Origin of the sequence: Sphingobacterium puteale (genome assembly GCF_003627955.1) — a bacterium.
GTDB classification, from domain to species: domain Bacteria; phylum Bacteroidota; class Bacteroidia; order Sphingobacteriales; family Sphingobacteriaceae; genus Sphingobacterium; species Sphingobacterium puteale.
Genome location: NZ_RBWS01000026.1, coordinates 57,672 through 111,380 on the forward strand (window position 1 = coordinate 57,672; position 53,709 = coordinate 111,380).

Annotated in this window: 62 protein-coding genes (1 of these 62 cut by a window edge); 32 read left to right on the plus strand and 30 right to left on the minus strand. The window is 38.6% G+C overall.

Going from position 1 to position 53,709, the window contains the following annotated elements:
• From D7322_RS25510 to D7322_RS25520, 3 genes are all read left to right on the plus strand, one after another.
• Positions 1-55, plus strand: the end of a protein-coding gene (locus D7322_RS25510) for an MBL fold metallo-hydrolase (protein ID WP_121127009.1). Its footprint begins 626 nt before the window's first position; 55 of the gene's 681 nt are visible here — the last part of the coding sequence; the start codon falls outside the window, past its left edge; the stop codon is at positions 53-55.
• A gap of 812 nt (positions 56-867) precedes the next feature.
• Entirely contained in the window at positions 868-1,449 is a 582-nt protein-coding gene (locus D7322_RS25515) for a Crp/Fnr family transcriptional regulator (protein WP_121127010.1), read from the plus strand.
• 65 nt (positions 1,450-1,514) lie between these two features.
• Positions 1,515-1,877, plus strand: a complete 363-nt coding sequence (locus D7322_RS25520) for a DUF4406 domain-containing protein (protein ID WP_121127011.1) — start codon at positions 1,515-1,517, stop codon at positions 1,875-1,877.
• A 185-nt stretch (positions 1,878-2,062) separates the two neighbouring features.
• Here D7322_RS25520 and D7322_RS25525 read toward each other — a convergent pair whose 3' ends face one another.
• The 11 genes from D7322_RS25525 to D7322_RS25575 form a co-directional block, all read right to left on the minus strand.
• Positions 2,063-2,851 (minus strand): PhzF family phenazine biosynthesis protein, encoded by a 789-nt coding sequence (locus D7322_RS25525; protein WP_121127012.1) that lies wholly within the window; start codon positions 2,849-2,851, stop codon positions 2,063-2,065.
• Between the two features lie 89 nt (positions 2,852-2,940).
• Positions 2,941-4,026, minus strand: a complete 1,086-nt coding sequence (locus tag D7322_RS25530; protein WP_121127013.1) for a DUF6695 family protein — start codon at positions 4,024-4,026, stop codon at positions 2,941-2,943.
• A gap of 60 nt (positions 4,027-4,086) precedes the next feature.
• Positions 4,087-4,491: a hypothetical protein gene (locus D7322_RS25535; RefSeq protein WP_121127014.1), complete on the minus strand. Its 405-nt coding sequence runs from the start codon at positions 4,489-4,491 to the stop codon at positions 4,087-4,089.
• Between the two features lie 131 nt (positions 4,492-4,622).
• Positions 4,623-5,492 (minus strand): lysophospholipid acyltransferase family protein, encoded by an 870-nt coding sequence (locus tag D7322_RS25540; protein WP_245971467.1) that lies wholly within the window; start codon positions 5,490-5,492, stop codon positions 4,623-4,625.
• A gap of 9 nt (positions 5,493-5,501) precedes the next feature.
• Positions 5,502-6,422, minus strand: a complete 921-nt coding sequence (locus D7322_RS25545) for a DUF6268 family outer membrane beta-barrel protein (RefSeq protein WP_245971469.1) — start codon at positions 6,420-6,422, stop codon at positions 5,502-5,504.
• Positions 6,423-6,664: 242 nt separating this feature from the next.
• Complete coding sequence (locus tag D7322_RS25550; RefSeq protein WP_121127017.1) at positions 6,665-7,285, minus strand: porin family protein; 621 nt, start codon at positions 7,283-7,285, stop codon at positions 6,665-6,667.
• A gap of 138 nt (positions 7,286-7,423) precedes the next feature.
• On the minus strand, positions 7,424-8,179 hold the full coding sequence (locus D7322_RS25555; RefSeq protein ID WP_121127018.1) for a LytR/AlgR family response regulator transcription factor: 756 nt from the start codon (positions 8,177-8,179) through the stop codon (positions 7,424-7,426).
• Positions 8,176-9,102 (minus strand): sensor histidine kinase, encoded by a 927-nt coding sequence (locus D7322_RS25560; RefSeq protein WP_245971470.1) that lies wholly within the window; start codon positions 9,100-9,102, stop codon positions 8,176-8,178. The genes D7322_RS25555 and D7322_RS25560 overlap by 4 nt, the downstream gene beginning before the upstream one ends.
• Positions 9,103-9,504: 402 nt before the next feature.
• The gene (locus D7322_RS25565) at positions 9,505-10,095 is read right to left on the minus strand and encodes an NAD(P)H-dependent oxidoreductase (protein ID WP_121127020.1); all 591 of its coding nucleotides are present in this window, start codon (positions 10,093-10,095) and stop codon (positions 9,505-9,507) included.
• A gap of 87 nt (positions 10,096-10,182) precedes the next feature.
• Positions 10,183-10,704 (minus strand): Crp/Fnr family transcriptional regulator, encoded by a 522-nt coding sequence (locus D7322_RS25570; protein WP_121127021.1) that lies wholly within the window; start codon positions 10,702-10,704, stop codon positions 10,183-10,185.
• A gap of 119 nt (positions 10,705-10,823) precedes the next feature.
• Entirely contained in the window at positions 10,824-11,204 is a 381-nt protein-coding gene (locus D7322_RS25575; protein WP_121127022.1) for a winged helix-turn-helix transcriptional regulator, read from the minus strand.
• Positions 11,205-11,355: 151 nt separating this feature from the next.
• Between D7322_RS25575 and D7322_RS25580 the strand changes: the two genes are divergently transcribed.
• Both D7322_RS25580 and D7322_RS25585 read left to right on the plus strand, forming a co-directional pair.
• On the plus strand, positions 11,356-12,123 hold the full coding sequence (locus D7322_RS25580; protein ID WP_121127023.1) for a nuclear transport factor 2 family protein: 768 nt from the start codon (positions 11,356-11,358) through the stop codon (positions 12,121-12,123).
• Complete coding sequence (locus D7322_RS25585; RefSeq protein ID WP_183078847.1) at positions 12,110-12,355, plus strand: DUF2798 domain-containing protein; 246 nt, start codon at positions 12,110-12,112, stop codon at positions 12,353-12,355. Before D7322_RS25580 ends, D7322_RS25585 begins: the two co-directional genes overlap by 14 nt.
• 95 nt (positions 12,356-12,450) lie before the next feature.
• Here the strand turns inward: D7322_RS25585 and D7322_RS25590 are convergent, their stop codons facing one another.
• A complete protein-coding gene (locus D7322_RS25590; RefSeq protein WP_121127025.1) occupies positions 12,451-12,735 on the minus strand; it encodes a hypothetical protein in 285 nt (94 codons plus the stop codon).
• Positions 12,736-13,176: 441 nt separating this feature from the next.
• Positions 13,177-13,737: a DUF4382 domain-containing protein gene (locus D7322_RS25595; RefSeq protein WP_121127026.1), complete on the minus strand. Its 561-nt coding sequence runs from the start codon at positions 13,735-13,737 to the stop codon at positions 13,177-13,179.
• 725 nt (positions 13,738-14,462) lie between these two features.
• On the opposite strand from D7322_RS25595, the gene D7322_RS29020 reads away from it, so the two are divergent.
• The 12 genes from D7322_RS29020 to D7322_RS25645 all read left to right on the plus strand — a co-directional run bounded on the left by D7322_RS29020 (position 14,463) and on the right by D7322_RS25645 (position 22,907).
• Positions 14,463-14,687 (plus strand): hypothetical protein, encoded by a 225-nt coding sequence (locus D7322_RS29020; protein WP_121127027.1) that lies wholly within the window; start codon positions 14,463-14,465, stop codon positions 14,685-14,687.
• Positions 14,688-14,720: 33 nt separating this feature from the next.
• On the plus strand, positions 14,721-14,942 hold the full coding sequence (locus tag D7322_RS29025) for a GMC family oxidoreductase N-terminal domain-containing protein (protein ID WP_262707667.1): 222 nt from the start codon (positions 14,721-14,723) through the stop codon (positions 14,940-14,942).
• Between the two features lie 23 nt (positions 14,943-14,965).
• Positions 14,966-15,295 (plus strand): hypothetical protein, encoded by a 330-nt coding sequence (locus tag D7322_RS29030; RefSeq protein WP_245971472.1) that lies wholly within the window; start codon positions 14,966-14,968, stop codon positions 15,293-15,295.
• Entirely contained in the window at positions 15,255-15,686 is a 432-nt protein-coding gene (locus D7322_RS29035) for a GMC family oxidoreductase (protein ID WP_245971473.1), read from the plus strand. The genes D7322_RS29030 and D7322_RS29035 overlap by 41 nt, the downstream gene beginning before the upstream one ends.
• A 110-nt stretch (positions 15,687-15,796) precedes the next feature.
• Entirely contained in the window at positions 15,797-16,228 is a 432-nt protein-coding gene (locus D7322_RS25610) for a hypothetical protein (RefSeq protein ID WP_121127028.1), read from the plus strand.
• Complete coding sequence (locus D7322_RS25615) at positions 16,176-16,727, plus strand: RNA polymerase sigma factor (RefSeq protein WP_121127029.1); 552 nt, start codon at positions 16,176-16,178, stop codon at positions 16,725-16,727. Before D7322_RS25610 ends, D7322_RS25615 begins: the two co-directional genes overlap by 53 nt.
• A complete protein-coding gene (locus tag D7322_RS25620) occupies positions 16,724-17,179 on the plus strand; it encodes a hypothetical protein (protein WP_121127030.1) in 456 nt (151 codons plus the stop codon). Before D7322_RS25615 ends, D7322_RS25620 begins: the two co-directional genes overlap by 4 nt.
• A gap of 43 nt (positions 17,180-17,222) precedes the next feature.
• The gene (locus D7322_RS25625) at positions 17,223-17,654 is read left to right on the plus strand and encodes a hypothetical protein (RefSeq protein ID WP_121127031.1); all 432 of its coding nucleotides are present in this window, start codon (positions 17,223-17,225) and stop codon (positions 17,652-17,654) included.
• 86 nt (positions 17,655-17,740) lie between these two features.
• Positions 17,741-18,097, plus strand: a complete 357-nt coding sequence (locus D7322_RS25630; RefSeq protein ID WP_121127032.1) for a hypothetical protein — start codon at positions 17,741-17,743, stop codon at positions 18,095-18,097.
• A 39-nt stretch (positions 18,098-18,136) separates the two neighbouring features.
• Positions 18,137-20,593, plus strand: a complete 2,457-nt coding sequence (locus D7322_RS25635) for a TonB-dependent receptor (protein ID WP_121127033.1) — start codon at positions 18,137-18,139, stop codon at positions 20,591-20,593.
• 183 nt (positions 20,594-20,776) lie between these two features.
• Complete coding sequence (locus tag D7322_RS25640) at positions 20,777-21,520, plus strand: alpha/beta hydrolase (RefSeq protein WP_121127034.1); 744 nt, start codon at positions 20,777-20,779, stop codon at positions 21,518-21,520.
• Between the two features lie 334 nt (positions 21,521-21,854).
• A complete protein-coding gene (locus tag D7322_RS25645; RefSeq protein ID WP_245971474.1) occupies positions 21,855-22,907 on the plus strand; it encodes a hypothetical protein in 1,053 nt (350 codons plus the stop codon).
• A 103-nt stretch (positions 22,908-23,010) separates the two neighbouring features.
• Here the strand turns inward: D7322_RS25645 and D7322_RS25650 are convergent, their stop codons facing one another.
• The 4 genes from D7322_RS25650 to D7322_RS25665 all read right to left on the minus strand — a co-directional run bounded on the left by D7322_RS25650 (position 23,011) and on the right by D7322_RS25665 (position 26,049).
• Positions 23,011-23,466, minus strand: coding sequence for a VOC family protein (locus D7322_RS25650; RefSeq protein WP_121127036.1), 456 nt, complete (start codon positions 23,464-23,466; stop codon positions 23,011-23,013).
• A gap of 52 nt (positions 23,467-23,518) precedes the next feature.
• On the minus strand, positions 23,519-23,953 hold the full coding sequence (locus D7322_RS25655; RefSeq protein WP_121127037.1) for a GNAT family N-acetyltransferase: 435 nt from the start codon (positions 23,951-23,953) through the stop codon (positions 23,519-23,521).
• Between the two features lie 27 nt (positions 23,954-23,980).
• Positions 23,981-25,384, minus strand: a complete 1,404-nt coding sequence (gene lpdA, locus D7322_RS25660; protein ID WP_121127038.1) for a dihydrolipoyl dehydrogenase — start codon at positions 25,382-25,384, stop codon at positions 23,981-23,983.
• 68 nt (positions 25,385-25,452) lie between these two features.
• Positions 25,453-26,049, minus strand: a complete 597-nt coding sequence (locus D7322_RS25665; protein ID WP_121127039.1) for a TetR/AcrR family transcriptional regulator — start codon at positions 26,047-26,049, stop codon at positions 25,453-25,455.
• Between the two features lie 607 nt (positions 26,050-26,656).
• On the opposite strand from D7322_RS25665, the gene D7322_RS25670 reads away from it, so the two are divergent.
• The 3 genes from D7322_RS25670 (at position 26,657) to D7322_RS25680 (ending at position 28,796) form a co-directional block, all read left to right on the plus strand.
• On the plus strand, positions 26,657-27,211 hold the full coding sequence (locus D7322_RS25670; RefSeq protein WP_121127040.1) for a DUF4468 domain-containing protein: 555 nt from the start codon (positions 26,657-26,659) through the stop codon (positions 27,209-27,211).
• A 579-nt stretch (positions 27,212-27,790) separates the two neighbouring features.
• Complete coding sequence (locus D7322_RS28655; protein ID WP_183078848.1) at positions 27,791-27,928, plus strand: hypothetical protein; 138 nt, start codon at positions 27,791-27,793, stop codon at positions 27,926-27,928.
• 475 nt (positions 27,929-28,403) lie between these two features.
• The gene (locus D7322_RS25680) at positions 28,404-28,796 is read left to right on the plus strand and encodes a Rid family hydrolase (RefSeq protein WP_121127042.1); all 393 of its coding nucleotides are present in this window, start codon (positions 28,404-28,406) and stop codon (positions 28,794-28,796) included.
• Positions 28,797-29,129: 333 nt separating this feature from the next.
• Here the strand turns inward: D7322_RS25680 and D7322_RS25685 are convergent, their stop codons facing one another.
• The 3 genes from D7322_RS25685 to D7322_RS25695 all read right to left on the minus strand — a co-directional run bounded on the left by D7322_RS25685 (position 29,130) and on the right by D7322_RS25695 (position 31,378).
• The gene (locus tag D7322_RS25685; protein ID WP_121127043.1) at positions 29,130-29,924 is read right to left on the minus strand and encodes an SDR family NAD(P)-dependent oxidoreductase; all 795 of its coding nucleotides are present in this window, start codon (positions 29,922-29,924) and stop codon (positions 29,130-29,132) included.
• A 22-nt stretch (positions 29,925-29,946) separates the two neighbouring features.
• Positions 29,947-30,723 (minus strand): type 1 glutamine amidotransferase domain-containing protein, encoded by a 777-nt coding sequence (locus D7322_RS25690; RefSeq protein ID WP_245971475.1) that lies wholly within the window; start codon positions 30,721-30,723, stop codon positions 29,947-29,949.
• A gap of 91 nt (positions 30,724-30,814) precedes the next feature.
• Positions 30,815-31,378: a Crp/Fnr family transcriptional regulator gene (locus D7322_RS25695; protein WP_121127044.1), complete on the minus strand. Its 564-nt coding sequence runs from the start codon at positions 31,376-31,378 to the stop codon at positions 30,815-30,817.
• A gap of 847 nt (positions 31,379-32,225) precedes the next feature.
• On the opposite strand from D7322_RS25695, the gene D7322_RS25700 reads away from it, so the two are divergent.
• From D7322_RS25700 to D7322_RS25730, 7 genes are all read left to right on the plus strand, one after another.
• A complete protein-coding gene (locus D7322_RS25700) occupies positions 32,226-33,278 on the plus strand; it encodes a DUF5694 domain-containing protein (RefSeq protein ID WP_121127045.1) in 1,053 nt (350 codons plus the stop codon).
• A 670-nt stretch (positions 33,279-33,948) separates the two neighbouring features.
• Positions 33,949-34,077 carry a hypothetical protein gene (locus tag D7322_RS29150; RefSeq protein ID WP_262707666.1) on the plus strand — a complete coding sequence of 43 codons (129 nt, stop codon included), beginning with the start codon at positions 33,949-33,951 and terminating at the stop codon, positions 34,075-34,077.
• Positions 34,078-34,458: 381 nt separating this feature from the next.
• Complete coding sequence (locus D7322_RS25710; RefSeq protein ID WP_121127046.1) at positions 34,459-34,956, plus strand: hypothetical protein; 498 nt, start codon at positions 34,459-34,461, stop codon at positions 34,954-34,956.
• 545 nt (positions 34,957-35,501) lie between these two features.
• Positions 35,502-36,353, plus strand: a complete 852-nt coding sequence (locus tag D7322_RS25715) for a helix-turn-helix domain-containing protein (protein ID WP_121127047.1) — start codon at positions 35,502-35,504, stop codon at positions 36,351-36,353.
• A gap of 220 nt (positions 36,354-36,573) precedes the next feature.
• Complete coding sequence (locus tag D7322_RS25720) at positions 36,574-37,410, plus strand: SDR family NAD(P)-dependent oxidoreductase (protein ID WP_121127048.1); 837 nt, start codon at positions 36,574-36,576, stop codon at positions 37,408-37,410.
• Between the two features lie 94 nt (positions 37,411-37,504).
• Positions 37,505-38,455: a helix-turn-helix domain-containing protein gene (locus tag D7322_RS25725; protein WP_121127049.1), complete on the plus strand. Its 951-nt coding sequence runs from the start codon at positions 37,505-37,507 to the stop codon at positions 38,453-38,455.
• A 145-nt stretch (positions 38,456-38,600) separates the two neighbouring features.
• On the plus strand, positions 38,601-39,548 hold the full coding sequence (locus tag D7322_RS25730) for an alpha/beta fold hydrolase (RefSeq protein ID WP_121127050.1): 948 nt from the start codon (positions 38,601-38,603) through the stop codon (positions 39,546-39,548).
• A 798-nt stretch (positions 39,549-40,346) separates the two neighbouring features.
• Here the strand turns inward: D7322_RS25730 and D7322_RS25735 are convergent.
• The 9 genes from D7322_RS25735 to D7322_RS25775 form a co-directional block, all read right to left on the minus strand.
• Complete coding sequence (locus D7322_RS25735) at positions 40,347-41,111, minus strand: LytR/AlgR family response regulator transcription factor (protein ID WP_121127051.1); 765 nt, start codon at positions 41,109-41,111, stop codon at positions 40,347-40,349.
• A complete protein-coding gene (locus tag D7322_RS25740) occupies positions 41,092-42,123 on the minus strand; it encodes a sensor histidine kinase (RefSeq protein WP_121127052.1) in 1,032 nt (343 codons plus the stop codon). Before D7322_RS25740 ends, D7322_RS25735 begins: the two co-directional genes overlap by 20 nt.
• Positions 42,124-42,200: 77 nt before the next feature.
• Entirely contained in the window at positions 42,201-42,599 is a 399-nt protein-coding gene (locus D7322_RS25745; RefSeq protein WP_121127053.1) for a DoxX family protein, read from the minus strand.
• 68 nt (positions 42,600-42,667) lie between these two features.
• The gene (locus D7322_RS25750; protein ID WP_121127054.1) at positions 42,668-43,702 is read right to left on the minus strand and encodes an alpha/beta fold hydrolase; all 1,035 of its coding nucleotides are present in this window, start codon (positions 43,700-43,702) and stop codon (positions 42,668-42,670) included.
• Positions 43,703-43,744: 42 nt separating this feature from the next.
• Positions 43,745-44,179: a hypothetical protein gene (locus D7322_RS25755; protein ID WP_121127055.1), complete on the minus strand. Its 435-nt coding sequence runs from the start codon at positions 44,177-44,179 to the stop codon at positions 43,745-43,747.
• On the minus strand, positions 44,145-45,176 hold the full coding sequence (locus D7322_RS25760) for a heme-binding domain-containing protein (RefSeq protein WP_121127056.1): 1,032 nt from the start codon (positions 45,174-45,176) through the stop codon (positions 44,145-44,147). The genes D7322_RS25755 and D7322_RS25760 overlap by 35 nt, the downstream gene beginning before the upstream one ends.
• Before the next feature lie 126 nt (positions 45,177-45,302).
• Entirely contained in the window at positions 45,303-46,076 is a 774-nt protein-coding gene (locus tag D7322_RS25765; protein WP_121127057.1) for a DUF1223 domain-containing protein, read from the minus strand.
• 57 nt (positions 46,077-46,133) lie between these two features.
• Entirely contained in the window at positions 46,134-46,595 is a 462-nt protein-coding gene (locus tag D7322_RS25770; protein ID WP_121127058.1) for a protein-disulfide reductase DsbD N-terminal domain-containing protein, read from the minus strand.
• A gap of 158 nt (positions 46,596-46,753) precedes the next feature.
• Positions 46,754-48,040 (minus strand): epoxide hydrolase family protein, encoded by a 1,287-nt coding sequence (locus D7322_RS25775; RefSeq protein WP_121127071.1) that lies wholly within the window; start codon positions 48,038-48,040, stop codon positions 46,754-46,756.
• 89 nt (positions 48,041-48,129) lie between these two features.
• Between D7322_RS25775 and D7322_RS25780 the strand changes: the two genes are divergently transcribed.
• Positions 48,130-48,528 (plus strand): Rid family hydrolase, encoded by a 399-nt coding sequence (locus D7322_RS25780; RefSeq protein WP_220700178.1) that lies wholly within the window; start codon positions 48,130-48,132, stop codon positions 48,526-48,528.
• Positions 48,529-48,773: 245 nt separating this feature from the next.
• Here the strand turns inward: D7322_RS25780 and D7322_RS25785 are convergent, their stop codons facing one another.
• On the minus strand, positions 48,774-50,000 hold the full coding sequence (locus D7322_RS25785) for an IS256 family transposase (RefSeq protein ID WP_121127059.1): 1,227 nt from the start codon (positions 49,998-50,000) through the stop codon (positions 48,774-48,776).
• A gap of 122 nt (positions 50,001-50,122) precedes the next feature.
• Here D7322_RS25785 and D7322_RS25790 point away from each other — a divergent pair, with 122 nt between their 5' ends.
• The 4 genes from D7322_RS25790 to istA all read left to right on the plus strand — a co-directional run bounded on the left by D7322_RS25790 (position 50,123) and on the right by istA (position 53,665).
• Positions 50,123-50,992: a helix-turn-helix domain-containing protein gene (locus D7322_RS25790; protein ID WP_121127060.1), complete on the plus strand. Its 870-nt coding sequence runs from the start codon at positions 50,123-50,125 to the stop codon at positions 50,990-50,992.
• 97 nt (positions 50,993-51,089) lie between these two features.
• Positions 51,090-51,944 (plus strand): hypothetical protein, encoded by an 855-nt coding sequence (locus D7322_RS25795; RefSeq protein ID WP_121127061.1) that lies wholly within the window; start codon positions 51,090-51,092, stop codon positions 51,942-51,944.
• A 183-nt stretch (positions 51,945-52,127) separates the two neighbouring features.
• The gene (locus tag D7322_RS25800; protein WP_121127062.1) at positions 52,128-52,529 is read left to right on the plus strand and encodes an NUDIX hydrolase; all 402 of its coding nucleotides are present in this window, start codon (positions 52,128-52,130) and stop codon (positions 52,527-52,529) included.
• 242 nt (positions 52,530-52,771) lie between these two features.
• Positions 52,772-53,665, plus strand: coding sequence for an IS21 family transposase (istA, locus tag D7322_RS25805; protein ID WP_183078849.1), 894 nt, complete (start codon positions 52,772-52,774; stop codon positions 53,663-53,665).
• Positions 53,666-53,709 lie beyond the last annotated feature (44 nt).

Sequence of the window (53,709 nt, forward strand, 5' to 3'; positions counted from 1 at the left end):
GGTAAATAAAAACCGAAAGTTTGAGCAATTTGTGGCTAAATGCAGTGGGCTTTAATTCTACGTAATTTGGTATTGACCTTTCAGAATAGAGCATATAGGGGAAAGAAGAAATTTCTGAAACAGATAAAGACTTGAGCAAATACTCATTGGATACTATGGCTGCCGCATATTCCGCAGATTAGGTGATATAAAAAATCGAAGAAGAATTTCTCGGGACAGCCGCAAAATAACTATTCTTACCTAAATCAAGTTGTGCTATTTTATTCAAACTGATGATTTTAATTTTTCAAAAAGAAGGGACGAAATCACTAAATGTAATCTGCTGTTCGTCAGTCTTATAACGTAAAAAAAGAACAGTTTTTATTGTTTAATTGAAATAATCACACCCAGTTTAACTATTTTTCTGCTGATTCCGAATTCTCAACTTTTAAAAGACCTGTTTTGTGGTTGAGCGGCAATACCTCATAAACATATTTTTCTATCTTGAGGCTATGTATTCATGCTAAATTTGAGCAGACTATTTTGTACCTTGATACGATGTAATCGCTGTAGTAACCGGAGAAATATTCTGGAGTAGAGGAGTAGATAAATGTCTGACATTAGTTATTGTCTGAAATTATGACCATTTAACATGATATTGATTAAACACCTACATATGCTTCTGTTGGATGCAGTATAATTCCCGCCGACTGAAGGACGTCTTTGCCCGAGAGGATTTCAACGTATTTCGATTAATCGGTCGATAATCAAAGGGACGGGAATGTTTACATTCTGTTTATGCGAAAACGAACTTTTCTATTTATTGAAAAACCAATCTTTCCTGTAATTTTGCAGGTGAAAAACAAATGAGTTAACAGATTTAATCGTATGGATCATCAATCTATTATAGAAAGTATTAATAAACATATAGCTCTCAGTGAGAATGAATTGCTGATCTTCCTGTCTTCATTAAAGAGAAAAAAAATAGACCGAAAGTCCTTAATTCTGGCTCAGGGGCAGGTATGTGAATACATCTATTTTGTTGAGTCAGGTGCCTTACGGGCATTCTACCTTGATGAATCTGGTAAAGAATCAACTATTATGTTTGCTATTAAAGATTGGTGGGTAACCGATATGTACTGTTTTATTAATCAAAAACCGTCCATGTTAATGATTGAAGCAATTGAAGACAGCTTGGTTTATCAATTGAAAAAAACTGATCTGGATGACCTATATATAAATGTACCTCAATTTGAAAAGCTCTTTAGAATTTTGATGCAGAATGCCTATATTAGGGAGCAATTGCGTGTTATCGACAATCTTTCGCTGTCAGCAGAAGAGCGCTATGAAATTTTTATCAACAAATATCCTGAAGTAGCTCATAAAGTAAAACAGAAACAAATAGCTTCCTATCTAGGCATAACTGCCGAGTTTTTAAGTATGATAAAAAATAAAAAAGCAAAGACTTAAAGTAGTTTATTTTTTTTGTAGCTAAAGGGTCGTTAATTCGCATTCATAAACTAATATTTTAAAAAATGCTTATACTAATTGCAGGGCCTTACCGAGGCGGGACAAATGACGACCCACTATTGATAAAAAAAAATCTTGAAAAGCTTGAAGAGTTCGCTTTGGACATTTTCAATAGAGGTCATGTCCCTTTAGTAGGCGAATGGATCGCACTTCCATTGATTCAGTTGGCCGGCTCAGAAAAGATTGGCGATGAACAATGGGAGAGAATTCAGTATCCAGTTGCCCATCGGATCCTGGAAAAATGCGATGCAGTTCTTCGCATTCAGGGTGAATCTAAAGGGGCAGATCAAGATGTAAAGATAGCTAAAGAAAGAGGTTTAAAAATATATTATCACATCGATGAAATTCCCGGCGTAGAACTGTCTTAAACGAATAGATCATCAAAAACATTAAATTTTATTGTAATTAGGAACTGTTATGATTAAATTTTGCTGACGGAAAAGAAAAATACAGGAGCCAATCGACACCTGTATTTTCTTTTTGGAGCTGGTGACTTTTAAAATTGATATGTTTTTATCAATCTTCAGCTGCTGTAGTTCCAATGCAAAGCATGTTATTCGGTCCAAATGAGTCCCTGGGAATAGGTACGGGCTTTACCTGCCACAATTACTCTTTCTTTTTTGTTTTCGCAATAAAGTTGCCCCTCTCTTTCAGACAGTTGACGAGAGAAAAGCGTGTCGTTTCCTAATCTTGATGCCCAGAACGGAATAAGGGAACAATAAGCAGAACCAGTAACCGGATCTTCAAGTATCGTTGATTGCGGCGTAAAATATCTTGATACAAAATCACTGTCGGTCCCAGCTGCCGTGACTACAACACCTCCCGGATCAAGATTGATCAGATCAAAAATTGATCTTTCAATTGTGATGTTTTTGATCTCTTCCTCGGATTCGTATACCAAAACATAATCCCTTGATTTAAAAACTTCTTTAGGTTGAATGTTGAGAGACCTTTTAATTACATCAGGGAGAGTCGATGGCTGGGCCAATCTTGATGGAAAATCCATATAATAAACGCCGTCCTTTATATCAACTGTTAATTCTCCGACTAGAGTTTCAAAAATAATTCTGCTTTTTTGATAGTTCAGGTGCTTGACCAAACAATGAGCGGTTGCCAGGGTTGCATGGCCACATAAATCCATTTCAATTTCAGGTGTAAACCATCTTAGATGGATTGTATCGCCATTGTCTATGAAAAAGGCTGTTTCTGCCACAGCATTTTCGCGCGTAATTTTAAACAGGATCTCATCGGGTAACCAATTTTTTAAAGGCACTACACAGGCTGGGTTTCCCCGGAAAACTTCCTCTGTAAAGGAATCTATCTGATATAATTCTAACTTCATTATTGATAAATTTCGATCGTTTGCAAAGGTAACTCAATTCCTGAAAATTACCTCGGTCTTTGTCCTGTGGGGAAACTAAAAGGGATAATTTATTGTTCAGCCTTTTTGTGCATCAGTTCTTTTAGTCCAAACTGGTAACTGAAGGGAAGCCGTTGTATATGGTCGATACGAATTATAAATCCGTTCTGTTTAACATGAGTAAAAAGTAAGTGACTGTCGTAAGAAATTTCAATAGGTTGTAACAATTCGACCGCTTTACTTGTTCTGCCTACAGCAGCATACTCTAATTCTCCATTTGGAGTAAACCTTTTGATAAGGAAATTGCCATGAGATACGGGGCGTATACTAAACCAAGCTCCTTCACCTACACCACCGAGATATTGTGCATCATGGGGTACAGTTGCCGGTCTAAAAGAGAAAATCATCGAGCCAATGGCATCATCCTTGGGTAAAAGCTTTGCTTCCTTTAACTTTACATTGTCTCTGAGATTTTTCAGAAAAAAAATGAGGGACTGAAAGCGATTCATTTTAAAATGTTTCAAACCTTGTTTTCTTGTATATGAATATATCATCCGATCGGGAGCGACGTTAACCACATTGCTAATCGGACTTGCTTTGACTGTTTCGGGAAGGTTGATGCTGTGCGCCCAATTGTAGCGTTTGGACGAGCGCCTGAGCATGCGCGCGACAAAGCGCGAACAGTTATTATTGCTCGGGGATACTGCACCGTATGGACAACTTCCTTGGCGTACACATTCGTCACCATATGTTTTGGCGAGCATAAAATTGATATCATGCGCGATGGAAAAGTAAAGGGTACCTTCTCCGTTAAAGGCTGTCTTTAATACCTCAAACTGTTCTACAATTTCTAAGATGTTGTCAATATGGCTTTGTCTAAAAGTCGCTTTGAGGTTAATATCCAAACGAGGGTCAGAAAATTTAGAGCGTGCCCGTCCGCATCCTCGAGGCGTTATATAACGCCCAAAGTCATAATACAGCATTTCACCCGTTTCCCGTTCAATGATAACGATACCAGTGTGTCCAACTTTAAAGTTTAAATTTTTTACGATACCTATTTTCTTAAAAAACATCATCCATTTTTCATCTCCACGAATTGTTGTACTGGGCCATGTTAATATAAGGGCTATATCGTTGTAAGTTATATCTGACTGCATGGGGCTTAACTTGGAAATAGTGTTCAGTGTAACCGAAATTTTGCTAAATGATTTTCAGTGCTATTTGACAAATAGTTTCAAGTCTTCGCACCAAAGAAAAAAACGTGTCAACTCAAGTTGGCTCAACTCTTTAAAATGAAATATTTTATGCGGAAAAGGAACAACATTACAGTAAACTCCATTTATTGAAAAAAATAGTACAAACTTTTTATTTAGGATATTATTTTCTTGAGTGTCTTCAGGCTGTATTTTTTTTTCATAGCTAAAAAAAGATTCCATCAGGTCATTGCTACAATTTAAAAAGATTATACATTCACATCGATCCGTAATATCCTGATATTCCCCGGGGTTATCCAGACCCGTACGGACATATATTTCGTTACCATTATTCCATAAAAATTCCGCAATGTTGTCAATTAATGCCTGCAGTTGTCGCCCTTTATCTTTGATCAATAAATATTTCATTTTCAATACTCTTTATTAAATAGGTTGCATGTCAAATCAGTCCTCAAAAACTACTTTGATAAAAAAGATTCCGCTTATAATTAAGCATGTAATTACCACTATTGCAATCGCTAGCATATAGAACAGTATACTCATCGCTTCCAGCGCTTATGTGTCCATAACCAACCATAGGGCTCTTCCTTAATATTTTCCGTTAGGAGGTCAATGTACTTTTGCGTTATTTCTCCGTCCTTTGTAAGTTCTGCATTGGAACATATCAGTAGGCAGGCAATTTTGTAACTTCCCTTTGATAATTGTGTAATATGCAGATAGATCACGGCCGTACGTGCCTTACGGGCTAATTTTTCCATACCGGAAAAAAAATAAGTTTGCTGGTTCAAAAAATGAAATTTATATCTTTCGTCTTCTGTTCGCGGACTTTGGTCTGCCAGAAAAAGATAGACGGCAGGGGCTGAGGTATCAGACAGTACATGGCGAACAGCCCGGCCATCAGCAAGCAACTTCATACCAAAACGCGACCTTATTTTAATCATTAGCTTGTCCATGATTACCGACCGAAGAGGTCTGTAAATGGCATATAGTTCATGATGTATTTTATAGGGCATGAAATTTAATATTTCCCAATTGCCACAGTGTCCTAAACAGGCAATTACCTTCTTTCCCGAATTGATGTACTGATCCATCACCTCCAGATTCTCAAATATTATTTTTTTTTCAAGCACTTCCGGCGGGGCTGAGATACTTTTTATCATTTCAGCAAAATAGGCGAGAAAGCAAACATAAAATTTTTTTACAATAGCATGCACTTCGCCATATCGCATGTTGGAAAACGAACGGGCAACGTTTTGAACGACTATATGCTTCCTATATCCGATCAAGTGATATGCAATAAAAAAGGTGAAGGAAGCCATCGCATATAGTAATCGCTGGGGCAACAAACTTATGGCATAGATAAAGACATAGATAATCTGGAATGCAACTGTCTGAAAAGCTTGCTTCATTTTCATGGATTAAAATTTCATTTTTATACCAATGGATCCATAAGGAGAGACCGAAAAATGATAGTCATTCTCACTTGAAAACACACCCTTAAGCGTTCTGTCACTATAGGATGCAGGACGGTATAGGTTCAGTCCCGCCATGGCCGTCATGGATAATCCTTTTTTGCCAAGCTTTAATTCAGGACGGAATCCTGTAACGATATATTGGTGGGAAAATATCACATCCTTGCCTTCTTTTTTCATTAGAGCAGCCTGTCCATTCATCTCGAGCGCATATGCCAATTTGAGTTTATCATTGATCTGATAGCCTGCCGACAACTCAAGCCCTTCGATCACTTCAACATTTATATCATATTTCCCCTGGAGCTTCCATTTGACGTAAACGGCGGGAAACAACATTGGATAGCCCAACGTGCTATTGATTGCCGCACCACCACCGATATCCAGATTGGGGTTCAGATGACGGATAAAAACAAGCCCGCCGCTTGCGAGTACGTTTTTAAAAGTAATCTTCGAAAAATCAGTAGTGGGAGCAAATATGCCTACGCCCGCACTTGCTCGGATAGACCAGTTATCATTCAAGGGGCGTAAATGGTAAACGCCTAGCTGCAAGTTCATAATTTCGGATACCATTTGCTGCGCGAAATTCCGGTTTTTTAAAGAAACATAAGCCCCTCCAAAACCGATTCCCCAAGCTGTCGGGCGATTTTTCTCATTTAATTTTATAGATAGAGGCATACTGAATGAGCCTTGGTAAACCATAGCCGAACCTTTGGCATTACCAATTTTTTCCCGGGGTTTATCACCCGGAGGCAAATAATAGTAGCCCGAATTGCCGATGTATTCTGCCCTAAAAGACAGCTGCTGTGCTTTCGATTTTAGCGAAAACAACATAATGAATGTTGCTAGAAATAATATTATTGACTTCACGATTTTAAAATTTTATGTAAATGTTTTTGCTCTATTTTTGAACAAAAGAATAATGCAAGCTGTAAAACAGAAAGCTGTTAACCACGGATTTTAGAATCGACAGGATGAGATCAAGAATAGAGAGAACGAAATAAATTTTAAAGTGCGCCTCATTCCTGAATCTATTAGTTACCGGAAGTCTGCTATCTTATGGTAAAGGTCCGGACCCCGGTACTAAACTGTCTGTTGTAGCTCGTGATTATTTAAAACTTATAGGCCAATCCGATAGACGCCCCCTGATTTTTCATCGCCCCGCTTTTGGGTTTGTGAAGATCTGCAAGGCCAAATTGATAAGTAGCATTTACCTGCCAATATCTGCCAAAATCATAACCGATGATACCGCCAACACCGTAATCAAGGCGTTTCATTACAGGGCTGTCTGCGATGTTATTATTTTTGAATAAACTGACACCATTAGCCTTCGTAATGATACCATAACCGATATATGGGCCGGCCCCTATGAATGCTTTTCCGCTGCCCACTGCTCCCTGCACAACTCCGTATAATGGCATCTCAACACCTAAAGATTTAATTTTGTTGGATGTATTGTCGGCTATGTTCTCCAGTTTAGAAGTCCGGTAATAAATATCGAGACCAGATTGTAGCGCGAAGTTTTGGTTTATATCGTATTTAATAAAACCGCCAACCGAACCGCCTACACCCATTTTGCTTTTGAGTCCTTTCAAATTACCGCTTAGCCGATAATTGGAAACGCTTGTTCCAGCCTTGAAACCAATTGAAACAGGATTGTCCTGTGCCGATAATCGCGCAGAGAAAAACACAGTGGCCGCAGCGAGAAAAAATGTACATACGTTCTTTTTCATTGTTCTAAAATTTTTATGTTATTTTTTAATTCAGAACAAAAGAACGACGAACGGTGCGGTTAGCCAATCTGGAAAAGATGGGGTTTAGAATCTAATAAATGAAATGCAATATCCGAGGGATGAATTTTCTGGGTACTGTTATTGCATGATACCATCCATCCACTTTAGGAAGTCCGGGACACGTACCCGGCTTACCAGAACCTCATTTGGGCATGCGGGGGAAAACGACAGTTTCAGACGGCTGTTAAAGTGTTTTGCTACATTTTCAATGGATTTTACATTTCCAATACAATTTCGTGATACGCGAAAAAATAAACGGCTGTCAAGCTGTTGTTCCAGTTGATCCAGCGTATAATTAATAATATATCGCCTATCGTTAAAAGTATGAAGGAAGACAACGCCATCTTCACTGTAAAAATGCGCAATATCTTTGGTTTCTATATAATGATAGTTTTCCCCTTTGGAGATCAGAAAACGGTTTTTGGTTTTGAATGACAACAGCTGCTCAAAATTCTTTGCATTATTAGGCAAAGGACGTCTATGGTAAATGTGCTCAAATTTAGTCAGCGCCGCCTCTAATTCGTTTTCGTCGAAAGGTTTTAACAAGTAGTCGATACTGTTCAGTTTAAATGCCCTAATAGCATGTTCGTCGTATGCTGTTGTAAATATAACAGGTATTGTTACCTCAACATGATTAAATATTTCGAAGCAGTTGCCATCTGCGAGGCGGATATCCATAAGAATCAGATCAACACCAGATTTTCGGAGAAATTCGATGGTATCTACAACCGTTTTTGTTTGCTTCTCTAACAGGTAATCTGGACGCAATTTCATCATCATACGTCTGAGTTCTTCGTAAGCAAAACGTTCATCTTCTACGATCAGGTAATTCATGGCTGTATATATGGGATTTTTACAATAAACATTTGTTTGGTATGCTCCACTTTTACTTCTTTGTTATGGATCTTATATTGCTCAGTGATGTAGCGCAATCCGATTCCCCCTCTGTCAGCGCTGCCTGATAGCTGAATATTGTTTTCGACTGTTATATAGTCGTTGTCAATGTTAATTATAATATTCAACGACGATTCTTCCGTTGCGCTATTGTGCTTGAATGCATTCTCTATCAGGAGCTGAAGCGTAAGGGGAATAATCTTATATTGTTCGCTGAATGCTAATTTATTCACTGTAAAAGTGAAAGAGTTCTCAAATCTCATCCGCATGAGGAATATATAAGAATCCAGGGCAAGCAATTCTTCTGCTACGGTTACCACAGGTTGGTGGGTGAGCGATAGTACATACCGGTAGGTCTTTGAAAGTGCCTTTGTAAACTTGTTGGCACTTTCCTGATTGAAATATATTAAAGAGGACAATACATTTAGCGAATTAAATAGAAAGTGGGGATTGAGCTGCGATCTCAATGTTTCATGCTGAAATAACAGAACTTTACGTTTGGCTTTTTCGGAGTCTGCTATAGCTTTTTGTTCGGACTGGAAATAATGTATCAGTTCAAAGACCAAAAGAATAGGAATATTCGTTGACATCGCAAATGCAAACTTGACAAGGAACGGAGGTAAGCCATCTTGGGGAATGAGAAATACATCGTATATCAAAAAATTAAATATCGTTAATAATACCATGCATATCACGGTGATACCGGCAGTGTCAGCCACAATACGTAAAAATATATTTTTAGAATAAGGTAAATATTTATTTAAAAATAGCAATAAGTAATAATCGGCTATACACATCGCAAAGATTACGGCATAGTGAGCGGATAACTGGATATGAAAATTGCTCCATAAATCTTCTTTCATTAAAATAATGCTGAAAAGCATTTGGCACAAAGCATATATCAGTGTGGAGGAGAAAAAGATGACCAGTCTTTTTACATTCATTTTACCCATTCGAACCATACTTCAAAGGTAGAGTTTCTAAGTAAGTTTGATTGAAAAACCTATCATCTTTCTGATGAACTTCATTATTTAATAGATGAATTTAATCGGTGTTGATCTCGGGCCGTTATCGATGTAAGGCAAAGAGTTAAGCAAAATGGATTTTTAATGCTTTCCAGTTGAGTGTGATATGGAAAATGGCGCATTGAAAGAAAAACACAATGAGGAATTCTTGTACGAACTCGGTATAGCTATCAAATAGATGAAAAACATCAATGCTGAGTATCTCACGACAAGAAAGATTAGGGAAAAGAAGAACGCTGTTTATTTAAAATTTGAAAACCTCTTTTCAATAGCAGTTAACCATTTTACTCTTTTCTTCTGGCTCACGGACTTGACCATATTATAGCTAATCCATTTGAGATTTTTGTACCCCATAGTTTTAAAGACACTTTTTATCATTGCTTTCTTGATTAAATTTCCAATGAGCAGGGAGTACATAATCTGAGGTTTGTTCATTGTGGTTATGATTGTTACGCCCTTCAGGTGTTTTAATAGCGGTATCAGGCCAAAACCCCTCGGATGATGATCATAAACAACGCCAGGGCTCAGTACCCGGTCAATAAAGCCTTTGGTCATAGCAGGCATCAGATCCCACCAGATCGGAAAAATAAAGATCAGATGGTCTGCTTTTTCTAGACGTTCGTTGTAGTCGATTACTTGTGGGTCAAGGGGGGTGTGTTCCACAAAACCTTTCAGATCCGCTTTTGACATTGCTGGATTAAATCCATCATTGTCAAGGTGTATCAGATCGACTTCGTGATTTGCATCTTTAAGCCCTTTTGTCACGGCATTTAAAATTGCATTGCAATAACTCCCTTCGTAGGGATGGTTGAATACGATTAATGTTCTCATCTTTTACCGTTTGAATACGGTACAAAATTGAGAAATCGATGCAGTATGGGACGATAACAATTGTTAAGAAATACGCTGTTCTTAAAGTTATCTTCTGTTTCGTATTCTGCTTAGTGAAACGGGAGTAACCCCTAAATAGGACGCAATATAATGTTGAGGGACACGCTGGATAATATGAGGATGTTCTTCAATAAGTTCCGCATAGCGTTTTTGCGGGTTATTCTTAAGATAGGAATAAAATATTTTCTGAGAATTTAAAAATCGCCTGAATAGATGTTTATACATTTCTTCCTTGATTTCGGGTAAATCCGCTAAAACATTTTGAAAATCCTTTTGGGAAATAGTTTTTAAAATACAGGGTTCTAAACTTTCGATGCTATATAAACTTGGTTGGTCTGTCATGAAGCTTTCAATAGAAGATATCCGGTCACCTTCAAAGAAAAATTGCGTCGTAATATCCACACCGTCATTATTGATCCAGGTCCGCAGACAACCTTTCTCAATAAAGAACATCGTCCTTGAAATTTCTCCCTCCTGTAAAAGGATGGTTTTGGCAGGAACTTCCAAACGATTAAAAAGATGCTTGAATATGTCCAATTCATCAGCCATTGCTTATTGTCATTTAGATTCGTTATTTATCTGTTATCAGTATGTAATTTTAGTGATAATTGCCTTATCAGCTTTTTATCAAAATTATGGTAATAAGTCCTGTCCAATATAATTATACCCTAAAATTGTTCTTTGACAATAGGATCAGTATGCATATTTTCCTGGCTTTTGTAAAAATCATCCATAAAATCACTTCCCCAGTTTTCCATCATAGTTACAAGTGGCAAAAGAGATTCACCTACTTCAGTTAAAAAATACTCAACTTTAGGAGGGAGTACCGGATAAACAATTTTTCTTACAACACCATAAGCCTCCAGCTCCTTCAATTGTAGATTTAATACTCTTTTACTTGCCAATGGATGTTTCTTGGCTAGCTCACTCGGCCTTCGGACTCCCCGGTTGATCGAATCAATCAGGCAGGGTTTCCATTTGCCTCCTATAATCTCAAAAGTTATGCTCATGCCACAGCTAAAATCTTTCGGTATTTTTTTCTCGTACATGGATGTCTTATTTAGGAGACAAATTTACAACATATTTCGTTTTCAGTTACATAGGGATAATATTATCCCCATACCAATATTTTTACCTCTATTTTTTCGTATCTATCCGGTCAGTAATTTTGTCAATAACAATTCATCTAATATTTAAAAAATGGAATTATCCAATAGAGACAAAGCCGAAGCTATTCAAAACAGCATCGAAACTGAAACATTATCCCAAGTAGGATTGATCAATCCACATTCTTATAAGCAACACAATCCACATGTAGCAACCGGGTTGCAGGCCATTTTGGGCTTACATGACCAAATGCCCATGGATAAGGTTTACACCAATGTAGTTCGAAAATTTCAAGATGGCGATTTTGGATTTGTTCACGTTGACTATTTTCTTTTTGAACCCACGGTGGCTTTTGACATCCACCGGTTTGAAAACGGCGTCAGCGTTGAACATTGGGACAACCTTCAGGTCAATTCAAAAAAGTTGAATAAGAGTGGAAGGACAATGACAGACGGAAAGACCAAAGCACAGGACCATCACAAAACCGAGCTGAACAAAAACCTTGTAAGGCGTTATGTTAAAGACATCCTTGTTGATAGGCAGATTGAGTTGGTGTCAGATTATTTTAAGGGCGACGAATTGATTCAACATAATCCCGACATGGGTGACGGTGTACAGGAGTTTCTCAGTACATTGGAGCAATGGGAGAGCGAAGGGAAGCCCCAGGTGTATAGCAAAATGCATAAAGTGCTGGGTGAGGGAAATTTTGTTCTGGTATTGAGTGAAGGTTTTTTTAAAGGCGAACATGTTGCATACTATGATTTGTATCGCGTTGAAAATGATAAAATTGTTGAACATTGGGACGTCATTGAACGAATACCAGAGCCCGAAAAACGCAAAAATGATAATGGCAAATTCTAGGAAAGAGCATCGCTACAAGATCGTTAGCACTTTTTTTGTTGTTCTGCCAACAACTTTTATCATGTCAGCTTTATCAGGTTTTATGAAAGAGGAGGCGGATGAAAATTGGATCGGAGTACTTTTTAAATCTTGGCTAATTTCATTACCTGTTGTTTACGCCTGCGTGTTGCTCTTATTGCCGCTTGCAAATAAATTGACAAGCAAGATTTTAGATAAGAAAGTAAATGTATAATATAACGCATACCAAAAGAAATAACGTTAACTATGGGGGGAGATGCTATAATTGCTGTAAATTAACTTTAGTATCCTCAACAAATAAACTAAAAGCTATTTTGTGGTGAGGCTCTTCGTTATTTGCCATGATTTTAATTTATGATTATAGGAGAGAATCCAGGTTGTTTCACTGGTTCTCTTCCCTTTTCCGTTTAAATATTCACCTACTCGGACTGTTATCAGAGGAGTGGTATCTCTAAGTATTTCAGCATATGCTTTTTCACCAGTGCTAAGTTCTGCTATTGCCGGAATATTTTCTATACTTACTTCTGGTTCGAACAGGAATTTTGCCGTACACCCAACATTGAGACTTTTTCCTTGAAATATGATTCCGTTCATGATGTTATATTTTGAAGGATGAGAAATTCATATTATTCAAAAACTAGTAAAACATTAATACTCTTTTAAAAGTTCTATTGTAATATAACGGTTACAAATGGTAATTATTATTCTTATGGATTTCATGAATTCAATATCACATTTCTGAAACATAGATCGAATTGAATTTCCCCTCTAAACACTCGCAGCACCTAGGTAGACTCCACTCCATGGCACTAGCATCTATCTGATCGAAGGTAAAGTCGTTTTAGAATATGATTGTCCGTATATAGCTGTGCAAAAATGTCTCTACAATCTGATCCTGGGAATGAGTAGCCTCACAGAAGAACTGTTGGACTTTGAGCCCGATTTTCTTACGCAACACCAAGCTGATTAGCTGTTTGATCCACCAGACATTTCGCCTGATCGGTGAAAGTGAGCTGTAACCATTTGAATATTGTGTTAATCCAATACCGCGGTTATGTTAGGATTAATCACAAATTTTCCATTAACCGTCTTATTGATAAAATCTGATAGATTAATATCAAGCATCAAGGTATGTGTTGCATTTGGCATGAGCAGTTTATCCCCCGCGATATTAACGGCAATAAATTGTCCTTGTGGCATCTCTAAAGGATAGGGAACTGCATCTATAACTATTTGATTTCCATTAGGGACTACTTTTAGCATAATTTCCTGTATGTTGCCATGGGGGACATGTCCTCCTGCAATGATGCTATCCTTTTGTATCCCTAGGATGTTTAATTTTTTATTCGCCTCGATTTTTCCTCCCCCCGCAGATGTGCGGGTCCATAGTTGTAGTATACTGAGATAGACTGCATCATACTGATCACCGTCGCTTTTTACCTTGACCTTTAGGTGTGCCTGCTCAGGTGCCGGACTATCGTCTTCATGGCAACTGCCCAAAAGTATTAGCAGGACCACAGACATAAGACACAACATTGCAGACATCTCTCGGGCAGTTAACCTTAGATATTTTGTATTGAAAATAAAGGTCGTCATAGTTTTTGAGTTGAACACAAGAGGAGCTTTGATCGTTTGCTTTTTTTAAACTAATTTTCTTTACGCCACTATCAAAAGTAGCAAAGCTCTTTCGTGAGCAACCACCGTTTTACCAAAAAACTTTTACATCCCAGAGAGACTTCCTTTCGTAAACTAAAGCTGATCAATTGTTTAATATCTTCTTTAAAGAAGCATCTTGTTGCCAGACTTCAAAAAAGATGTATGATCGAACGATATGCCCCGCAGTTTTACCAGTTTGGTATGCCGGTAACCGTAGATATCCGAATTGACTGTGACCATTCCCTGGTAAACTGACTTTGTTTTAAGTTTCACAATCCCAGAGGCACAGCATCGGCGGGTTTATCGGGTGTAACGGTTTTATGTACCGTGATATTATTCAGCAGCGAAGCCGGCACCAGATCCAAGGGAATAGAGCTTCTGTCAGGATCGGAGAAGGGAAACACACACTAGTAATTACGCTATGGTAGTGCTACAAAACGATGCCTCAAGTTAACTGAGTATTAGTAAATCATTAATTGTATTTCTTAAAATAATTTCTATTCAATTTAATCTAGAATTCTGTGTATTTACCGATGATGACGACAAGGCACAGCTTATATTCGATTTGTTAATCTTATTTCAGAACTAAAAGAGCTTTCCCAATTCTTTCCTAAATTGAAATATAGTTTAGGTTATCATAATATTTAAATTAAATCTTGAGTGATATGACTAATTGGAATTTAATAAGAGGGGTAGAAGGAACACTGTCTGCCCAAGATATCAGAAGAAATATGCTATCTTACATTATCAAAAACCACCCTGCAAGTCTGATTCAATGCATTGAAAAAGAGTATAATATTTACCGGATTGATATTCTGGGTAGCGATAGTCTACTATTCGATTTGCAAGGCCATTTTGTAAAAGCAAATATCAGAAAAATAAAGGGATAGACCTACGGTGGCTATTTCAGTTCGAATGCGGTCATTTTACCCTGGGCCGAGAAAACAGGAAACATGACCCTGAGGTCTTTTTCCGTTGTAGAGTCAATCATTTATGATGGACAGACTCAAAAGGCTAAAGGCGTGCGCATCGTAGATGCTGCCACGAAAGAAAGTTTTGAATATTACGCCAAGATCATCTTTGTCAATGCCGGTGCCATTAATACGAATCTCATCCTTCTCAACTCAAGATCAGACGGTTTCTGAATGGTTTAGGGATTGACAGTGGTGTGTCGGGACAATATGTTGCATATCATAATTACAGTACCCGCGTATATGCCGATTATGACGGTGAGCTGAATGCCTATAAAATAGATGGTAGAAACCCCGCCAGAGGCGGGTATATACCTCGGCTCAGAGTTTTGCACCGGCAGGAAACAAACTCCTTGAGAGGTTATGCTACTGGTTTTGGCGCTTCCCGTTCCACTTATCAGGACACCTCGTCTACCGGAAAAGATCTGCGGGATAATCTGTTGAATCCAAAACTGGGACATCGGTGGGTTGGTGCCCAGATGATGGGTGAAACCATACCAAAGAGCGAAAATAGGGGGTTTTCTTGATGGAAATGATCACGATGTCTGGGGTGTCCCTTTGCTCAATATAGCCATCGGATACGGCGACAATGACGATAAAATGTCGCGGGATTTTGTTGAACAGTTTACAGAGATGTATAAAAAGGCAGGGTTTAGCAATATTCATTCGTCAACGTATAAGCAGGCTCCCGGGTTGGATATTCATGAAATGGGAGGCGTTCGCATGGGACGAGATCCCAAGAGTTCGCTGCTAAATGAATGGAACCAGATGCATGCCTGCAAAAATGTATTTATCACGGATGGAGCCTGCATGACCTCCACATCAACTCAGAATCCTTCACTCTCCTATATGGCCATGACAGCACGGGCAGTAGATTATACATTGGGTGAAATGAAAAAAGGCAACCTTTTAAATTAATTATGTCCTGATAATCTGAAAATGATACTCTTTACTTAAATGTGACCACATTTAAGTAAAGAGTATCAAGAGCTGAGTTTATATGCCTTATTGTCTTTGAAAAATCAGTGATGAATTATGATTTTTTAGAGCAGGAAATTCATGATCGTTTTGGCTATGGAAATATTGAGGTGTTCAAGCCATCAGCTGACAAATGTAATTTTGACATCGTGCAAATGGAATGGGGATTTATTCCCCTATTATGTCAAAAACAAGAAACATGCAAAGATGCACGTCTTGGCTACAAGGATGCATCTGGCAAATGCCACCATACCTACATAATTCTTAATGCAAAAGGAGGGGAGCTGCTATTGGTAGAAAATATCATTTTGTACTGGAAACTGCTCGTGATATCAAATACACTCGCTAAATTTATTGCAACTTTATTTCCGGAAGCCGGTCTAATTAGAGGTGAGCAACTTAAAGCAAGATATCTTAACCGACAGAGAAATGGTAAACGCCGTGTTGCGCGGCGATCGCCATGCTTTTGGAATGCTGATTAAGCAGACCGAAGGATTGGTCGCGCAGATCACTTTCAAAATGATCAGCAGTCCCGGTGACCGTAAAGATATAGCACAGGATATCTACCTGAAGGCCTTTAAGAATATAGGCGGATTTAAATTCAAGTCAAAGCTATCTACCTGGGTCGGCCAGATCGCTTACAATACCTGTTTGCATTACCTCGAAAAAAGGCGGCTGGTCCTACTTGAAAATTATGGCACAAACGATGAAGGAGATGAGCATCAACTGCCCGACGAAAGCGACAATGCCGAAGCACTTCTGTCTCAACAGTACCTTAAAACTGTCCTGAACAAAAAACTGGATCAGTTGCAACCATTATATAAAACACTGATATCGCTTTATCACCAGGAAGAATTAAGCTATGCCGAGATCGCTGAGATTACGGCGTTACCGGAAGGCACGGTCAAAAACTATATCTTCCGGGCGAGGAAGCAACTGCGAGAAAATATACTCAAAAACTATAAAAGAGACGAGTTATGAAAATGATTCATTTAACGGACACGGAACTACAACAATATTTAACGGAACCTAAAACGCTTGGGCCCGAAAAGACAGCACATGTTTTAAGTTGCGACCATTGCGCGGCGAAAATAGCAAATTATCGGCTGCTTTTTCAGGGGATAGCAACGGAACAGCGCCCTGCATTTGACTTCGATCTTTCCGTGTTGATCCTGGAACAACTTCCGGAACCAACAAGAGTTTTCCCCTGGTTTGCCGTCATCACTGGCTGCATTTCAGCACTCGTAGTTGCGTTTTCTATAACTTATTTCTGGTCTACCTTGACTGCGCTGGCAAAAGGTATGTCTGGCATGATCCTTCCTATGACTGCCGTGGTTGCGGCATTGGTGCTGATCATTCAAAGCTTCGAATTGTTCCGGTCCTATCGGCAAAGAATGCGCACCCTGTTATCTGAAAAAACATTGCAACTTTAATAGTGCTGACCGGTCTAATCTGGTATAAACAAAGAGATATAAAATGAAAAAGATATTCACACTTTTCCTGCTCATCGCTACTGCAACTGTCAGTCGAGCGCAGGGCAACTCAACACCAATGAACGATCAACCGACCTTCCAGGAATTGATGCGAAGCACTGTGATCCTGGTATTGATCTATCTGCTGACCAATTTTATTTTGGCACTCATCAAGACCTGGTTCGACAACCGATTAAAAAAGAAGATCATTGAGTCCGGAACTTCAGATACAGTTGTTGCCCAGATATTAACAAACAACAGCACGCAACAACCGAATGCGCTGAAATGGTTCTGCGTACTGACCACTGCCGCGATCGGCCTGGCGATCGTCGGATTTTACCAGCTGAACGGAGTTTACACCTTATCGGCAATGGCGCTCAGCGTGGCGGTGGGGTATCTCGGCTTCTATTTCCTGATCAGACGTATCAGCGACTGACCTCCATCAGTTTATTCCTAAACTCTCTTGTTAAAAACTAAAGCTATAGACTGGCATGGGATCACTATGCCCCGAAATTATCAAACATGAAAACACTTACACTGGTCATCACGATCATTTTAGTATCCTTGGGCACCTGTTTTGCCGTTTTACTTATCAATTTTCATCCCGGTAGCACCAATGTCGCTGTGCAAGAGAGCCGCGATACCTATACACTGGCGGCGAGTTTTGATCATAGACGAACCGCGACAGTAAAGCGCTTCATCGACAGCTGCCTAGAAGCCAACGGGCAGTTGCCTGTTAAGGAGCAAGCTGCCGTTCATTATACGCTGACAAACGGCGGATTAAAAGTCGAAGCCCAAAAGGAAAAAAACAACGCCGAGGCAATGACCCGCATCAAAAGAATGTATCAGGACATCAGGTACCAGATCATCCCGCGATAAACCTTAAACGCAGCAAAAACACTCACTAGCACTATTTACATGAAATCACTATTTGTAGCCATCATGTTGGTTGCCGGGCTATGCTTTGCGCCGAATCTTTCAAGTGCTCAGGCCATGACCGGCAATATCACTGGGGCCATCAAGGAAGCAAGCGGCAAACCCGCGGATGGTGCCACCGTAACACTGAGCAGGCTAACCGACTCTGTCGCCGTTAAATATGAACTGGCATCAGCCGATGGTATTTATAAATTTGAAGGTATAAAGATCGGACAATACCGTTTGATCATCACGATGATGGGTATGTTAACCTTTAAGTCCGAACCTATTGTGGTTGATGAAGAGCATCCGCTGATAGAGATCCCATTGGTTATCTTGCATTCCGTTAACAAATCATTAAATGAAGTGGTAGTGACCGCGCAGCACTCGTTCCTGCAGCAGAAGATAGATCGGACGGTAGTCAATGTGGATGCCCTGATCAGTAATTCCGGTACCACGGCCCTTGACGTACTGGAAAAGTCTCCGGGAGTTAGAATTGACCAGGGTGGCGCCATCAGCCTGCGCGGCAAAACAGGGGTAGCGGTATTTATTGATGACAAGCCTGCCTACCTATCTGGCAGCGATCTGGAAAACTACTTGCGTTCCCTGCCATCCTCTTCACTGGAACAGATCGAACTGATGACGAATCCACCTGCCAAATACGATGCTGCGGGTAACGCAGGAATCATCAATATTAAAACCAAAAAGAAAAAGGTCGCAGGATTTAACTTAGGACTAAACCTCGGTTATCGTCAAAGCCGCTACAGCAGCACCAACAACAGTATAGACTTCAACTTCCGAAAAAATAAGATCAACATCTTCGGTAACCTGGCCTACACGCTGCGCAACAGTTATAACGATGTCGATATTAACCGTCGGTATTTTTATGATGCAGGTAACTATTCCGGGGAATTTGCACAAAATTCCTATATCAGAAGACAGGGGGACGGCTATAAAGCGACGCTCGGTATGGATTTGTATGCGTCCGAGCAAACTACCTTCGGTGTGCTATTTATAGGTTTGATCCGATCACCCAAAAACGGTAACAACAGCATGGGAAAGCTTTACAATGCCATCGGCCTGGCCGACTCAAGTATCCTGTCTCAAAACAATGAGCAGGGTAAATTTAAGAACGGTGCTATCAACCTTAACTACAAACATTCATTCCGTAAAAATGGCCCTGAGCTCAGTGCAAATCTTGATTACCTAAAATACAATACCAACAATGATCAGACCTTTATTAACCAAAATTACTCCGCGGCCGGCGATCTTATAGCTAAGGATCAGCTGAGCGGGCAATTGCCCACGATTATACGTATCTATGCCGCCAAAGCCGATTATAGCCAGCTGCTTAAAAAAGGCTGGAAACTGGAAGCGGGAGCCAAAAGCAGTTTTACAAATACCAATAACCAGGCGAATTACTTTAATGTTAACGGTGGGAATGCTACTCCGGACTATAACAAGACAAACCATTTCCTGTACAAGGAAGTGATCAGTGCCGGGTATGTAAACCTGAACAAAGACTTTAAGCGATTTAGTATACAAGCAGGTCTTCGTCTGGAAAATACAGACTCCAGAGGCCATCAGTTAGGTAATCCTGAAAAACAGGACTCTGCCTTTAACCGGAACTACACGGGCCTGTTTCCGACGATGTTCCTGCTTTACAAGCTGGATACACTTGGCGGCCATCAGCTCAAATTCAATTATGGCCGCCGGATAGACCGTCCCTATTATCAGGACCTGAACCCATTCATCTCACCGTTGGACAAATACACCTATTACGTAGGTAATCCTTATCTGCAGCCCTCTTACTCCGGCAATTTTGAACTGAGCTATATCTATAAAAACCGGTTCACAGCTACGATCAGCTATAGTGATACGCGTGATCGGGTAAATGAGACCATCGAGATCATCAACGGCTATTATTATGACCGTCCGGGCAATATAGGCTCGACCAAAGTTTATGGGGTCAATGTCGATGCGGGTTTTCAACCCGCCAATTGGCTGAGCATGCAGTTCAGTGCAGATGTCTCCCATATCAGTTCGCGTAGCGATTTTTACACCGGTAGGCTGGATACCAGAAGCACAAATTATTCCGGACAAGGCATTGTTCAGTTTAAACTCAAGAAAGGCTGGAACCTGCAAATGGATGGTAACTATCAAAGCAGGCAGACCAATGCTCAGTTCACGCTGGCCTCCAGGGGAAGATTGAATATCGCAACTGCTAAGACCATCTCTCCGCACGCGACTTTAAGATTGAGCTTTATGGATGTCTTGAACACTGGTGTCAATAGGGGCGAAATCGGAAACCTGGACCGCACGACAGCAAGTTTCAGAACGCTTAGTGATACGAGGGCTGTGTTGCTCACCTTAAGTCTCAGGTTTGGAAACACGGTGGCCGGCCAACGAAAGCATAACCAGACTGGGGCCGGTGATGAGCAGGGCAGGGTCAAAAATTAGCCAGGTTCTCCTTTCATCTCGACCCGCCAATTGATGATCACGAACAGAATTCCCATGATAAAAAAACGGCAATATCGCAGACGATGATCAGCGAAGCCCAGATGGAATTATTTGATTTTAAATAATTATCAAGTTGATCCTTTTGTTAACTTAGATTCATTCGATACTTTAGGGAATAAAACAATGAAGCATTATCTTCTTTTAGCCTTTGTAGCCTTGATGCTTTTCTTTAGCCGTTCGGTTTATGCGCAGCAGCAACCGGATACAGTGAGCTATTATGACCAGCATCGCGCACGCCGGGTACCGGTGGCTATTTATAAACCGGGGCATAAAAACGCCCCTGTGATCATATTCAGTCATGGGTACGGGCAGAACAGATCTGATAGTTATCTTTCCTACTCGTACTTAACTGATGAACTGGCTTTAAAAGGCTATTTTGTGATCAGTATACAGCATGAGCTTCCGACGGACAGCCTGATTCCATCTTCCGGCAACGTTCAGGTTGTCCGGCGTCCGTTTTGGGAACGCGGGGCTGAAAATATTGCCTTTGTTATCACTAGCCTGAAACGATCATATCCTGAATTAAACTATCACAATATCACGCTGATCGGTCATTCCAACGGCGCAGACATGTCAGCTTTATTCCCTATCAGGTATCCGGGTGTGGTGAATAAGATCATCACGCTGGACAACAGGCGCATGATCCTTCCACGGTCAAGAAATGTCAAGGTACTTTCCCTCCGGTCAAGTGACCAACAAGCGGACAATGGTGTATTGCCGACAGCGGCAGAAGCAAAGGAGTATCCTATACACGTCGTCAGGCTACCTCATACGAATCATGATGACATGGATGATCATGCAACATCTACCCAAAGGAAGGAGATTTTGGGACATATCTTCCGCTTTCTCGAAGTGAAAACGCATTAAAAGCAACGCATGTGCTTAACGAGGAAAATCTGAATGCTATAGCTGGAACAGTTGTAACGGAAGCAGTATTTTAGTTTTTGGAACAAAGAATGTAGACTTATATGTGAACAAGGTACCGGTGTAACCACTTCAAATTAGCATTCTGTTTTATCTTGTCTGAAATTAACAAACTAAAGTATTTATTTCTATGGAAAGATAAATATAATTTACAGTATTGGGCTCTGGTTAATTTTAATGTGTTGGTTTATAGATAAATAAAAGTAATAAATTTTAAAGGTTTTAAAATTTATATTTTTTATGATAGTTTCGGCTGAAAATTACTATGAGAAAAATTATGAGATTCTTCAAGTACGCCCTTTTGTCAATACTTAGCATCCTTGTACTTGTTGTTCTTTTTGTTTATATAAGCAGCCGAATTTTTATAGGTGCCAAGGATCAGAAATTTACAGATTATCTTAAAAGTAACCGGGAACAGATTTCTGACAGGATAGCAGGTAATTTATTTGATTCCAATTTCTATGATTCCCAGATCTTTCTTTTTGGGGAAATACATGGTTATGCTGATAATCAGAAAGTGGACCAATATTTACTGGAATTCCTCAATAAAAAAGCGGGTGTAAAATATTATGTTGCGGAAATGGATAGTAGTACTTCCAATAAGCTGAACAAATTTCTATCGGGAAATTCAAAAGATCAGAAATTGATCGCAGAGGTTGTAACAGCGATGAAAAAACGTATTCCGCAACAGTCCAGTAAAGAGTTGCTGGATAAGTGGAACTCCATTTACGACTACAACCAGACTTTGGGAGATTCCCTCAAAATCGCTGTCTTAGGTGTTGATACTGATTTTGACAACAATTCCCGTAAAATCTCAAGAGATTCGGCAATGATGGAAAATTTTACCAATTTGTTGAAAAGACATCATCTAGAAAATGAAAAATTTTATGGTCTTTTTGGGTTTTATCATGTGCTCCAGCATGGCCCAAATGGAGGGAAAAAACCATTTGCGGAGCGACTAAAGAATGCGGGTTTCGAGGTGAAAAGCCTTGTCGGCTACACGCTTGAAAGCGAAATGTATCTCCCCAAAAACCCGCAATTTCCAACGCCGAAAGATCAGAAAGTAAGCTGGATCAATGCAGACGGGCCAATGATGTCAGTGAAAGGAATCTTTGATTTTTCGGACCTAGTTAAGCCAAATTCCATGACTTTATTTAAGTTGGATGCTGAAGATTCCCCTTATGGAAACTCTGAGAAGCTGATAGCAATTAAGTCCAGAATGTTCGGTGAGAGCTTCAATCCGCAGAATGGGACTTCCACGCTAGATTATTTTCAATACATCGTGCTGCTGAAAAATTCAAAAGCACTGACACCATTAAAGCAGGAATGAGGTCGGACAATTTTTAATGTTATTAGCATATATTTAGGTTCTGGTATTCCACGAATCTCTGTTTATTTCCAGATAGTTGTCTTTTATATTCATATGTATTTATCTAATGAAATGAATTGATTTTTTGCCATTCCTCGTAGCTGAGTACGCCAAGCTCCGGCAGGCTTTTACCGTTCAGAATATGGATAAACTCCAGTTGATTTCCGTCTGGATCGTCAAAATAAAGGGCAAGTGCGGGCATCCAGGCAAAAACCATTGGTTCATTGCTGCCATTTTTGAGAAAATTATAAGCCTTTAAGCCGTTTTTCTCTAAAAAAGTACTTGCATCTTTTAAAATAAAATCTTTGGAACAGCTGAATGCAAAATGTCTTTTATGGAGGTGACCTTGTTGTTCCCAAAGTCCGAGCATTGCCTTTTTATTTTCTCCGATCCAAAGAAACGCAATCGGCCTGGTTTCATCATAGTGTGCAAGCTGTAGACCCAATATTTGAGTATAAAACTGTACCGCATTTTCCAGGTTGCTTACTTGGATGTGTGTCTCATATAATCCTTCAATCATTTTTATATATTTTATTCTTAATAATTAGCGTGTTGTAATAATTATGACCATTTCATTTTAGCATATGAATAATCGGATAATCTTTACCTGAGCTGTCTTTTTCTGATCTTCCTGCTTTTCTGAACCCTAATTTTTCATAAAATTCGACAGCCTGATAGTTTTGCTCATTGACGTCAACCTTTGTAATGCCTGTTGTTTCGTCCATAAATTGAAATAAGCACTTTCCATAACCTTTCCCACGATAGTCATTGTGGATAAAAAGCATTTCGAGATTTCCTTCTGATACCGATGAAAATCCGATAGGTTTCCCATTTTCAATAAGGAGAAATACTTCGATATTGGGCAGATAATCCTTTGGGATGACTTCTTTAAAATAAATAAAATCTTCTTGGGCAAGAAAGTCGTGCGTAGCTCTTACAGCGGATTCCCAAATTTCCATAATTCTTGAATAATCTTCTTTGGTCGCCCGCCTGATTTGTTGTGACATAATTCTAAATTAATAACTTTAAATATATTAAATATTCAATGATGGTCTTCCTGATGCTATTGTATAAGCCTCTTTTATTACCTCTGAATAAGTCGGGTGAGCATAACTCATGGTAGCCATACCATTCGCGGTTACTTCATATTCCAGTCCGACAACAGCCTGTGCAATCAAATCTGCCGCACGGGCGCCGATGATATGCACTCCTAATAGTTCACCGTATTTCGGATCGGAAAGAACCTTTACAAAACCTTCCGTTTCCATTCCTGCTCTGGCCCGGGCGTTCACTGAAAAAGGAAATTTACCGATAGTATATTCCACGCCCTGTTTTTTTAATTGTTCTTCGGTAGCGCCTACAGAAGCCACTTCGGGCCAGGTGTACACTACCGAAGGGATACGGTCGTAATTGATATGAGGTTTCTGACCATGGATTCTTTCCACGACAAACACTGCTTCTTCTTCTGCTTTATGCGCCAGCATCGCGCCACCGATGACATCTCCAATCGCGTAAATGTTTGGGGCTGTTGTCTGGAGCAATTCATTGACTTTCACCGTACCATTGTTATTCAATTCCACGTTGGTGTTTTCCAAACCCAGGCCGGTTACGTAAGGTTTTCTGCCGACAGCAACCAGGATATAGTCGGCGGTTAGGTCTTGTTCTTTCCCTTGTTTATTTTTGAAATAAACCTTAGCTGTGCCGGCAAGATTTTCAGCTTTATAGACTGCCTGCTGAAGTTTGATTTCCACGCCTTCTTTGGTTAAGATCTTCGTTAAAGCCTTTCCTAATTCACTATCCATCGTCGCAATAAGATTATCAGCATATTCTAAGATAGTCACTCTGGTTCCGATTCTGTTGAATATGGAAGCCATTTCCACACCGATCACGCCGCCACCGATGATCACAATGCTCGCGGGTTTTTCCTGCAATGCCAGCGCTTCGGTAGATGTGATAATCCTCTTTTTGTCGACGGTAATGCCGGGAATGCTGGACGGTTTCGACCCTGTGGCAATAATGAACTTATCTGAATTAATAACAGTTTCGATATGATCATCGTGTACAATTTTTAAAGTTTCAGTATTGACAAAAGAACCTGAGCCCCTGAAAACCGTGATCTTATTTTTTCTCATCAGGAAATCCAGACCTTGCGTGTTTTTGGTCACTACCTCGCTTTTTCGTTTAAAAAGCTGTTCAACATTGAGCCGGAGATCCGAATATTCAATGCCATGTGCCCGGAAACTGCTGAGCGCATCTGCATAATGATGCGTGCTGTCCAGCAATGCCTTTGTAGGAATGCAACCTACGTTGGTACAAGTGCCACCCAGCGTATTATACTTTTCAATGATGGCTGTTTTATAACCTAATTGAGCGCTTCTGATAGCTGCCACATATCCGCCGGGACCTGAGCCTATTACGGTAATATCAAATGTTTCCATTTTATTGTTTATATATTTTTAATTGTCTAAAAAAATAAACCGATTGGTCTTTTTGTGGTCAAAAAAAATTATGCTTTCAAATTCCTGATCAGTTTTTCTAAAAAAGACATCGCTATATTCAGCTCTGTCATATGATTGTTGACCTTTGCCTGCATAAACGCACCTTCGATCATTGAAATCATCACTATTGCAATTTCGGCCGGATCGGTATCTGCTTTTATTTCGTTTCTATCGATACCGCGTTTGATTTGATTTTCTATGGAAGTCTTCCAAAAATCAAGGGCTTTTTGTACACGTTTTCGGAGTGCCGGATGTGTATCATCAGCCTCAGTAGCAGTATTTAAAATAGGGCAGCCCGCCTGTAAATAGGGATACCTGAAATAGTTTTTGTAGGTATGGGGATAAACCAGCAATCTTTCGATAGAATCTTCAGTTGCTAAAATACGATCTTTCATATGCTGGGTTATCTTACCAAAATTGTAATCAAATACACTTAATGCAATCTCATCCTTATTCTCAAAATTGCCATAGATGCAACCTTTGGAAAGGCCGGTAGCGCTCATGACATCATTTATGGATGTGCCAGCATAGCCATTCACATTAAAAACCGATGCTGTTTTTTCGATAATTAAACGTTTGGTATTTTCAGATTTAATCGTTTTCATCAAGCATGAATTTTAATACGGCATAAAAATATGAAAAAAATAAAACGATCGGTCTTTTTTTTGAGAAAAATAATTAATGTGCCTATTATCTGATTGAGAAGATAAATGGGTTTTACGAACATTTGAATTTGTAACAATAAAATGGATACCAGGTTAAGCTGCAATATTTTTATTGATTTTTCCGGAAAACTCTTCTGGTAATAAGGCTCCTAAGGCAGAATATTACCATTTTCGATTTTACCATGTCTTACTACAAGATACTTAATAAAGGATACATGCGTAAGCATTCCACCGGTATTCTGAGGATATGTAAGAATAACAAAAAGGAAAAGGTATCGGATGCGAAATAAAATAATTATTTAAACAAATTTTGTGGATAATTACCTGTTTGCGGCACTTTGAGCATCGTATTGGGAAAGGTGGAATAAGAAAGTCCCTTATTCACGAGGATGAGAGGGAAAAATTCATTTTGAGTTTATAAAAATCCAATATGCATTGGGGATTTACTTATTTAAATATTCGAATATATACTTTTGGCATAGTATCTGTTGCCGTAACAACAGATGTTCATGTAATTGGTCCTAATTTTAGATAAATACGCTTGATAATGATAAAGAGTCTTTTTGTTGTTTTACTGTTTTTAGTTACAACGTTATTTGCAAACGCGCAGTCGATGAAATTGACTCCTAATGACTTTGTAGATGCTGCAGACGAATCGAAGAATTATGTCGTCCTGAATTTTGCAGGAAAATCGCAAAGTGATCTATACAAAGCAGTGCTGAAATTTGTAAATTCGTATTACAATAACCCGGAGAAAGTTGCAACAAAAATAGAAGGTGAGCAGATTGTCGTCGATGCAATTAAAGAAAAAGCAACGGCTTGGGGCAGAGGTAATGATCTTGATTTTTTTTATAAGATTACGATGGACTTTAAGGATGGGCGGCTGCGGTTTTCCCCAAATTATAAATACCTCGAAAACTACAATGGAATTGAATATCCATTGGTAAAAAAAAGTAATCTTTGGGTAAAGACAGCTCTTTTCAATACAGATGGTAAAGTGAGGCGAGAAGCTGCGAAACAGGAATTGGAAAAGTTTATCAATAATTATATTATCGCGATTACAAATAGTATAAATACGAGCAAGTCGAATGACAACTGGTGAAAAAATATACCATTAAAATGATGAAACAGCCTCCAATGAAGGTTTTGCTGTTCCCCAGCCGATGACTCCTATTACGATTCGAAAATACAGTAGATTCACACTCCATCGCAAAATCCGTCCAAAAGGTGAAAGCACGAACAAATACTCACATCACATCTGGACGCTTACAGTAACCGTAAAATAGGTTCCGTTCTGGGTATTTCCCGTAATACAGTCAACACCTACATTCAGCTTTTGCAGGCAGCGGCTATAGGCACTCCGTGGGGCAGAAATCTATCTGATCGAAGGCAAAGTCGTTGTAGAATATGGCTGTGCTTCTATTGAGGTAATCCGCTGCGTCAAGATGCCGCTAAAGCCCGATCCAAGGAGTGAGTAGGTAAAAAAACATGTCCTCGCTAAAGGGCCTTTCAAAATATCTGTGGAAACCGATATTTGAAAAGCTGTTTCAGTTAGCGGAGTATTGCAAACTAAAACCGGAGGAACTGGAAATGTACAAATGTAAGTTTAAGGAATAAATGGGATGCGGAGAGCATCCGAAGCAGTTAGGAGGAGCTCTTAAAAAAAGCGCGCGAAAAGGCAATGGCCGAAAAAAGAGCCGAAGGAGAAGCTCAAGGTGAAGCTAAGGCAAAAGATGAGGTAATAAAAAAACTTTTGTCTTCGAATAAGTTTTCGAATTCGGAGATTGCCAAACTATCGAACGTCACTGTGGAATTGTAAATGAGGTTTAGGCGGAGATAGCTAAAGGAAAATAAAGCATATAACAATACAAGGAATCAACATACCAATTACAGCTAGAAGCTCCTCTCTACTAGCAATGTGATATTTCTCATATGCTGCGCCATCGAAAATTTCCAATTCATCAGTATCTAACCTTCGTTTATAAACTTGATTAGTTGTCAAATTAAAAAAATGCCCCAATTGGGTTATTTTTAGATAAAATACTATATTATGAAAAACAACAATCAATAATGTAAATTACGATATTTCGTAATTTACATTATTGATGATTTGTGGTAAATTATTGATAATTAAACATTTGCATTTATTGGCGTTTCCCTTGCTTTATAAGTTGTCAATTATAGATTATTAGTAAAATAGGTTTGCCAACTGTCTAACCGGGCGAATAAAAATTCTTCTCAATAATCTAAATTCGTGGAGTTCTATAAAACATAATACTATAAAAATTCAAGAAATGTCAAACAAAAACAAAAATGCAGAGGGTTTTGGAATGCCCTGGGAGGAAATTTACGGTTATTCACAAGCCATAAAAAAAGGAAATACAGTTTGGATCTCGGGTCAGCTTGGTCACAATGAAAAGGGAGAGTTACCGGAAGGAATGGATGCGCAGATGAAACAAACATATGCCAATATCAAAGAACTATTGTCTAGGTTCGGAATGAATATGGATCATGTTGTTGAAGAAGTTATTTATACTATGGATATGGCTACGGCATTTGATGCCCGAAAGAACTTTAAAAAAGAATATTATTCCGATCCTAAGATGGTTGCCAGCACTATGGTGGGTGTAACTGGACTTGCGTTACCGGGGCAATTGGTGGAAATAAAGATTATTGCAACTGAATAACTAGTTATTGATTTATGCTGTACACGTGACTTTAGTTAAGAAGTTTTATTCTGGTTTTTCAATAAAATTATCAGCAATGGTTGGCACAAATGCCAACCATTGCTGATTTTTGGTTAACTTATTTTACTTAGTTCTTCCCATAATGCTGTAAACAATTTTGATTTAAAAGAATATCCGGACTTATCGGTAAATGCCCCGCAATTGATGTCGCTCCGAAGAAAGGATAGAAAGAATTTTCTCTAAAGTTTGCGACTGGGATCATCGTTGGATGGAAGTAAATAGAACCGTTCGCCATCTTCTCTAATAAAGTTAATGGCAAACGGAGTTCAAAAATTATATAATCGCTTTAATTGTTCCACCTTCTACGCGAATAGCTGCTCCGTTTGTTGCAGAGGCCAAGGGACTTGCATAGTAAGCAACGGTATCGGCGACTTCTTCGACTTTGGCGAAACGCTGTATTAAGGAAGTTGGGCGGATATCTTTGAAGAAATTAGCTTCCGCTTCAGCTGGAGATATATTGCCTGCGGCAGCCATATCATTTACGAAACCTTCGATCCCGCGCGATTTTGTTGGCCCCGGTAAAATAGCGTTTACTGTAACTCCTGTACCTTTAGTCATTTCGGACATTCCCCGGCTGATGGAAATCTGTGCTGTTTTTGTCATTCCATAATGAATCATTTCCTCTGCCTGCGAAACAGCGGTTTCGCTCGAAATGAAAATAACACGACCCCAATTTTTTTCTTGCATTTTTGGGACTAAGGTGCGGCTAAGGCGCACGCCACTCATAACATTGATATCAAAAAAGCGAAACCAGTCTTCATCCGGGATTTCAGCAAATGGTTTAGGTTCAAATATTCCCACGTTATTAATAAGGATATCTATGTGCGGTAATTTTTGGATGAGCGCATTAATATCATCAACTTTACCGAAATCTGCTCCGATTCCGGATATATTAATGTTGCCCGACGTATTTTTTAAATTGGAAACAGCTTTATCTACAGCCTCCTGCGTTCTACCGTTGATAATTACATCTGCACCTTCTGACGCTAACCTTTGGGCGATTGCATAACCGATTCCTGCAGTTGATCCACTTATAAATGCTGTCTTTCCGTTTAGTTGTAAGTCCATAATTTTTTTTAAATATAAATGTTTATTTAAGTAATGATAGTATTGCTTCTCCTACAGCATGTGCAGACTGGGGATTTTGTCCGGTGACTACTCTCTGATCTACTGTTACGTGCTCTTGCCAAAGTCCTGACTTTTCAAATATTGCACCTTGTTCTATCAGTTTAGTCTCAAGTAAGAATGGAACTATGTTATCCAATTTCACTGCTTTTTCTTCCTCGTTGGTAAAAGCATTTATTTTTTTTCCGTCCACTAGATAATTGCCACTGCTCAGTTTAATATTAACCAATGCGGCTGGTCCGTGGCAAACTGCACCTATAATGCCGTTGTTTTCGTAGATGTTTTTGGCAATGGTAGCGAGCTCTTCGTTATCAGCAAGATCCCACATTGCTCCATGACCACCTGCATAAAATATAGCAGCATATTCTTCTGGCTTGATTTGTTTAGGACTCATGGTATTTTCGACTTTTGTCCGATATCTCGTATTATTCCAGAACAGATAATTTACCTTGTCTTCCAGATTAAATCCATCTATCGGAGCTTTACCACCTTTTGGGCTGACAAAATCTATTTCGTACCCTGCGTTATGCAATACCTCCCACGGATGGGCAACTTCGGATAGATAATATCCTGTTGGTTCGTTAGTGCTTCCTTTTTTATCGTGACTGGTGACCACAAAGAGAATTTTTTTCATTTTATTTGATTGTGGAGCTTGTGCGTTTGCCGAGCTAACAACCCCTATAAAGAGTGCAAGTGCCATAGCGATAAGTTTTCCGGCAAGATATTTAAATGTTATTTTCATTTTTGAACTGTTTGATTACAGTACAAAAGTGATGATTGTAGAAAGGGTGGGACAGGAAGTAAGTCACAAAATTTTTGTGATGTAGATCACGTTAGGAAGAGAGGCGGCTTAAAGTCTCTCTGGAAACACCGAGATAAGAAGCGATTAATGTCTTGGGAACTCGCTGAAATAAGATTGGAGAGCGCTGTAGCAGCTCTTCATAGCGTTCTTTTGCACTGCTGTTAAGTAAGGAAAGGATTCTACTTTGAAGCGCAATATATCCGAAATTAGATTTACGGCGAAAGAAATGTTCAATTTTATGCATCTCCGAGCAAAGCTTCTCGCGATTAGTAAGTGAAAGGCATAGTACTTCGACGGCTTCAATGCAGTCAATATCTAGGATTGCTTCGGTCTGGTTAAAATAAGCCTGGAAATCCGAAACCCACCAGTCTTCCATAGCAAACTGGAGAATATGTTCTTTGCCATCATTATTGGTGAAGGAAGCTTTAAGCAAACCCTTAACAACAAAATAGTCGTATTTCACTTGGTCCCCGGCCTGTACAAGGAATTGGTGCTTTTTAAGTTTTTTCGTCGTGAAATGAGAAAGGATATAATCGAACTCCTGATCGGTTAAAGCTGTTATTTTCTCAAAATGTTCTCGTAATAGCTTGCTCATTATATCTGTATCTTTCTTAAAGAAGGTATCTCGTTTTAAAATCCAGTATTGAGGGGTAAAATTACAAAAAATTACAAAGTGTATCTAATCAGCTTTGCTAAAGTGAAGAGGAATATGCTAAACATGCAGAAGTACTTCTAAGCACACTATTTTGCAGAATACTATCTTACATTTACTGTATTAAATTAACCAACCTCTAAATTTATGAGTATTTATTATACAAAAACTTAAGATCTTTTGCATGAGCGGCGTTAAATATAATCTATGCTAGCCTTGAAAATTGAATTACCTTCGCTATCGAAAATCACGATACCGCAATCCTGGCAGTTCTATCCGAGGTTCCAAATTATTTTTAAGATTGTTTAAATCAACTCGATCAAAGGCATTATTGGAAAGAAATACTGTTCACAAAGCACCATGTGAAAGCTCTCCTTTCTTTGTTAATGACCAAGCTGTTTTTGGAAGTTTGCCACTTAATCATGGTTCATGGTATCAATATCATGTGTTTTTGCATCATATTCCTGAATAAATTACAATTATGGTTACTAATTCTTAAAAAATTCAATAATAACTTTATTTCCTTTTAAAGTTGTAAAAAAGGAACGAAAAACAGCGAGAGGGACAGAAATTGAAGGAATTATTGAATTGAAAATATTAATCTTTAGAATTATGCATAGAGCAAGAATAATTGAGCAACATTTGGCCGTTGCGGTTAAAATTGTACAGATTTATTTGTATTTTTAGTTCTGTAGATGACATAAGTGCTTGGTATATAGCTTATAATCCGTAATATCAAGTTTTTAGCTGAATAAAGAACCTCCAATAACGGAATAATAGGATACGAAATATGAAGTATATCTTTTATTTATTTTTTTTAATCTCGATCAATGCCAAAGCACAGGATATTGAGGTTTTGTTAATAGGTGTTTCCCATGATTATAGTAAATATCCTACCCAGGATTTTTCCAGCATCCATCATAAAATTAAAAAATTTAAGCCTGATGCCTTTTTTGGCGAGTTTTTGAGTAGAGAAGACGAACGGTTGCTGATGGAATATTGGTGTAAACAGCCAAATATCACTCGGCTACATAAACTAAGTAACAATCGACCTATAAAAGAAGTACTACTGCAGTATACCGTTGACAGCTTGAAGGAACGATCAAAGCAGCAGCCAAATGATTATCATGTGAAAGCCGATTTAGCGCATGCCTATTATCTTGATCAGGATGTGGCAAATGGGCATTATCAATACTGGCAAGTTTATAATTTCCTGCGGCATCAACCTAATGCCGAATTTGAAAATTATATCGAAAAATTACTTAGCCCTAGGGTAGATACCACCGGACGAAGTATGAAAAGGCTAAAAACTTCTGAATACGCCTATATAGCCTTCCCGATGATGCAGGAGCTAGGCATAGAAGAACTGATGTCTATGGATTGCCAGGACTATGATTTGAATTGGCAAGCATCGTGGGGAGCATTTGACGCAAAATTTGTCTTGTTTAGGAAAGATATAGCCGATTCCTCTAAAAATCATCTGAAAACGGCTTTGATAGCTATTGACAAGGGTTTTGAGAAATATGCTCATATCGAAAAGTCTTCAAATATGATAACCGAATGGTTGAATACTGATGAGGCCGCACAGATTTCCGCCTCAGGAGATTTTTACTTGCCCGATATGTATAATATGAATGGGTTTCCCAAAGAAGAAATGCTGTCAAAAATACATTGGTGGATCATGAGAAATGAGGGAATGTGTCATAATGTTGTCAACCGGGCTAAGATGGTAGGAGCTAAAAGAGTCGTAGTCCTAGCTGGGGCCAATCATAGAAAATACATGCAGGACATTTTCAAGACAATGCATGCAGTGAAAGTGAGAAACATCAATGAAGCAGACTAAAAGCGGTGTTATCATTCTATGCCATATAAGAATTCCGCTACGAAATCTATCTGCGGATTTTTATATTTATGTGTAAGCTTTATTTTTCTTAAGAATGGTATCTGATTGAAAATAAGTGACGTGCTGTTGTTTTTATGCTCTTATTTTTAATACGCAAAAAGGCTTCAGCATCACAATCGATCTTTGTGTTAATGAAAAGTTAATGCAGCACGAAGAAATGAGAGCATAAACCATCAAGAAGCTAATGGAGATGGAAACGAGCGAAAGAGTATGTACACTTTCAGCCTGTGAATCTGGAAGTTAAGGTGGGGTTTTCCGTCGATCGATAGTGATTACGACCTTCGGTTTATTTAGTATAAGAAAAGTGGAGGACTGCACCCGCTTGTTTCAGCTGCCTATCGAAATGCGGTTTCCGATAATCGATGACCTTGATTTAGTGGACTGGGATTTGTTTAAAGTACTCCTATTTCAACGGAAGTTCCATTGATGCCGACCGCTGCGAGATCAGTATCTTGTTGGCCTGCTCAATAATCGCACAGGTTACTTGCAGCATAGTGACTCAAAGTTATGATTATCTTGTTTGAAGCGATCTGTCGTGAAAAAGTGCGCTTTCTTAGTTACATCTGTGTAATTAGCGGTTTTTATGTAAGTTTGGACATGCCATATTACGATGACAGCATATAAAGAGCATATCGAAATTTTTAAAGAAACTTACGGCAGCCGTTTTGAGGCCTGGCGGGCACTCATTGATCCAAAGGAGAAATTGTATCCGGTTTTGTTGGAAATGGGACGAAGGTAAATTTGAGAACAGTGGACTTGCAAATGAAATCGGCAGTATGAGATATTAATACGACATCCATACCACAGAGAATAATGCCATCAGCTATTCTTTCCAGAAACAAATGGTAGCCGAAAAAAATATCAAAAATACTTTTGAAATTGAGTCAGGGCATAGTTCATTGATTTCGAAACCGGTAGAATTGGTTTCAATTTTCAATAAAATAGCATGTAGCAATTAATTAGTGGATTAACATTCTAGAACAGCTTTTATATTTAGATGAATGGTTCAGGGAATATGAACCATTTTGCCAAATAATTGAACAGATCTGCAAAAAGATAATCTTTTCTGATTCGCAATTTTGAATAATCAATAGAAAATTTAAAATTAAAACATAAAATTATGGCTTTATCAAATTTGGGTATTTTTCATACCGTAATTGGAATCATAGCGATTGTGTCAGCAATTATTTGCCTGGTAAAAAGCGGTAAAATCAATCTGGATACGCTGGCAGGAAAAATCTATTTTTACTTCACGTTGGTTTCGTCCTTGACTGCATTGGGTCTATCAAGTGTCAAAGGGGTTAACCCAGGTCATATTCTGGCATTACTGATCGTGATTTTATTATCTGTTGCCTATTTTCTATATAAAAGAAAGAAGGGCAACAATGGTTTTCGGTTTATAGAAAACTTTTTTCTATCGTTCAGTTTTTTTCTTTCCTTAATTCCTACCGTTAATGAAACATTTAGCAGAGTGCCTGTTGGAAATCCGATAGCATCGGGACCAAAAGATCCAATCATTGGAATAACTATCCTTATAATCTTTGTTTTGTTCATTATTGGTTCAGTAATGCAGTTCAAGAAGCAAAAAAGAATAAATAATAATTATATTATGCGCTAAAATTTTTGAGTAATCAATGACATTGTTAGGAAAATATCCAAATGTCTTTGGATTGAATAATTATTTTGGCTATTTTAAATCCATAAAACCTACAGTTCTGGTTTTATGGATTTCTTTGGTTAGGATAATGATGCTATTTCCTCAATCATAAGGCTTACTAAGATTTATTTTTAATACAGTTCACTTTGGCTGACCCAAATCAGTCCACTCTTGATCTAAGTTGACAAACAATTGAACCGATTTTTGCAAAGCTTGACTTAATACAAACCTGTAATTTCGATTTAATTTTTTAACAGGTTTTAAGATTACCTTTTAAAGAATTTCCCCTATATTGAAAATGCATTTTAATAAAGGTAAAATTGTAAATAATTCTAAACTGTATCTTATGAAATGCAAAAAATATCCGATTTTATTATATCCCACTTTGGTATATAGGGGGATCTGGTATTGTTCTTTCAGTTATTTCTGTCATCTTTGCTATCTATTTTTGGAGACGAAGGGGAGAATTAGAACCGATACATTCTTTTAATATTTATTTTTTTTACATGATTACAGACTATAAGAAATTTGAGCTTTTTGGGAAAACACTGATTCAGAAAGTTGATTTTAAGCCACCCTTTCAATTTGCTTTTCCGGTTTCTGAACAGGCTTGCTTCCTTTATATGTTACGGGGTGAAATTGAATATCGGTCAGAGAGTGATCATCTGAAAATAGAAAGCCAACGTTCATTATTGCTTAATTGCCTGACATCCGGTCAGCAGATACAAAATGCCGATTCGCAAAAAGCGAACGAGATCATCATTGTTACCTTTCATCCTGATGTCCTTAAAAAAGTATACGATAAGGAGATTCCGCTGATCTTTAAACCCAGTAATCAGGTCACCAATCAGAGTAAAAGTGCGGTAAATAACGATTTTCTGATCCAAAAGTATATTGAGGGATTGCTTTTTTACTTTGAAAACCCGTCATTGGTAAATGATGAAATTCTTGTTTTGAAGCTTAAGGAAATCATTCTTTTATTGTCTCAGACCCGGGATGCCGAAAATATTCAGGTCATACTTTCACAACTTTTTTCCTCTACTACCTATTCGTTCAAACAGATAATAGAAGCCAATCTATTTTTTCAGCTGGGAATCGAAGAACTTGCCCAGAAAACGAATCTAAGTGTTTCTTCTTTCAAACGGGAATTTAAAAAACTCTATGACGATTCGCCGGCGAACTATATTAAGACCAAAAGGCTCGAAAGAGCGGCGCAACTGCTTTTGGCTACAGGTGAACGCGTCACGGATATCGCCTTTAATTGTGGTTTTAATGATCTAGCAAATTTTACCAAAAGTTTTCACGACAAATATCATGTTTCCCCTTCGAATTACCGACTGACGACAAGGGGAGAATGACAAATTTTCAACAAGAAAATTTTAGTTGAATTTTTCTGAATCTTAGATTCGGTAAAAAGGTTCCTTATACTATAAATGATAAGTTAGGTATTTTAAGAATAAAGCGATGTAATACTTTACAAATTTAACTTTCCTCATTTTGGTTATGATAATCCTCATTTTAGCAACGTAAGTACGTTTATTTAGAACCAGCTTTGTAGTATCATTAATACGATAAAAAATGGAAAATAGACAAAATGAAAAAGTTTGGTTCATTACAGGATCATCAAGAGGATTTGGAAAAATATGGACAGAAGCTGCTTTGAAACGCGGAGACAAAGTCGCTGCTACGGCGCGTAATGCCAATAGTATTTCCACATTAAAAGAAAAGTATGGCGATCAGGTATTGATTCTTGAATTGGATGTAACCAATGCCTCACACGTGCAAAATGCTATTAACAAGGCCCACGAATATTTTGGAAGATTAGATATAGTGTTCAATAATGCCGGATATTCTTTGGTAGGAACCATCGAAGAGGGCAGTACCGATGAGATAAAAGCGATGTACGAAACCAATATTATAGGGCCTATCCATGTGATTCAGGCAGCATTACCTATAATGCGGGCCCAAGGTTACGGCCATATTTTGGGGACATCCAGCGCTGTTGGTATTTATAGTAATCCCCTTATTGGGTATTACTGTTCTTCAAAATTCGCGTTTGAAGCGATTTATGATAGTTTATCTAAAGAAGTTGCCGCATTTGGCATCAATGTAACGCTGATTGAACCGGGAGCTTATAATACTGAATTTGGCAGTGCTGATTCGCTAAAAGTAGCCAGCAAAAAACTGTCGGAGTATGATGCTTTAAAAAGCAGGCTGATGGAAAATTTACAGAAGCTGAAACGAGGAAATCCTACAGCCACTCCCGAGGCTATATTTGCTGTGGTAGATGCAGAAAATCCACCGTTGAGATTACTTTTGGGTAAAAATGATCTGCCACATATCCGACAAATCTACGCTGAACGCCTTCAGGAATGGGAAACTTGGAAAGCTATTTCAGAAGCGGCCCAAGATTAATCCATCTAAGATATTTTTGACAAGCTACTATTCGCTTTTCTTTGAGTGGGGAAAAGCGAATATTGCTTAACTTGTAATCTAGAATTTTTATAACATGGCTTCAAAAAAATCGAATCATTCCGTAAAAAGATTTCATACGCTGTCTGAAGTAATGGATGCCTCTGGTTTTCCGCCCCCAAAGCACCCTTTAATCGTTTTGTTGAATGGGGTAGACAAACCGCTTAAAGGTCGTGCACCCAATAAATCGCACGTATTGAATTATTATAAAATAGCTTTTAAACCTGATGCCGGGGGAGAATTAATGTATGGTCAGACTAAATTTGATTTTAAAGAGGGAGGTTTGTTTTTTGTAGCTCCACAACAAATTCTCTCATCAATAGAAGCGAGTGATAAAGAGGAAACTGTGGAACAAGAAATACTCAGTCCACAGATCACACTGCTTATAGATCCTGATTTCTTGCTGCAATACCCGTTGGCAAAAAAGATCCATCAGTATCACTTTTTCTCTTATGCTGCTAATGAAGCATTGCACCTTTCGGCCAAGGAAAAAAAAACCATTCTGTCGCTATTCAGAGATATAGAAGATGAACTTGACAGCCGTATAGATGACATGAGCCATAATGTGATCATATCGCAGATTGAACTGTTATTAAACTATGCACAACGGTTTTATAACAGGCAATTCTTGACCAGAAAACAAAACTATCCTAGTCTTACCGACCGTATCGATGAGTTGCTGGAGGATTATTTCAATAGTGAAAGGGGGCCAAGTGGAGGAGTTCCAACCGTTAATTACCTAGCTGACCAGCTTCATATGTCAGCAAGTTATTTAAGTGATCTGTTACGAAACTTTACAGGTCAAAATACCCAGCAAATTATCCATGATAAAATGATTTACCGGGCAAAGAATATGTTATCTACCACAACTCTCAGTATTGCTGAAATTGCATTTGAATTAGGTTTTGAACAGCCTCAATCCTTTAGCAGATTGTTTAAATTAAAAACAAGCCAAAGTCCACAGCAATATAGAACTCAATTCAATTAATTTTTACAGTAGGGGTTTTAGTGTTTTCTTTAACATCTGGAATGTCCGATCCGGGTGCTAATTTGCCCGGTTTAACTATTTTGTCCTTATTTAGCTTGTGTGATTGACCGAAGTTTGCTTTATAATCATTCTAAAAAAGATAATAATGAAAACAATTAGAAAATTTACAATCGCAGGCGCATTATGTGTATCTCTTTTTTCTGCTGTAGCAATTTCATGTAGTGATGACAACGAATTTCCGACAGAACAGGAGTCGTCGCCGGCAAATCATAACAATGCAAAAACTAACTTTATCAGCGTGAAAGGAGTAGAGTTTGCTTATCGCAGCTGGGGTAAGGAAGGAGGAATACCTCTAGTGTTATTGCCGGGAACTGGTGGTTCTATGGATGACTGGGATCCCGCGGTGACCAATGGACTTGCAAAACAATATAAAATAATCATTTTTGATAACAAGGGAGTAGCTTCGTCCAAAGGGACAACTCCTAATTCAGTCCAAGCAATGGCCAATGACGCTATTGATTTTATCAAAGCAATGAACCTTGGAACCGTAAATATCATGGGATTCTCAATGGGAGGATTTGTCGCCCAAAGAATTGTGTTAACAGAGCCAGCGATAGTTAATAAGATTATTTTGGCTGATAGTGGACCTAAAGGAGCAATCGGTCTTGCGAATCTTCCAAATATTGTTGCGGGAACTGCTGGGCTTACCGCAGAAGAATCCTACTTAAAATTCGGATTTACTGATTCACAAGCAAGCATTACGGCAGGAAAAGCGTCGTTTGCCCGTGTACATCTACGTACTGTTGATCGAGATCCGGCACTAAATGATGCTACTTCAACCGCTCAATTTACTGCAGTACTCGCATGGGCGCAACCTGATGCAAATGCACTTGAGGAAATTAAAACCATTAAAAAACCTGTTCTAATCGTTCATGGCGATAAGGATCTTCCAATTTCTGTTCAAAATGCATATAATATGAAACAAAATTTAGAGAACGCTGTACTAGTTGAGTTTTCAGATTCTGGACATGCGGCTTTTTATCAGAATCATGAAGCATTCTTAACAAAAGCACTCGCATTTTTGGCACAATAATATACTAAATATCAAAAAGCTTATTAATGCGCCTAAAGTCTATAGGAACGTTTATCCATTTACATACAACAACCATAAACTGTGTGGACATTGTCTAAGATGAACTATTTAGCCCAGCTGTTCGGTGCGGTTTATGCCCTAACACTTAACAATGTAGGACATTTTGGACCGATGGAAAACGCTGAAGTTCTTATTGAATGAATAAAAAGGGACTTTATAAACAAGTAATGAGCAATGTGATAGGAAACAATGGCAGCTTAGACTTTTAATTCTGGGCAGATCAACTATAGTGGTGATCTGCCCATTTTGATTTTATAGAGTACCAGGGAATATAATTTTTAAAGTAGAGAACAGGCTAAAGTTGAACAAAAAAATATAAAGTATCTTTTCGAATTACCAGCAAACATCATTTTGTAATGACTTCACTATTTTGAGTTCCTGGAGCTTATCTATTTATAATATCGTGTAGATCTTCAAATTTATAGAAGACATTTTAATGCCTATTGGAAATGATCGGTGAGAAGTTTAACGCGATTATTATCAAGATCAATTAATAGGCTTATTCCAGTGAAATAGATCAACTAGGTACGATGTTTTTAATTTTGGTATTGGTATTCTTTTTTTGAGCTTGTTCATTGTTTGAATGTATTGCCGGGACAAATTATCGTGACGGTAAAGGCTTTTAAACCTAACATACGCCATGGAGCCTGCTAGGTTTAAAAGCTTTCTATTTCAACAAGATATCAAGGGGTGTTTGTTGGCGTATCCAGAATAATCACACCTGACGTTCTAACTAGCCTAACGTTCTTCCAGCCAATTCAGGAACATGGCGGTTTTATCTTTGCCGATCAAAAGTTTTTCTTCTGTTGGAACGGTCAGTTTTACAAAGAGTTTTCTTCCAAAATAATGCTCAACTTCCTTTACGGCAGAAAAATTGATGAGATACTGTCTGTTGAGTCTAAAAAACTGTTTATCGGAAAGGATGCTTCCCAAATGATCCAAAGATTGGTTAACATCATATTGTTCGCCTTTAAAGGTTACAAGGGAAGGGGAGGTATAGTTGATGTAAATATAGGCGATATCATCCGTTTTGACTGTCAGGTATTTATTATTTTTAAAAACCAGGAAACTCGTTTTTTTACTTTCTTGATCGGTGATCCGACTGATTATATCTATAAGATCATTGGCAGAGGCTTTCTGGAAGATATTTTTAAAATTATACACTTTCTCAAAAGCATTTTTAAGATCATCTTCCGAGAATGGTTTGAGCAGATAATCAATCCCGTTTTCTTTGATAGCTTCCATAGCATATTCACCGAAAGCTGTGCAAAAAATTACTGGACATACGATTTTGACAGCTTTAAAAATGTCAAAGCTAATACCATCGGAAAGCTGGATATCCATAAAAATAAGCTCTGGCGATGGGTTATTGGACAAATAGTCTATAGCGCCCTCGACACTTTGGATCTTTGCCAGAACCCGGGAATTTGGCTGCAAATGTAATATCAGATTTTCAAGTGAACGCGCAGCTTTAATTTCGTCTTCAATTATTAGGATGTTCATATAATATGGGAAGTTTTATGATGAATTTTTCGTCTGTTGCTGTAACGATAATATTTTTCTGGGTAAGATGGAGGTACCGTTGATTGATATTTTTGAGTCCCATTCCGGTGGAAGGCTCTGGAATTTTCCTTTCCTGCAGGTTGTTCTCAATGACCAAATAATCTTCTTCCTGATAGATTGCAATGTAAAGCGGTTTCTCCAACGAAACAATATTATGTTTGATGCAGTTTTCAACTAATAGCTGCAGGGTAAAAGGAGGAATGTAAGTGTCATAGCTATCACTTCCAAGACTTTGTGTCACAAAAAGGCCTTCTTCAAAACGGGCTTTCAATAGATATACGTACGATTCCATAATGGCCAGTTCTTCTTTTAATGTTAGGACTTTAAGCTTTAGACTTCCAAGAGTAAATCTGTAGAAATCAGCAAGTTTTAAAATAAATTCCGAAGATTGCTCATCATGGCTCTCTACCATGTATTTTAGGGTGTTGAGACTATTAAAAAGAAAATGGGGATTTACCTGTTGTTTTAAAAGTTCATATTGTGCTTCAAGATTTGCAGCCATCGAACGTTCCAGTTCGCGTACGAATTGTTGATTAAGATAAGTCTGGTATAATATATGGATAAACATATAAAACGTTAGGTTGATCAATATCCCTCTTACCTCGTACATTAATATTTGGGGGCCGAAATTTAGGTGAGATAGAATATAGTATTGAATGGAAGAGAGGAAAAACATCAGTATTAAACCCACTCCCAATCCCCTAAACAGCTGACCTGACAGTACTTTTTTACTGCCTGTTTTCTTTGTATAAGCAGGTATTGAATAGATGTTATAATACCAGATCAATAAGGCAAAACCGGATGTTACAGCGAAATCGGCTATGCCTTCAGCAAGAACAAAGTGGTGGTCTACAATTTTAGGGATTGAGGTTAATATTCCTAATGAAATTGAACTAATCCATATCAGACGGCCCGAAATTTCAAAAGGTATTTGCTTTTTGGGTTTAAACATTTTAATGAAGGTTGTTTTCTGTTTGAAGTTATGTTTTTTATGGGTTATTTAAATCAAAACTCATAAAAAATCATTTTTTAGTCTTGAGACAAATTCTCCGTGTAATCAATAAAGTGGATTTTGTTAAACGCGTAGTACGTAATGGCCAGGACTATAAAGGCGATTATCGCATCGATTGCCGAAGGCAAGCCAAGTACTACAATCTTTGAGAAGAAAGCAAAACTGATGTCAAAAAACATCCCTGCAAAAATCCATTCCTTGATCCTATTGAAACGATTTGGAATAAGGAAAATGATACTTCCTACAATTTTAAATATACCTAGTATATGAATGAAATGTGCCGGATATCCAAGTTTTAGTGTAATATCCCAGACCACCGGGCTCCTTGTCAGCTCAAAGAAACCACTAGCGCCAAACCATAATGACATAAAGATGCGTCCGCCAAGATAAATTTTTGTGTAAGTTGAATGTTGCATGATCAATTTTTTTGCCTTTTAAGCGTGTTATTAAAATTATTTATACTGTTTTGATGAATAATCATTGTTTACTGCGCCATTATGTCGGCTTCAATGATCGCGTTGGCGAAAGCCTCCGGTGCTTCCTGAGGTAGGTTATGGCCAACACCACCATTTAAAGTATGATGCTTATACTTACCTTTATATTTTGATGCATAGGTTGCTGGCGGCGGAAAGGCTGCCCCATTTGCATCTCCTTCAAGGGTTACCGTAGGAACAATAATATCTGGAGCTTTTGCCAGCTTGTCTTCAAGTTCGTCGTATTGTTTTTCGCCTTTGGCCAATCCCAGCCGCCAACGGTAATTATGGATAACAATATCCGTATGATCAGGGTTATCGAATGATTTTGAGGAACGTTTATAGGTCTGGTCATCAAAGTTCCATTTTGGTGAAGCTGTTTTCCAGATCAGTTTATTGAATTCCTGTGTATTTGCTTTGTAGCCTTTATAGCCTCGTTCAGTGGCGAAATAATATTGATACCACCATAGAAATTCGGCATTTGGTGGAAGCGGGTTTTCGTTCGCTTTGGGGCTGCCAATAAGATATCCACTTACCGCGACCAACGCCGAACAACGTTCAGGCCACAATGCTGCGATAATATCCGCAGTTCTGGCTCCCCAGTCGAACCCACCGATAATCGCCTTTTCAATTTTCAGTGCATCCATAAATTTGATGATATCAAGTGCGACCGCAGACTGTTGCCCGTTTCGCATGGTTTTGGCAGAAAGAAATGTTGTGGTTCCGTACCCCCGAAGATAAGGGACCAGTACACGGTATCCCTTTTTGGCAAGGATAGCGGCGGACTGTTCAAAGCTGTGGATGTCGTATGGCCATCCATGAAGAAGGACAACCGGCTTACCTTTACTTGGTCCGATTTCAGCATATCCTACGTTTAGAAGCCCTGCTTGGACAGTTTTAGTCTGCTCAAAATTTATCGTATCTGCTGTTTCGCTCTTTTTTTCATTAAACGACGTTTGTGCATTTAATCTGGAGATTCCTGCTCCCATCATCATGATGATGGAAAATGTGAGCATCTTGGTCATTGTATTTAGTTGCATGTTCATTGTGTCAATATTTAAGTGGGTTTAAATTTTTAAGCTGGATAATTACTGCGGTAATTTTAGGGGCTGGTATTCAAGGATCGAACTGATGCGCTGCTTGTTGGATTCATCCGAAGAAACCTTTCCGAATTCGATTCCATAGTCGAGATTTCCCATTTGATCTGTTTTAACGGCCTCGACACTTAACAATTCACCATTGACCTTACTTCCAAAATAATTTGGGTCATCTTGCATCTTATAGGTCACGAGCTTAAGTTCTACTCCTGCAATTCCTTGTTTTGTTTCCAGTGCTGAAATTCCCTTTTGGTTGCCATAAAGTGCAGACACGGTCTGTAGGTTTGGATTAAATGAAGATGAAATAAACTTCAGACTTCCTGGGTCAAACATAAAGCGGATTTTTCCAGTTTCCGATTCAGGATTTTTGGCACATGAGCCAAAAATTAAACTACTGAATAGAAGTATGTATAGGACTTTTTTCATTTTGAGCTGTTTTTAAATATTGTTCAATTAATTTCCTGGAATTTACTTTTGGTGGTACATTGAAAAGATAACCTGTTGATTCAGCAAGCTGCCTGTGGCAACTGATACATGACTGCTGTGCGAACAATGCTGTTTTTCCTGTTGGTTTCAATTCCTGTCCATTGAATTTTGCAAATCCCCAGCCTTCAGTTTCCGTATATTCTTTCCCATCTTTGACCATGTATTGCATGTTCACAAAGTCACCCGGTACAATTTCACCATTCACTTTTTTTGTCTGTTTAAAAACTACCTTTGCTACTGCGCTTCCATCAGGCCAGGGATGAATATTTTCTTCCTGAATCGCTTTTACAGCAATGTCATTTCCGTAGATTACCCGTATGCTGTTGTCAATGAGTGTACTCATGCCGATCACTTTCCAATTTTTGAAGTCGGCATTGTAGCTGATCCCATTGGGAGAAACTGGAACTACAGCTTGTACGGCAGTGGGCAAAGGCTCTACTTTAGGACCAGCTTCCACAGCGCTCGAATGTGCAGGAATAAAACTGTCTTTTTTTGAAAGAGACAGAGCAAACTGCTTAATGATCTCAATCTCTTTTTGTGAGAGTTTAGCTCCCGGATGTGTCATGGCATAGGAGGGGAGAGGCATCTTTTCGGCACGAACCATATTGAATATGGCGTAGAATTTCCCCTTTTGCTCAGCTTCGGATAATTTGTCCCATTCCGAAAAATTCATTACTTCACGGGCTCTCCTGATGTCTTTGTTGACGATCCAGGAAATCGGAGCGAGTTTATCCAAGAAAGTGAGATTTTGAGCATTTGAATGACAGTCATAGCAGGAGCGTTCTAAAACCTGAGTTACCTCTTTAGGTACATTTTTCATAGGGCCGGTCACCGGCCTTTGTTCGATCGGCGCATTGAAAAACTGTAAGGCTATAAAACCTGCTAATATACAGAGTAAGACAATGGGTAATATTCTTATTTGTTTTACGTGCTTCATGATATTTTCTCTTTTGTTTTGATAAAATTATAGCAAACAAAGCCAGTCGAAAAGATTAAAGGCGTTGAACCGGACATATTGAAAGTTGAATAAAGCATTTCTGCCGTTGGACCGGACAGGGTTTCCCTATAAACTTACGCTGGTCGCATCAATGATTTCTCCAGTATTTTGGTTCTGTTCAAAAGCGATAATTTCCCAATCTTCTTTGGTATCCGGAAGTTTGAATGAGAAGCTGTCATTGGCGCGAAGTGTTCGGCTCTGTAGATCCCGGACAATTTGTACATGCGATAGCGCTTTTCCTGCGTTTTCACCTGCTGACACCTGCGAGGAGGCTTTCTTTTGAACAAGTGCCATGAGGATTGCTGAGTTTTTCGATGCTGATTTTGACGTGTAGCTGATCTGAATAGATTTACCTTCGGATTTTTCTATTTTTACAACCAGGTTTTCCGCATGGGTCTCCAGCATTGCCGATTGTATGCTGCGCAATACTTTGGTGGATTCGGAGCCAACTGTTTCTGTCTTGCCATTGATTACCATCTGAGGCGTGTATAACGTCCTTAGGTTCATCCACGTTGCATATTGTTTCTGTCTTTCTGTGAACCAGGCCTTGCTGAAACGGTCTTTCCATCCCTGATGATCCCAATAATCTACGTGGTATGCCAGAATAAAAAGTTTCTTGTTTTCGTTATCCTTTTCGAGCCTAGCGATCAGTTCATCTGCCGGAGGACAGCTCCAGCAACCCTCGGAAGTGAATAATTCGACGACGGCGAAGCTTTTATCCGTATTTTTTGCTTTGATGTTCTCCAATTTATGGTCATCTGCAAATCCTTTGAAAGCCATGATCAGTGTGATGATCAAAGGTAGACTTAAGACGTATAATATCTCTTTTATCGATTTCATGCTATTGATTTTTATTTTATTGATGAAAAGATGAAATAATGATTTTTGATATGTCCATTATAAACTAAAGATTTTGAGCGCAAAACCGAAGTCTTGAGGTGGAATGCAGATTTCATCGCTGCATTGCATAAACTGAATTGTCCCCCTGATCGTGCCGTTCTTTCCTTTTATTTTGATTCTTTGACTAAACTCAACATCGTTCTCGAAATAGGTTACAGGAATACCCAATACTTTTTCGAACTTTCGAAGTGGTGTGGGTTGGGTCACTTCCCCTACCAGTTCATAAGATTTATCAGGCAGGAATTTAAAGTTCATTTTTATGGGGCTTTTGGAGCTATTGCCCAGTGCATACATATGCCACCCCGGGGGTATTTTTGCTTTCATGGAAATTTCCCCTTCGTCTGTGGATTTTCTTTTGAGTATACATTCCCATGTTACCTGACTATTGAAAGTCTGGCCTTTGGAATAACCGCAGAATATCATTAGGACTGCGATCATTAAAATTGCTAGCTTTTTCATTTTTCTTATTCTTTTAAATTGTTAAAAAAGTTGTTTTGTTATGCAGATCTGATCTTAATGATCTGAAAACATTTCTCATTGCTTTTGTAAAGCGTTCCGGTTGCTCCCAAGCAGCGAAATGAACGCCCTTTTCCAATTTTTTGAAACCTTAAACCATATTATCTAAGGGATTTGAATGCAGCTCTAAGCTCTTCCGTAAAAATCTGAGGTTGCTCCCATGCCGCAAAGTGTCCTCCTTTTTTAGCTTTATGATAATAATACATTGTGGGATAAGCAGCTTTTGACCAGCTTTCAGGTGCCTGGTAGATTTCATGTGGGAATACGGAAATCGCCACAGGAACTTTTATAGTCTTTGTTTTTTGATGATCTGAACTGAAATTATTGTTGTTATTTTCCCAATAGAATCGTGAAGAGGAAGCACCAGTATTCGTCAACCAATACAAGGTAATATCATCCAGTATCGCATCTCTTGGGATTACTTTTTCTGGTTGTAGGTCACTTTCTGTCCATTCTGCAATTTTTTCATATAAGAATGCTGCAAGTGCGCTCGGAGAATCCGACAGAAGATAACCTGTTGTCTGTGGTCTTGTAACCATCATTCCTCCATAAGCTGCATTTCTTCCAAAGAATGTACTTAGAGCATTATATGCTTTAGCTTCGTCTTCTGAAAGTCCAATAGGAGTTGGGTCACCAGCGTTAATTGGTTTTACTAATTCAGCGGGAATTGTTGCGGGCATCGTAAGGTGTATTCCAAGAAGCCCCGCTGGAGCCTGTCGTGCCAGTGCATCGGAGATCACTGATCCATGGTCACCCCCTTCCGAAACATATTTTGTGTAGCCAAGGCGTTTTACCAATACATCCCAGGCTTTGGCTACACGGTCTGGATTCCAGCCTGTTTGTTTGGGAATTTCCGAAAAGCCATATCCTGGAATTGCAGGGATAATCACATCGAACGCGTCTTTCGCTTTTCCACCATATTTTACAGGGTCAGTCAGCGGGCCAATGGCATCTATGAATTCTAGTGGTGAGCCCGGCCACCCATGGGTAAGGACTACCGGAAGTGCATTGGATTCTTTTGAGCGGACATGAATAAATTGGATATCCAAACCATCAATTTTTGTTATGTATTGCGGAAGAGCATTCAATTTTTTTTCAAGCTTTCGCCAGTCATATCCTTTTCCCCAATAAGTTAGCAGTTCCTTCAACTGTGCTAATTGAATGCCTTGAGATTCATCATTCACAGTTTCTTTATCGGGAAAGCGCGTTTCCGCGATACGTCGTTTGAGTTCGTCAAGCTTTGACTGTGGAATGTTGATCTTAAATGGCCGGATACTGGTATCTGTTTTTGAAACAGTACTGGTTGTTTTGTTGTTTTGAGCACTGGCAATGGTAGGTATACTTAAAGCGAATACTGCTAAAAGAACCGTTGTAAGTTTTGTTTTCATTGTTTCTTGTTTTAAATTTTTGTTCTGATTTTTTTGTTGAGACAAATGTAGACCAGGCCAAAGGCTATTGAAAGAAACAATCGGTTCAAGTGGGCATAATAGCTGTCGAGTTGGTTATTTTAATCCGTGAACAAGATGTCAATCGTACTATAGCCCGCGGAGATATAGTTTGGATCTCGGGTCAGCTTGGTCACAATGAAAAGAGGGAGTTGCCGGAAGGAATGGATGAACAGATGAAACAAACATATGCCAATATCAAAGAATTATTATCTAGATTCGAAATGAATATGGATCATGTTGTTGAAGAAGTTATTTATACTATGGATATGGCTACAACATTTGATGCAAGAAAGAATTTTAATACAGAATATTATTCCGATCCTAAGATGGTTGCGAGCACTATGGTGGGTGTAACCGGACTTGCGTTACCTGGTCAATTAGTGGAAGTCATAGTCTTGCAAGTCTCATCAAAAGATCAACAGGTTTAGGGGTACTATAAAAATTGTTTGCTTCGCTAAAGTTATTTGAAAAGAATATAAAACGAATCTATAAAAATGCATTTCGAAGAAGACTATTAATAGATGATAATAAATTTTACTAGATAGAGAGCGATGAAAATACTTTTTTGGTATAGGATATCTAAAGATAAATTGGCATTGCAACTGGGAGTGTAAACTAAACTGTGTCAAGGGGTAATTCTGAGTTCTATTGATCGTTGAATTGCCCGTGGTGTTTACTGCAAATCTAGCACCATTCTTCCAGGAAACCAAATCGCGAGTTTTTGCGCTGTAGTACCCCAGTTTGACAGGGGCATAGTCCATTTCTTCCTGATATTTTTATGTGCCAAATAAATAAGTTTTAATAAGGCCAGGTCCGAAGTGAAAGCTCCTTTTGTTTTTGTCACTTTGCGGACCTGCCTATGAAAACCTTCAATCGTATTGGTTGTATAAATTAGCTTACGGATTGCTTTATCATAACGGAAATAGGTTGTTAACCGCTCCCAGTTACGACGCCATGAATCAATAACCACAGGGTATTTTTCACCCCATTTATCCTGAAGCTCATCCATTCTTAATACGGCCAGATCAAGTGTATCTGCCGCATATATAGGTTTTAGATCGCCCATAAACTCCTTCTGATCCTTGCTTGCCACGTATTTTAAGCTGTTTCGAATCTGATGTACTATGCAGGTCTGTACTTCTGCCTGAGGAAAGACACTTTGTATTGCTTCTGAAAATCCTTTAAGATTGTCTATACAGGCAATCAGAATATCCTGTACACCACGGTTTTGAAGATCTGTCAGTACACCCAACCAAAAGTTGGCCCCCTCATTTTCGGAAACGTACATGCCCAAAAGATGTTTGTGACCGTTTCTGTCGATGCCCAAGATATTATATACGGCACGGGAAACGTAACGGTGGTCTTCCCTGACCTTATAATGCATGGCATCCATCCAGACGATGGTATAAAGGGAATCCAGACTTCTGGACTGCCATTCCCTAACTTCGGGAATGATCTTGTCTGTTATAGAGGAAAGCGTGCTGTGGCTAATGTTCGTATCATACATTTCCTTGATATGACTTGAAATATCACGTAAGCTCATACCCAGACCATACATGCCAAGAATCTTTTTCTCAAGGCTTTGGGCAAGGATGGTCTCACGCTTTTTGACCAGTTGCGGCTCAAAATTCGAATGACGGTCACGTGGTGTGTCTATATCGATGGTGCCATCAGATGTCCGTATCTGTTTATTGGACCTGCCGTTACGACGGTTGCCTCGGGAACGTTCTGATTCATCCATGTGTTCCTCCATCTCTGCTTCAAGGGCTGACTCCAGAAATTTCTTAAGTAAAGGGGCAAATGCGCCGTTTTTGCCATAAAGGGATTCTCCGCTGCGAAGTTGCTCTAGAGCCTTCGCTTTCATCGAATCAAAATCAAATTCTTTCTCGTTGATGTTCATAATACTATGTCTAAAATAATACTTAATTTATTATTCTGACACAGTTCTTTTTACAGTCTCTTGCAACTATACAATGCTGTCAGACAATTATTATATTTATCATATAATTATGAAGACCCTCTATGGACGAGCTTATACGATATCCCTTCCTACACACTTTTAACCCAATTCAAAAAATTAATGCCACTACCATTAAAGAGAGATTAAGTAGAAAACCCCATCAATTATTCCTTCCTCATCGGACAGATTTCTATATGATTTTTCTCTTTACGGAAGGAAATGGCAAACATTGTGTAGATTTTCATCCGTTGTCAGTTAAACCTAAAAATATTCTTTTCATCAGCAAAGGACAGGTCCACAATTTTGATGAAAAGGAAACTTATGATGGCAATACAGTCGTATTTACAGAAGAGTTTTTTTGCAGAACAGAAGATGAACGTGCTTTTTTACACCATTCACCACTATTTAATGATCCCTTACAACTTGCTTATTTTGAAGTGGGCGAACGTTATCAAGAATTAGAAACACTGTATAATTTAATCATTGCTGAATTAAAAAGGCCCACACATCCTAATCAAGCTCAAATTCTACATAATTATCTATATAATATGATCCTTGTTACCGAATTAGTTTATCAACCACGTAAAATTCAGGTAATTCCAAATAGACAACAGGTTCTTGTATCTGAATTCAAATCGTTAGCAAACGAATTTTTGTATGAACATTGGAGTGTAGATAATTATGCGGAAAAACTTAATGTTAGTTCACGTACACTTCAAACGGCATTCTCAGTTATCGAAGGCATTTCCCCAAAACTATGGCTGAATGAAAGATTATGCTTAGAAATAAAACGTCTGCTTACATTTGAATCGAAGACAATCAATGAGATTTCATTTTTATTGGGTTTTAAGGAAGCTTCTTATTTTGTCAAGTTCTTCAAAACCCGTACGGGTATTACACCGTCAGAATTTAGGAAAACCAGGCAGTTTTAATTTCTGATTTTTACCATACTTATTCCTATAAGTGTAAGTATTAAAAGAACGAGCCTTTTTAATTTTGATTGATGTAAAACTTATCTTAAATAAATCAATGAAAAAAATAAACGTTGATCTGAATTCGTTGGGAATTTCGATCGTGATATTTTCGTTATGTGCTTTTGTGATGACACATGCATTCGGATTATTAACTTCCGAAGAATCCCAAATTTTGAAGTACCAAAATATTGTGTCTAAAGAACCAATAGATTATATGTCAAAAAATATTTTGTTGGCCTTTAGACTTGTTGGTCTTTTGTTGCTTTCTAGTGGATTAATTTTCTTTTGCTCTTTTGTGAAAATGGAATTTAAGAATTTTCACAATCCAGTAATATTGAAATGGGGAATTTTAATCGCAATTATTTCAGGAATGCTATATGGAGCTTTAATGCGGATCGTAGGAAATCAACAGGGAGCAGCGCTGTTATTTTTTTTCGATATGCTTTTATATCTTTTACTGTTCTTCATTGAGCATTACAATCCGAAGACAAATACTTTTTTCAGATCATTCATGTTATTACCTTTATATCTGATATTATTTTATACTATGGGCCTTCCTGGCTGGGCCAAATTATTTGGTGGTCCAATGGTAATCGAACGGTATGTTAAGATGTTTAAAAATAGCTTTGTTGCAGATTTGCCCGGTGGTACTCCATTGATGATATATGGTTTAGGGCTTCTTGAAATGTTGGTCCCTTTATTTTTGATTATTAGTTTGCTTAAATTAGAATTCAAGGTGTCTTCTAAAAAAAACTGGCTAAATTACGCAATGCTAACGAGCATATTTACTTTTGGTATGTTGTGTTTTGGTTTAGCAATTTTATATAATTTTGCCGGTTCAGTAAACCTTGTATTTTATCCAATTTTTACGCTACTGGTCCTAATCTGTATTAATAAATTAACTGTTTAACAACTAAATCGTTGATTATGATATGAGTTGAACTGTGCATGTTTGGAAATAATTCTATTAAGGTAATTATCATATTCCGAAGTGACTACTACAGTTACGATAGATATCGGAATTAAGCAATCAAAAACGAAATGAAATGGTTGAGTTTGTTTATTTTTAAGTGTTATATTAAAAAAACTCGTGATGAATAAAATAATCGATAAGGTGGCTTTGATTCATATTAAAAACAATTGTGTTCTCAGCACCCTTTCCCAATCAAAAAACAAGCTTTACTTTCCAGGTGGAAAAAGAGAAAACAACGAATCAGATATAGAATGCCTTAAAAGGGAAATTTTAGAGGAGCTTAATGTTCATATATTGGAAAACACTGTGAAATTCTTTGGAAGTTTTGAAGCCCAGGCTGATGGCCACGAGCCGGGTGTTTTAGTACGAATGTTATGCTATTTCTCCGATTTCAGTGGAACATTAAAGGCTTCTAATGAAGTTGAGTCATTTGAGTGGATAAAATATGAAGATAGATATAGAACGTCTGCAGTGGACATCCTTATATTGGAAGAATTGAAAAAGCAGCACTTAATAGATTAGTTTGTAATGTGTTGAAGCCGATAATTGGATATACTTGAACAAGCTGACCCCTCAAAATTGAATTAGATTTAGGGATGCATATAGCGTTTAAGGCTGTTATTCAACTGCCATACTGGCTGATGTTGACCCCCTAATTCATTTTTCAGTTCATTGCGCTGGAGCATGCTGACCCCTTAGCAAGTAGTTTTTGTTACTTAGTGATCAAACAATTCGGATCACTGATGGCTGGAAAACCAAAACGAATGAGTCAGATAAAGCAATTAATCAGATTGTACCAGAGCGGTAGCGGAATAAAAACAATCGCCCGCATCCTTGGTATGAGCAAGAATACGGTGAAGTCCTATCTTAAAAAGATGGCCGACGGCGGTTTCAATACGGAAGAACTTCTTAAACAGGAGGATCCCCTGTTGGAAAAGTCGTTCCACGCAGGGAATCCTGCTTACAAGGCAGACAAGTTTGAGTACCTAAAAAGCCGTCTTGACTATTATGAAAAAGAACTTAAGCGTACCGGAGTTACCAAGCTGCTGCTCTGGCAGGAATATATAGAAAGTGATCCCACGGGTTATAGCTATCCACAGTTCAACTATCATTTAAGGCAACAGCTTGTCTCGCGCAAGGGCAGCATGGTGATTGAACATACCGCCGGTGATAAACTATATATTGACTTTTCCGGAAAAAAGCTCCATTATATTGACAGGTCCACCGGGGAGCTGGTCGCCTGTGAGGTATTTGTGGCCTGCCTCCCCTTTTCAGACTATGCATTTGCCATCGCTGTACCATCTCAGCAGACCCCCGACTTTTTTTATGCACTGAGCAGCTGCCTGGAGTCCCTTGGCGGTGTGCCCAAGGCTATTGTCCCCGACAATCTCAAAGCAGCGGTCATCAAGGCCGATAAATATGAGCCGGTACTGAACCAGTCCATGGAAGACTTTGCCAATCACTACGGCACAGCTGTGGTTCCGGCGCGTGCGGGCCGCCCAAAAGACAAGTCATTGGTAGAAAATCAGGTAAAAATGATCTATACCCGTGTTTTTGCACCACTGAGAAACAGGCAGTTCTTTGATATCCATACGCTCAATGAAGGTATCCGCCCTATGAACTACATGTCAGTTGATTTCTTGAAGTTTTGGGGATAAAGGTCTTTTATATCCTTATGGTTTATTGATTCTATATTTATTAA

Excerpts from the sequence above, each read along its gene's own strand:
- D7322_RS25620 (WP_121127030.1), top strand. The coding sequence starts at position 16,724 with ATGAAAATGATTCATTTAACGGACACGGAACTACAACAATATTTAACG.
- D7322_RS25590 (WP_121127025.1), bottom strand. The coding sequence starts at position 12,735 with ATGAACGGAATCATATTTCAAGGAAAAAGTCTCAATGTTGGGTGTACG.
- D7322_RS25515 (WP_121127010.1), top strand. The coding sequence starts at position 868 with ATGGATCATCAATCTATTATAGAAAGTATTAATAAACATATAGCTCTC.
- D7322_RS25640 (WP_121127034.1), top strand. The coding sequence starts at position 20,777 with ATGAAGCATTATCTTCTTTTAGCCTTTGTAGCCTTGATGCTTTTCTTT.
- D7322_RS25695 (WP_121127044.1), bottom strand. The coding sequence starts at position 31,378 with ATGAGCAAGCTATTACGAGAACATTTTGAGAAAATAACAGCTTTAACC.
- D7322_RS25710 (WP_121127046.1), top strand. The coding sequence starts at position 34,459 with ATGGCTTTATCAAATTTGGGTATTTTTCATACCGTAATTGGAATCATA.
- D7322_RS25585 (WP_183078847.1), top strand. The coding sequence starts at position 12,110 with ATGGCAAATTCTAGGAAAGAGCATCGCTACAAGATCGTTAGCACTTTT.
- D7322_RS25570 (WP_121127021.1), bottom strand. The coding sequence starts at position 10,704 with ATGGCTGATGAATTGGACATATTCAAGCATCTTTTTAATCGTTTGGAA.
- D7322_RS25680 (WP_121127042.1), top strand. The coding sequence starts at position 28,404 with ATGTCAAACAAAAACAAAAATGCAGAGGGTTTTGGAATGCCCTGGGAG.
- D7322_RS25785 (WP_121127059.1), bottom strand. The coding sequence starts at position 50,000 with ATGAACATCAACGAGAAAGAATTTGATTTTGATTCGATGAAAGCGAAG.
- D7322_RS25530 (WP_121127013.1), bottom strand. The coding sequence starts at position 4,026 with ATGCAGTCAGATATAACTTACAACGATATAGCCCTTATATTAACATGG.
- D7322_RS25755 (WP_121127055.1), bottom strand. The coding sequence starts at position 44,179 with ATGAAAAAAGTCCTATACATACTTCTATTCAGTAGTTTAATTTTTGGC.
- D7322_RS25725 (WP_121127049.1), top strand. The coding sequence starts at position 37,505 with ATGGCTTCAAAAAAATCGAATCATTCCGTAAAAAGATTTCATACGCTG.
- D7322_RS25685 (WP_121127043.1), bottom strand. The coding sequence starts at position 29,924 with ATGGACTTACAACTAAACGGAAAGACAGCATTTATAAGTGGATCAACT.
- D7322_RS25535 (WP_121127014.1), bottom strand. The coding sequence starts at position 4,491 with ATGAAATATTTATTGATCAAAGATAAAGGGCGACAACTGCAGGCATTA.
- D7322_RS25690 (WP_245971475.1), bottom strand. The coding sequence starts at position 30,723 with ATGAAAATAACATTTAAATATCTTGCCGGAAAACTTATCGCTATGGCA.
- D7322_RS25715 (WP_121127047.1), top strand. The coding sequence starts at position 35,502 with ATGATTACAGACTATAAGAAATTTGAGCTTTTTGGGAAAACACTGATT.
- D7322_RS25595 (WP_121127026.1), bottom strand. The coding sequence starts at position 13,737 with ATGACGACCTTTATTTTCAATACAAAATATCTAAGGTTAACTGCCCGA.
- D7322_RS25560 (WP_245971470.1), bottom strand. The coding sequence starts at position 9,102 with ATGAAAGAAGATTTATGGAGCAATTTTCATATCCAGTTATCCGCTCAC.
- D7322_RS25540 (WP_245971467.1), bottom strand. The coding sequence starts at position 5,492 with ATGAAGCAAGCTTTTCAGACAGTTGCATTCCAGATTATCTATGTCTTT.
- D7322_RS25770 (WP_121127058.1), bottom strand. The coding sequence starts at position 46,595 with ATGAAAAAGCTAGCAATTTTAATGATCGCAGTCCTAATGATATTCTGC.
- D7322_RS25760 (WP_121127056.1), bottom strand. The coding sequence starts at position 45,176 with ATGAAGCACGTAAAACAAATAAGAATATTACCCATTGTCTTACTCTGT.
- D7322_RS25665 (WP_121127039.1), bottom strand. The coding sequence starts at position 26,049 with ATGAAAACGATTAAATCTGAAAATACCAAACGTTTAATTATCGAAAAA.
- D7322_RS28655 (WP_183078848.1), top strand. The coding sequence starts at position 27,791 with ATGGCCGAAAAAAGAGCCGAAGGAGAAGCTCAAGGTGAAGCTAAGGCA.
- D7322_RS25775 (WP_121127071.1), bottom strand. The coding sequence starts at position 48,040 with ATGAAAACAAAACTTACAACGGTTCTTTTAGCAGTATTCGCTTTAAGT.
- D7322_RS25765 (WP_121127057.1), bottom strand. The coding sequence starts at position 46,076 with ATGAAATCGATAAAAGAGATATTATACGTCTTAAGTCTACCTTTGATC.
- D7322_RS29150 (WP_262707666.1), top strand. The coding sequence starts at position 33,949 with ATGACAGCATATAAAGAGCATATCGAAATTTTTAAAGAAACTTACGGC.
- D7322_RS25735 (WP_121127051.1), bottom strand. The coding sequence starts at position 41,111 with ATGAACATCCTAATAATTGAAGACGAAATTAAAGCTGCGCGTTCACTT.
- D7322_RS25610 (WP_121127028.1), top strand. The coding sequence starts at position 15,797 with ATGAATTATGATTTTTTAGAGCAGGAAATTCATGATCGTTTTGGCTAT.
- D7322_RS25720 (WP_121127048.1), top strand. The coding sequence starts at position 36,574 with ATGGAAAATAGACAAAATGAAAAAGTTTGGTTCATTACAGGATCATCA.
- D7322_RS25635 (WP_121127033.1), top strand. The coding sequence starts at position 18,137 with ATGAAATCACTATTTGTAGCCATCATGTTGGTTGCCGGGCTATGCTTT.
- lpdA (WP_121127038.1), bottom strand. The coding sequence starts at position 25,384 with ATGGAAACATTTGATATTACCGTAATAGGCTCAGGTCCCGGCGGATAT.
- D7322_RS25525 (WP_121127012.1), bottom strand. The coding sequence starts at position 2,851 with ATGAAGTTAGAATTATATCAGATAGATTCCTTTACAGAGGAAGTTTTC.
- D7322_RS25745 (WP_121127053.1), bottom strand. The coding sequence starts at position 42,599 with ATGCAACATTCAACTTACACAAAAATTTATCTTGGCGGACGCATCTTT.
- D7322_RS25555 (WP_121127018.1), bottom strand. The coding sequence starts at position 8,179 with ATGAATTACCTGATCGTAGAAGATGAACGTTTTGCTTACGAAGAACTC.
- D7322_RS25700 (WP_121127045.1), top strand. The coding sequence starts at position 32,226 with ATGAAGTATATCTTTTATTTATTTTTTTTAATCTCGATCAATGCCAAA.
- D7322_RS25795 (WP_121127061.1), top strand. The coding sequence starts at position 51,090 with ATGAAAAAAATAAACGTTGATCTGAATTCGTTGGGAATTTCGATCGTG.
- D7322_RS25645 (WP_245971474.1), top strand. The coding sequence starts at position 21,855 with ATGAGATTCTTCAAGTACGCCCTTTTGTCAATACTTAGCATCCTTGTA.
- D7322_RS25615 (WP_121127029.1), top strand. The coding sequence starts at position 16,176 with ATGGTAAACGCCGTGTTGCGCGGCGATCGCCATGCTTTTGGAATGCTG.
- D7322_RS25655 (WP_121127037.1), bottom strand. The coding sequence starts at position 23,953 with ATGTCACAACAAATCAGGCGGGCGACCAAAGAAGATTATTCAAGAATT.
- D7322_RS25750 (WP_121127054.1), bottom strand. The coding sequence starts at position 43,702 with ATGAACATGCAACTAAATACAATGACCAAGATGCTCACATTTTCCATC.
- D7322_RS25580 (WP_121127023.1), top strand. The coding sequence starts at position 11,356 with ATGGAATTATCCAATAGAGACAAAGCCGAAGCTATTCAAAACAGCATC.
- D7322_RS25740 (WP_121127052.1), bottom strand. The coding sequence starts at position 42,123 with ATGTTTAAACCCAAAAAGCAAATACCTTTTGAAATTTCGGGCCGTCTG.
- D7322_RS25520 (WP_121127011.1), top strand. The coding sequence starts at position 1,515 with ATGCTTATACTAATTGCAGGGCCTTACCGAGGCGGGACAAATGACGAC.
- D7322_RS25625 (WP_121127031.1), top strand. The coding sequence starts at position 17,223 with ATGAAAAAGATATTCACACTTTTCCTGCTCATCGCTACTGCAACTGTC.
- D7322_RS25670 (WP_121127040.1), top strand. The coding sequence starts at position 26,657 with ATGATAAAGAGTCTTTTTGTTGTTTTACTGTTTTTAGTTACAACGTTA.
- D7322_RS25630 (WP_121127032.1), top strand. The coding sequence starts at position 17,741 with ATGAAAACACTTACACTGGTCATCACGATCATTTTAGTATCCTTGGGC.
- D7322_RS25800 (WP_121127062.1), top strand. The coding sequence starts at position 52,128 with ATGAATAAAATAATCGATAAGGTGGCTTTGATTCATATTAAAAACAAT.
- D7322_RS25790 (WP_121127060.1), top strand. The coding sequence starts at position 50,123 with ATGGACGAGCTTATACGATATCCCTTCCTACACACTTTTAACCCAATT.
- D7322_RS25550 (WP_121127017.1), bottom strand. The coding sequence starts at position 7,285 with ATGAAAAAGAACGTATGTACATTTTTTCTCGCTGCGGCCACTGTGTTT.
- D7322_RS25565 (WP_121127020.1), bottom strand. The coding sequence starts at position 10,095 with ATGAGAACATTAATCGTATTCAACCATCCCTACGAAGGGAGTTATTGC.
- istA (WP_183078849.1), top strand. The coding sequence starts at position 52,772 with ATGAGTCAGATAAAGCAATTAATCAGATTGTACCAGAGCGGTAGCGGA.
- D7322_RS25730 (WP_121127050.1), top strand. The coding sequence starts at position 38,601 with ATGAAAACAATTAGAAAATTTACAATCGCAGGCGCATTATGTGTATCT.
- D7322_RS25650 (WP_121127036.1), bottom strand. The coding sequence starts at position 23,466 with ATGATTGAAGGATTATATGAGACACACATCCAAGTAAGCAACCTGGAA.
- D7322_RS25575 (WP_121127022.1), bottom strand. The coding sequence starts at position 11,204 with ATGTACGAGAAAAAAATACCGAAAGATTTTAGCTGTGGCATGAGCATA.
- D7322_RS29020 (WP_121127027.1), top strand. The coding sequence starts at position 14,463 with ATGACTAATTGGAATTTAATAAGAGGGGTAGAAGGAACACTGTCTGCC.